The 56,905-nt window shown below is 71.0% G+C and carries 50 protein-coding genes and 1 pseudogene (2 of these 51 only partly in view); 24 read left to right on the plus strand and 27 right to left on the minus strand.

The features are described 5' to 3' along the window. The 8 genes from FNH24_RS03000 to FNH24_RS03035 all read right to left on the minus strand — a co-directional run. Positions 1–1,147, minus strand: the 5' portion of a protein-coding gene (locus FNH24_RS03000) for an outer membrane protein assembly factor BamB family protein (RefSeq protein ID WP_161605961.1). It extends 776 nt beyond the left edge of the window; 1,147 of the gene's 1,923 nt are visible here — the first part of the coding sequence; its start codon is at positions 1,145–1,147; its stop codon lies off the left edge, out of view. A 36-nt stretch (positions 1,148–1,183) separates the two neighbouring features. Then, complete coding sequence (locus FNH24_RS03005) at positions 1,184–1,726, minus strand: histidine phosphatase family protein (protein WP_152360664.1); 543 nt, start codon at positions 1,724–1,726, stop codon at positions 1,184–1,186. Then, positions 1,723–2,523, minus strand: coding sequence for a carbon-nitrogen hydrolase family protein (locus FNH24_RS03010; RefSeq protein WP_152360763.1), 801 nt, complete (start codon positions 2,521–2,523; stop codon positions 1,723–1,725). The genes FNH24_RS03005 and FNH24_RS03010 overlap by 4 nt, the downstream gene beginning before the upstream one ends. After that, positions 2,523–3,317 carry a CPBP family intramembrane glutamic endopeptidase gene (locus tag FNH24_RS03015; RefSeq protein WP_152360665.1) on the minus strand — a complete coding sequence of 265 codons (795 nt, stop codon included), beginning with the start codon at positions 3,315–3,317 and terminating at the stop codon, positions 2,523–2,525. Before FNH24_RS03015 ends, FNH24_RS03010 begins: the two co-directional genes overlap by 1 nt. Continuing rightward, positions 3,314–4,354, minus strand: coding sequence for a glycoside hydrolase family 113 protein (locus FNH24_RS03020; protein ID WP_152360666.1), 1,041 nt, complete (start codon positions 4,352–4,354; stop codon positions 3,314–3,316). The genes FNH24_RS03015 and FNH24_RS03020 overlap by 4 nt, the downstream gene beginning before the upstream one ends. Continuing rightward, positions 4,351–4,977, minus strand: coding sequence for a TetR/AcrR family transcriptional regulator (locus tag FNH24_RS03025; RefSeq protein ID WP_152360667.1), 627 nt, complete (start codon positions 4,975–4,977; stop codon positions 4,351–4,353). The genes FNH24_RS03020 and FNH24_RS03025 overlap by 4 nt, the downstream gene beginning before the upstream one ends. Positions 4,978–5,051: 74 nt before the next feature. Next, a complete protein-coding gene (serB, locus tag FNH24_RS03030) occupies positions 5,052–6,236 on the minus strand; it encodes a phosphoserine phosphatase SerB (RefSeq protein WP_152360668.1) in 1,185 nt (394 codons plus the stop codon). Then, a complete protein-coding gene (locus FNH24_RS03035; RefSeq protein WP_152360669.1) occupies positions 6,233–7,021 on the minus strand; it encodes a pirin family protein in 789 nt (262 codons plus the stop codon). The genes serB and FNH24_RS03035 overlap by 4 nt, the downstream gene beginning before the upstream one ends. 77 nt (positions 7,022–7,098) lie before the next feature. Here FNH24_RS03035 and FNH24_RS03040 point away from each other — a divergent pair, with 77 nt between their 5' ends. Together FNH24_RS03040 and FNH24_RS03045 are read left to right on the plus strand one after the other, a co-directional pair. Next, the gene (locus FNH24_RS03040) at positions 7,099–7,434 is read left to right on the plus strand and encodes an MGMT family protein (RefSeq protein ID WP_152360670.1); all 336 of its coding nucleotides are present in this window, start codon (positions 7,099–7,101) and stop codon (positions 7,432–7,434) included. 225 nt (positions 7,435–7,659) lie between these two features. After that, positions 7,660–7,863 carry a cold-shock protein gene (locus FNH24_RS03045; RefSeq protein ID WP_152360671.1) on the plus strand — a complete coding sequence of 68 codons (204 nt, stop codon included), beginning with the start codon at positions 7,660–7,662 and terminating at the stop codon, positions 7,861–7,863. Positions 7,864–7,948: 85 nt separating this feature from the next. On the opposite strand, the gene moeZ is transcribed toward FNH24_RS03045, so the two are convergent. Beyond that, the gene (moeZ, locus tag FNH24_RS03050) at positions 7,949–9,142 is read right to left on the minus strand and encodes an adenylyltransferase/sulfurtransferase MoeZ (protein ID WP_425486874.1); all 1,194 of its coding nucleotides are present in this window, start codon (positions 9,140–9,142) and stop codon (positions 7,949–7,951) included. Between the two features lie 198 nt (positions 9,143–9,340). Between moeZ and FNH24_RS03055 the strand changes: the two genes are divergently transcribed. From FNH24_RS03055 to FNH24_RS03065, 3 genes are all read left to right on the plus strand, one after another. Continuing rightward, complete coding sequence (locus FNH24_RS03055; RefSeq protein WP_152360672.1) at positions 9,341–9,946, plus strand: TetR/AcrR family transcriptional regulator; 606 nt, start codon at positions 9,341–9,343, stop codon at positions 9,944–9,946. A gap of 95 nt (positions 9,947–10,041) precedes the next feature. Further along, complete coding sequence (locus tag FNH24_RS03060) at positions 10,042–10,506, plus strand: DinB family protein (RefSeq protein ID WP_152360673.1); 465 nt, start codon at positions 10,042–10,044, stop codon at positions 10,504–10,506. Positions 10,507–10,518: 12 nt separating this feature from the next. After that, positions 10,519–11,013 carry a GNAT family N-acetyltransferase gene (locus FNH24_RS03065; RefSeq protein ID WP_152360674.1) on the plus strand — a complete coding sequence of 165 codons (495 nt, stop codon included), beginning with the start codon at positions 10,519–10,521 and terminating at the stop codon, positions 11,011–11,013. Here FNH24_RS03065 and FNH24_RS03070 read toward each other — a convergent pair. From FNH24_RS03070 to FNH24_RS03080, 3 genes are all read right to left on the minus strand, one after another. Further along, positions 10,991–12,256 carry a sialidase family protein gene (locus FNH24_RS03070; protein WP_152360675.1) on the minus strand — a complete coding sequence of 422 codons (1,266 nt, stop codon included), beginning with the start codon at positions 12,254–12,256 and terminating at the stop codon, positions 10,991–10,993. The two genes, FNH24_RS03065 and FNH24_RS03070, sit on opposite strands and share 23 nt — an antisense overlap. A 703-nt stretch (positions 12,257–12,959) precedes the next feature. Continuing rightward, positions 12,960–13,754 carry a Rossmann-like domain-containing protein gene (locus FNH24_RS03075; RefSeq protein ID WP_152360676.1) on the minus strand — a complete coding sequence of 265 codons (795 nt, stop codon included), beginning with the start codon at positions 13,752–13,754 and terminating at the stop codon, positions 12,960–12,962. Between the two features lie 3 nt (positions 13,755–13,757). Then, entirely contained in the window at positions 13,758–14,879 is a 1,122-nt protein-coding gene (locus FNH24_RS03080) for a pyridoxal-phosphate dependent enzyme (protein ID WP_246186730.1), read from the minus strand. Positions 14,880–15,057: 178 nt separating this feature from the next. On the opposite strand from FNH24_RS03080, the gene FNH24_RS03085 reads away from it, so the two are divergent. The 12 genes from FNH24_RS03085 to FNH24_RS03140 all read left to right on the plus strand — a co-directional run bounded on the left by FNH24_RS03085 (position 15,058) and on the right by FNH24_RS03140 (position 29,495). Continuing rightward, positions 15,058–16,323 (plus strand): toxic anion resistance protein, encoded by a 1,266-nt coding sequence (locus FNH24_RS03085; protein ID WP_152360677.1) that lies wholly within the window; start codon positions 15,058–15,060, stop codon positions 16,321–16,323. A gap of 5 nt (positions 16,324–16,328) precedes the next feature. After that, positions 16,329–16,889, plus strand: coding sequence for a hypothetical protein (locus FNH24_RS03090; protein ID WP_152360678.1), 561 nt, complete (start codon positions 16,329–16,331; stop codon positions 16,887–16,889). 16 nt (positions 16,890–16,905) lie between these two features. Next, a complete protein-coding gene (locus FNH24_RS03095; protein ID WP_152360679.1) occupies positions 16,906–18,666 on the plus strand; it encodes an AAA family ATPase in 1,761 nt (586 codons plus the stop codon). Continuing rightward, positions 18,663–20,003 carry a hypothetical protein gene (locus FNH24_RS03100; RefSeq protein WP_152360680.1) on the plus strand — a complete coding sequence of 447 codons (1,341 nt, stop codon included), beginning with the start codon at positions 18,663–18,665 and terminating at the stop codon, positions 20,001–20,003. Before FNH24_RS03095 ends, FNH24_RS03100 begins: the two co-directional genes overlap by 4 nt. Beyond that, positions 20,000–20,995: a transporter substrate-binding domain-containing protein gene (locus FNH24_RS03105; RefSeq protein WP_246186731.1), complete on the plus strand. Its 996-nt coding sequence runs from the start codon at positions 20,000–20,002 to the stop codon at positions 20,993–20,995. Before FNH24_RS03100 ends, FNH24_RS03105 begins: the two co-directional genes overlap by 4 nt. Then, the gene (locus FNH24_RS03110) at positions 20,992–22,215 is read left to right on the plus strand and encodes a hypothetical protein (RefSeq protein WP_152360681.1); all 1,224 of its coding nucleotides are present in this window, start codon (positions 20,992–20,994) and stop codon (positions 22,213–22,215) included. The genes FNH24_RS03105 and FNH24_RS03110 overlap by 4 nt, the downstream gene beginning before the upstream one ends. Then, complete coding sequence (locus FNH24_RS03115; protein WP_152360682.1) at positions 22,212–24,596, plus strand: serine/threonine-protein kinase; 2,385 nt, start codon at positions 22,212–22,214, stop codon at positions 24,594–24,596. Before FNH24_RS03110 ends, FNH24_RS03115 begins: the two co-directional genes overlap by 4 nt. Further along, entirely contained in the window at positions 24,593–25,879 is a 1,287-nt protein-coding gene (locus FNH24_RS03120) for a PP2C family protein-serine/threonine phosphatase (RefSeq protein ID WP_152360683.1), read from the plus strand. The genes FNH24_RS03115 and FNH24_RS03120 overlap by 4 nt, the downstream gene beginning before the upstream one ends. Before the next feature lie 89 nt (positions 25,880–25,968). Further along, positions 25,969–27,246, plus strand: a complete 1,278-nt coding sequence (locus FNH24_RS03125; protein WP_152360684.1) for a vWA domain-containing protein — start codon at positions 25,969–25,971, stop codon at positions 27,244–27,246. 4 nt (positions 27,247–27,250) lie between these two features. Further along, positions 27,251–28,069 carry a double zinc ribbon and FHA domain-containing protein gene (locus FNH24_RS03130; protein WP_152360685.1) on the plus strand — a complete coding sequence of 273 codons (819 nt, stop codon included), beginning with the start codon at positions 27,251–27,253 and terminating at the stop codon, positions 28,067–28,069. A gap of 637 nt (positions 28,070–28,706) precedes the next feature. Then, the gene (locus FNH24_RS03135) at positions 28,707–28,931 is read left to right on the plus strand and encodes a DUF3107 domain-containing protein (protein WP_152360686.1); all 225 of its coding nucleotides are present in this window, start codon (positions 28,707–28,709) and stop codon (positions 28,929–28,931) included. Positions 28,932–29,057: 126 nt separating this feature from the next. Beyond that, entirely contained in the window at positions 29,058–29,495 is a 438-nt protein-coding gene (locus FNH24_RS03140; protein WP_152360687.1) for a response regulator transcription factor, read from the plus strand. 32 nt (positions 29,496–29,527) lie between these two features. Here FNH24_RS03140 and FNH24_RS03145 read toward each other — a convergent pair whose 3' ends face one another. From FNH24_RS03145 to FNH24_RS03160, 4 genes are read right to left on the minus strand one after another with little or no spacing between them, the layout of a single operon-like run. Then, a complete protein-coding gene (locus tag FNH24_RS03145; RefSeq protein ID WP_217428018.1) occupies positions 29,528–30,736 on the minus strand; it encodes an ABC transporter permease in 1,209 nt (402 codons plus the stop codon). A 20-nt stretch (positions 30,737–30,756) separates the two neighbouring features. Continuing rightward, positions 30,757–31,446, minus strand: a complete 690-nt coding sequence (locus FNH24_RS03150; RefSeq protein ID WP_152360689.1) for an ABC transporter ATP-binding protein — start codon at positions 31,444–31,446, stop codon at positions 30,757–30,759. Further along, a complete protein-coding gene (locus tag FNH24_RS03155; protein ID WP_152360690.1) occupies positions 31,443–32,909 on the minus strand; it encodes a peptidoglycan-binding protein in 1,467 nt (488 codons plus the stop codon). Before FNH24_RS03155 ends, FNH24_RS03150 begins: the two co-directional genes overlap by 4 nt. A gap of 2 nt (positions 32,910–32,911) precedes the next feature. Beyond that, complete coding sequence (locus FNH24_RS03160; protein ID WP_152360691.1) at positions 32,912–33,904, minus strand: hypothetical protein; 993 nt, start codon at positions 33,902–33,904, stop codon at positions 32,912–32,914. A 160-nt stretch (positions 33,905–34,064) separates the two neighbouring features. Here FNH24_RS03160 and FNH24_RS03165 point away from each other — a divergent pair, with 160 nt between their 5' ends. Then, positions 34,065–34,724, plus strand: coding sequence for a response regulator transcription factor (locus tag FNH24_RS03165; RefSeq protein ID WP_152360692.1), 660 nt, complete (start codon positions 34,065–34,067; stop codon positions 34,722–34,724). A gap of 2 nt (positions 34,725–34,726) precedes the next feature. Then, a complete protein-coding gene (locus FNH24_RS03170; RefSeq protein WP_161605962.1) occupies positions 34,727–35,947 on the plus strand; it encodes a sensor histidine kinase in 1,221 nt (406 codons plus the stop codon). On the opposite strand, the gene FNH24_RS03175 is transcribed toward FNH24_RS03170, so the two are convergent. Then, positions 35,931–37,193: a glycoside hydrolase family 140 protein gene (locus FNH24_RS03175; RefSeq protein ID WP_152360694.1), complete on the minus strand. Its 1,263-nt coding sequence runs from the start codon at positions 37,191–37,193 to the stop codon at positions 35,931–35,933. The genes FNH24_RS03170 and FNH24_RS03175 overlap by 17 nt on opposite strands. Positions 37,194–37,205: 12 nt before the next feature. Further along, on the minus strand, positions 37,206–37,907 hold the full coding sequence (locus FNH24_RS03180) for a ferritin-like fold-containing protein (protein WP_152360695.1): 702 nt from the start codon (positions 37,905–37,907) through the stop codon (positions 37,206–37,208). A 346-nt stretch (positions 37,908–38,253) separates the two neighbouring features. Between FNH24_RS03180 and FNH24_RS03185 the strand changes: the two genes are divergently transcribed. Continuing rightward, positions 38,254–39,741, plus strand: coding sequence for a DEAD/DEAH box helicase (locus tag FNH24_RS03185; protein ID WP_152360767.1), 1,488 nt, complete (start codon positions 38,254–38,256; stop codon positions 39,739–39,741). An 836-nt stretch (positions 39,742–40,577) separates the two neighbouring features. Here FNH24_RS03185 and FNH24_RS03190 read toward each other — a convergent pair. From FNH24_RS03190 to FNH24_RS03205, 4 genes are all read right to left on the minus strand, one after another. Continuing rightward, the gene (locus FNH24_RS03190; protein WP_152360696.1) at positions 40,578–40,979 is read right to left on the minus strand and encodes an NUDIX hydrolase; all 402 of its coding nucleotides are present in this window, start codon (positions 40,977–40,979) and stop codon (positions 40,578–40,580) included. Between the two features lie 143 nt (positions 40,980–41,122). Continuing rightward, complete coding sequence (locus FNH24_RS03195) at positions 41,123–41,983, minus strand: ABC transporter permease (RefSeq protein WP_152360697.1); 861 nt, start codon at positions 41,981–41,983, stop codon at positions 41,123–41,125. Next, positions 41,970–42,935: an ABC transporter ATP-binding protein gene (locus FNH24_RS03200; protein WP_152360698.1), complete on the minus strand. Its 966-nt coding sequence runs from the start codon at positions 42,933–42,935 to the stop codon at positions 41,970–41,972. The genes FNH24_RS03195 and FNH24_RS03200 overlap by 14 nt, the downstream gene beginning before the upstream one ends. 10 nt (positions 42,936–42,945) lie before the next feature. Next, positions 42,946–44,016: a LolA family protein gene (locus tag FNH24_RS03205; protein WP_152360699.1), complete on the minus strand. Its 1,071-nt coding sequence runs from the start codon at positions 44,014–44,016 to the stop codon at positions 42,946–42,948. Positions 44,017–44,239: 223 nt separating this feature from the next. On the opposite strand from FNH24_RS03205, the gene FNH24_RS03210 reads away from it, so the two are divergent. The 3 genes and pseudogenes from FNH24_RS03210 to FNH24_RS32130 form a co-directional block, all read left to right on the plus strand. After that, positions 44,240–44,962 carry a DUF998 domain-containing protein gene (locus FNH24_RS03210; protein WP_161605963.1) on the plus strand — a complete coding sequence of 241 codons (723 nt, stop codon included), beginning with the start codon at positions 44,240–44,242 and terminating at the stop codon, positions 44,960–44,962. 102 nt (positions 44,963–45,064) lie between these two features. Next, complete coding sequence (locus FNH24_RS03215) at positions 45,065–45,889, plus strand: DUF998 domain-containing protein (RefSeq protein WP_152360701.1); 825 nt, start codon at positions 45,065–45,067, stop codon at positions 45,887–45,889. Between the two features lie 158 nt (positions 45,890–46,047). Next, a pseudogene (locus FNH24_RS32130) lies at positions 46,048–46,764 on the plus strand (DUF998 domain-containing protein); the annotation flags it as partial. 93 nt (positions 46,765–46,857) lie between these two features. Here the strand turns inward: FNH24_RS32130 and FNH24_RS03225 are convergent. From FNH24_RS03225 to FNH24_RS03245, 5 genes are all read right to left on the minus strand, one after another. After that, the gene (locus FNH24_RS03225; protein ID WP_152360703.1) at positions 46,858–50,331 is read right to left on the minus strand and encodes an error-prone DNA polymerase; all 3,474 of its coding nucleotides are present in this window, start codon (positions 50,329–50,331) and stop codon (positions 46,858–46,860) included. A 694-nt stretch (positions 50,332–51,025) separates the two neighbouring features. Next, the gene (locus FNH24_RS03230) at positions 51,026–52,660 is read right to left on the minus strand and encodes a DNA polymerase Y family protein (RefSeq protein WP_152360704.1); all 1,635 of its coding nucleotides are present in this window, start codon (positions 52,658–52,660) and stop codon (positions 51,026–51,028) included. 1 nt (position 52,661) lies between these two features. Then, positions 52,662–53,360, minus strand: coding sequence for a hypothetical protein (locus FNH24_RS03235; RefSeq protein ID WP_152360705.1), 699 nt, complete (start codon positions 53,358–53,360; stop codon positions 52,662–52,664). A gap of 72 nt (positions 53,361–53,432) precedes the next feature. Further along, positions 53,433–54,242, minus strand: coding sequence for an SDR family NAD(P)-dependent oxidoreductase (locus tag FNH24_RS03240; protein ID WP_152360706.1), 810 nt, complete (start codon positions 54,240–54,242; stop codon positions 53,433–53,435). Positions 54,243–54,349: 107 nt separating this feature from the next. Further along, the gene (locus tag FNH24_RS03245) at positions 54,350–55,933 is read right to left on the minus strand and encodes a peptidoglycan-binding protein (protein WP_152360707.1); all 1,584 of its coding nucleotides are present in this window, start codon (positions 55,931–55,933) and stop codon (positions 54,350–54,352) included. A 117-nt stretch (positions 55,934–56,050) separates the two neighbouring features. On the opposite strand from FNH24_RS03245, the gene FNH24_RS03250 reads away from it, so the two are divergent. Next, on the plus strand, positions 56,051–56,905 hold the 5' portion of the coding sequence (locus FNH24_RS03250) for a CobW family GTP-binding protein (RefSeq protein ID WP_152360708.1). It continues 192 nt past the right edge of the window; the window shows 855 of its 1,047 coding nt (coding positions 1–855); it begins with the start codon at positions 56,051–56,053; the stop codon falls past the right edge of the window.

Raw genomic sequence — 56,905 nt, forward strand, 5'->3', positions numbered from 1 at the left:
CGGTGATCGTGCCGCCCGGATGCAGCCGGAGCACGGATCGCAGCGAGCCGCCTTCGCCGGCCAGGACGACCAGGTCCTGCCCGGTCTGACTGACCCGGACCAGCCGGCCGCCCCCGGTGATCACCGGGGGCGGCATCGAGGCCGGGACGCCGGTCATCGGCGCCTCACCGAACCGGGGCGAGACCGAGACCGGGCTCTGCTCGATCGCGCGCCACCGTCCCGGATCGGTCCAGTCCGGCGCCGGGCCGGCTGTCGGCACCGGATCGGTCGCCGGCACCGGGTCGGCCGCCGGCCAGTCGGCGGGCCGTACGGTATCGGTGCGATCGCCGACCGTCTGCACCGACTCGACGATGCCGCGGCCCGGACACCAGACCCGCCGGACCCGGCGGACCTCGAGCTCCGCTCCGGCCTCGTCGGTGTAGCGGATCCGACCCGAGGTCTGCAGGCAGCCCGCCGGATGTCCGGCCGGCGCCTCGGCCCGGAAGTCGGAGGCGTACTCGATGCCGTCACCGGCCGCCCCGCGATCGCGCCAGGTCGAGCCCACCACCGCCCCGGCCGGCAGCTCGGTCAGGCCCGGCCGGTACGCGTAGCCGCGGCCGGCGGAACCGTCCGGCCCGGCCCGCTCGCCGTCGTCCAGCGGCCGGTCCTCACCGATCAGGTCGATCCCGTCGTCGACCCGGTAGACGGCGGTCGACTGCCGATCCGGCGTGGTCAGGATCGACCGCCACAACCGGATCCGGCCGACCTCACCCAGCTCGTCGGCCGACACGTCCAGGGCGCCGATCAGCTGCGTGCCGAAAGCGAAGTCGGTGCTGCCGAACATGGCGGAGGCGAATCGCACGGCCGCCTCGGTGACGGCCGGGTGCTGGTCGGTCCGGCCGGCCGCGGCAACCTCACGGATGCCCCGTGACATCGTCCCGTCCGCCGGCAGGTAGGGACTTCCGCCGGCGGTGATCGCCCCGATCCGTTCGATGGTGAAGATCGATCCGGCCAACAGCACCAGGCAGGCGGTGATGATCAGCAACGGCCGCAAGGCCGGCCGGCGTGGCTGCTCCGGCTCCGCCGCCGGGTCAGCGGGCAGCAGCTCCCAGTCCTGGACCGGGAACGGCGACCAGCGCCCCGTCCCGTCCTCCGTCCCCCACGTCACACTCGTCATGGTGCCGGACGGGACGGGATCCGGTGATCAGTTCAGCAGGAATTCCCAGCCCGGTTGCCAGCGGAACGGCTGCCCGGCCAGCTCGTCCAGCGTGATCGACTCGGTCCGCCGGCGCAGCGCCCAGCGGGTGGCGATGTGACCGACGACGACGATCCGGCCGCCCGGCCACAGCTGCCGAAGATCATCCAGGCTGCGGTCGACCCGGGCCAGCGCGCCGAGCCAGCTCTCCCCCGCCGGATAGGGATTGCGCAGGAACCGGTCGAGCCCGGCGCCGTGCACCTGAGCCTTCGGCGCGCCGTTCAACAGGCCGTAATGGCATTCGCGCAGCCGCCAGTCGTAGAAGATCGGCACCTCCAGACCGGCGCAGGCGATCTCGACCGTCTGCCGGGCCCGGTCGAGGTCGGAGGCGATGACGGCGTCCGGCGCGTGCTCGCGGATCCTCATTCCTAGCGCGGCCGCCTGTTCGCGGCCGGCGGCGGACAGCTCGCCGGGCAGCCAGCCGGTCGCCCGTTCCTGCTCGTTGTCGACCGTGGTCGCGTGGGTCTCGAAGACGATCAGCAGCGGCTTCATCGCCCGCCGAGCCGCCGGTTGGCCAGCACCGGGATCTGCTTCCGGGCGGCGGTGATCGTGTCCAGTTCGAGGTCGGCGATCAGCAGCTGCGGCGCGACCCCGGCCTCGGCGACCACCGCGCCGTTCGGCCCGACGATCATGCTGCCGCCGACGCCGGTCGGGGCGCTGCCCGAGGACTCGATCCCGACCGTGGCCGGGTCCGCCTGACCGCAGGCCGCGACGAACGTGGTCGAATCCAGCGCGCGGGCGCGGACCAGCAGCCGCCACTGGTCCAGCTTCGCCGGGCCGGCGCCCCAGGACGCCGGCACGATGATCAACTGGGCACCGTCGTCGGCCAGCCGGGTGAACAGCTCCGGAAACCGCAGGTCGTAACAGATCGCGCAGCCGATCGAACCGCCCGCCGCCGTGATCACCAGCGGCCGGTCGCCGGGGGCCACGGTCCGCGACTCGGTGAACCCGAACGCGTCGTACAGATGGATCTTGTCGTAACTCGCCTCGACCTCGGCGCCGGTGATCAACAGCGTGTTCCGGACCCGATCGTCGTCGGCCGGAGTGAACATCCCGGCGGCCACCACCAGACCGCTGTCCCGCGCGATCTCCCGGACCGCGTTCGCCCACGGACCGTCGATCGGCTCGGCGACCTCGGCCAGGGACCGGCCGAAGCAGCGCATGGTCGCCTCCGGAAACACCACCAGCCCGGCGCCGGCCGCGGCCGCGGCGTGGGCCTGCTCGGCGACCAACTCGAGGTTGCGGGCCGGATCGGGCCCGCTGACGATCTGAGCCAGCGCTATCCGCATCACCCGACGATCTTAGTGACCCGTCCGGCCGCGGACAGGCCGGGGATGATCCGGACCAGGGTCTCGCCGAACGTCAGCGCCACCGCGAACGGGACCGCGCCGAAGATCAGCATCCCGGGCAGCAGGCCGGGGGCCTCGGTCACCAGACCGGGGTCGGCGGTGCCGATCAGGCCCGTCGCCAGCCGGTACGCGAGGTGCATCCCGACCGGCGCCCAGACGCTGCCGGTGATGGCCCGCAGAAAGCCCAGCGCGATCCCGACGCCGATGCCGAAGCCGGCGCCGAGCGGGTCCCGGAGGCCGCCGGCCAGGAACAGGAACGCGCCGTAGAGCACGCCCTGCAGCAGGATCAGCGTCCAGCCGCCGAACCGTTCGGACAGCCCGGCGAAGATCGCCGACCGGAAGATCAACTCCTGTGGCAGGGCCTGGGCCAGGACGGCGACGGCGACCTGGATCGCGATCACGCCCAGCACCCCCGGCGGCAGCGCCGGCGCGAACCGCAACCAGCCGCTCAGCGCGCCGATGATGACCATCACCGTGCACGGCACCAGCCAGCCGAGGAAGCCGAGCAGCAGGTGCGGCCAGGCCTTGGGCCACGGCGGCAGCCCGGCGGCCGGCCAGTCGTGCCGGCCCAGCAGCCGGATCGTCAGCAGCGCCAGCCCGACGGTCAGCGCGCCGCCGATCACGGCCGCGACCGGTCCACCGATCCGGACCGCGGCCAGCATGATCAACAGCGCACCGGCCCAAGGCACCGCGAGCCGGATGATCAACGGCACGGATCGGGCCGGGCCGGTCATGATCGTTCCTCGGCGGTGGTGGCGGTAGCGGCCGCGGCGCCGTAGCGGCGGGCCAGGGTGCCGAACGCCTCCTTGCGCTGCCACCGCTCCCCCTCCGGCCGGTCGCCGGGCGGCAGCACCTTGACGATGCCGAAGCTGCCCTGATCGAGGTCGTGGATCGGATCGGCGGAGGTGGGCAGGCTGGGTTCGCTGAAGCCGAAGACGAAGGTGCCGTGCACGCCGGCCTCGGTGAAGATGTCCAGCGACTCGTCCAGATAGTCGGCCTGCACCCGTTCGCTGCGGACCAGCTGGGCCGGCATCGTCGGTGGGTCGGTCCCGTAGTCGATCACCGAGAAGCCGCCCGCCCCGCGCTCGGCCGCGCCCTGATAGGTGCAGCAACCGAACTCGGTGATCAACACCGGCCGGCCGGTCCGGACGTGCCGGCGGACGTCGCCGGCGAACCGCCAGCGATTCGACGCGTCCAGGTAGTAGTCCAGCCCGATGTAGTCGAACCGGCGCCAGTCCACGCTCTCCCAGGGACCCGAGCCGTACGAAAGCGGGCCGGCGAACCGGGCCCGGGCGAGCGTCACCGCGCGCTCGAGGAACCGGTTGAGCCGGCGATCGTAGACCGGCTTGAGCCAGAAGAACCAGGGCAGCAGACTGCCGCGCCGGATGAAGGTCCGGCCGGGGACGAAGCCGTTCACCGACAGGCTGAGCTCGCAGCCGACGTTGAGCCCGACGTCGCCGTGCTGCCGGCGCAGCTCCTCGGCCAGCTCGGCCGCCCGGCCCAGGTGGTCCAGCACCTCGTCCGGGTCGTGGTCGAACAGCCGCGGCTGCAGCCAGGCGAAGAGCCCCAGCTCCCGGGCGACCGCGCCGGCCTCGGCCAGCTGGTCGTTGTCGCTGCCCATGATCATCACCGCGTTGCAGGCGAGCTCGTCGGCGATCACCCGGAGATCCCGGCGCACGTCCTCGGCCCGCCAGTGCGGGCGCGACGGCTGGTCCCGTTCGTAGACCACGCCGACGTCGTAACCGATGCCCCGGATCGGCGGCGCGGTCACGCGGCACCGCCGGAGACGGCGCGGAGCAGCAACGGGACCAGGCGGTCGGCGTACCGGTCGAGATCGAGGTCCGGGTCCTTCTGCGCCTCGGTCAGCGCGCCGTCGATCGCGTGCACGATCGTCACCGCGGCGATCTTGATGTCCATCGGGCCGAAGTCTTTCGCCCGGCGGCCGGACCGCAGCAGGTGCTCCAGCAGCGCGGTGTCCTCGTCGCCGGACTGCAGATAGAGCGGCACCCCGTCGGCGTCGCGGTGGCTGATCACGATCTCGTTGGCGGCGATCATCCGCTCCCGGTGATCACGCATGTAGGCCAGCTCGGCCCGGACATAGGCCGCCAGCTTCTCCGGCCAGCCGGTCACGCCGTCGACCGCCGCCATGATCAGTGCGCCGGCCTCCTCGTACACCTGCTCGACGACCTGCGCCAGCAACTCCTCCTTGCCGTCGAAGTGGTACGAGATCACACTCTTCGACGTCTTCGCCCGGGCCGCGATCACGCTCAGCGACGCCCCCGCATAGCCGAGCTCGTTGACCGCGACGATCGCCGCCTCGATGATCTGGGCTCGCCGAGCCGCCTCGATGAACGACCCACTCCTCCGGCCGCTCGAACTGCTTTCAGCCTGCATGACCCGATTCTAGGCCAATCGGCCTGAAAAGCGAAGAGCCGGACTGTGCCGGTCGATCGAGGCCCGGCCGCCGATCAGCTCTGGCCGGCCAGCACCTCGTCCCGCGGGATGCCGAGCATGAACAGGATCGCGTCCAGGTGCAGTACGGAGACGGTGGCGTCGGCCTGTTCGCGGACGGCCGGTTTGGCGTTGAACGCGATGCCGAGCCCGGCCGCGGCCAGCATGTCCAGGTCGTTGGCGCCGTCGCCGACCGCGACCGTCTGCGAGGTCGGCACGCCTTCCAGATCGGCGATCCGGGCCAGCAGCCGGGCCTTGCCCGGCCGGTCGACGATGGCACCGACCAGCTCGCCGGTGACCACGCCGTCGATGATCTCCAGCGTGTTGGCGAAGGCGTGATCAAGACCGAGGTCGTCCCGCAGTTGGTCGGTGAACTGGGTGAAGCCGCCGCTCACCACCGCCACCGCGTAGCCGAGCCGGTGCAGGGTGGAGACGAAGGTCCGCGCACCCGGGGTCAGCGTGATCCGGGCCCGGGCCCGTTCGATCGCCGCCTGATCGAGCCCCTTGAGCAGCCGGACCCGCTCCCGCAGCGACTGCTCGAAGTCGAGCTCGCCGGCCATCGCCCGGGACGTGATCATCGTCACCTGGTCACCACAGCCGGCTTCGTCGGCCAGCAGTTCGATCACCTCGTTGGTGATCAGGGTGGAGTCGACGTCGAGCACCACCAGCCGCTTGGCCCGGCGTTCCAAGCCGTCGGACTGGATGGCGATGTCGACGCCGGCCTCCTTGGCCACCCCGGCCAGCCGGCGCCGCAGCGGGTCCGGCTGGTCGATGATCACCACCAGTTCGTACGCGAACACCGGCTCGGTCGCCAGCCGGACGATCCGGTCGATCGTGCCGCCCTCGGCGGCGACCGCATCGGCCACCTCGGCCAGGCTCGCCGGGCTGAGGTCGGGCCCGAGCACCGTGATCACCTGGCGTCGCCGGCCGGCCCGGACCGACCGTGGCTCGACCCGCTCGAAGTCGATCTTGAGATCGTGGGTGAAGGCCCAGTAGAGGACGTCCTTGATCACCCGGTCCGCGGCCTCCTCGAGCCGGACCAGGACGTCGAGGGTGAGCCGCTCCCGGACCACCAACTGCTCCAGGTCGTCGATCCCGGCCTGCGCGTCGGCCAGCAGCCGGAGCAGGTCGCGGGTGAGCCCGGGCCGGTCCCGGCCGGTCACCCTGATCAACAGCGGCGGTTCCACGCCCGGTCCGGTCATGCGGCACGCCCTTCCTGGTCTGCCATCACCCAGGCCAGCACCTCGGCGTCGGCGACGCCGGTCAGCCGCAGCCCGCCCGCGTCCCGCAGCCGGACCGAGTCCCCGGTGGACAGTCGGCCGGCCGACTCCAGGTCCACCGCTCCCGCCAGCACGCTGAGGTGCGCCAGCGGCCCGTCCGGCAGGTGCCGGGTCACGCCGGCGGCGACCCGGACCGCCCACAGCGTCGAGCCGGCCGCCCCGAGCGTGATCACCGCGTCCGGATGCGAACCGGAGGCGACCGGCAGCCAGCCGGCATCGAGATCGGCCAGGTCGAGCTCCCGCTGCTGATACGACGGCTCGCCTCCGGAAACGTCCGGCCGGACCCACATCTGCCAGAAATGCACCGGTTCCTCCGGCCGCGTCGGGTCGGTCCGGAAGGCGTCGTTGCGTTCGGAGTGGACGATGCCGGAGCCCGCGCTCATCCGCTGCGCCAGCCCCGGGTGGACCAGGCCCGAATGCCCGTGTGAATCGAGGTGCACCAGCGATCCGGACAGCACCCAGGTGACGATCTCGGCGTCGACGTGCGGATGCGGGTCGTAGCCGGTGCCGGACCGGACCACGTCCTCGTTGACCGCGAGCAGTGCGCCGAACCCGACGTTGTCCGGGTCGTAGTGCGCACCGAAGGAGAAGGAGTGCCGGGTGGTCGCCCAGTCGGTCCGGGTGACGAAGCGGTCGGCCGCCCGCCGGACGTCGAACTGGGGCCGCCCATGATCGAACGCGGGCGGGCCGGGCCGGGATGAGTCCACCCGGCCAGTATTCCGTTCTACCGTGGTCCGGTGCGCAGCAGTCTGAGGGGTGAGCCGATCGAGCGGCTGGAGGTCCGATGAACGACGAGTTCGTGGAGCAGGTGCTCAGCGCGGTCGAGGCGATCCCGCCGGGCAAGGTGGCCAGCTACGGCGAGATCGCCGAATTGCTCGGCCGGGGCGGTCCGCGCCAGGTCGGCTGGGTGATGTCGCACCACGGTGGCGGCGTGCCCTGGTGGCGGGTGGTCCGCGCCGACGGCCGACCGGCCCGCGGGCATGAGGCCCGGGCGCTACGGTTGCTGCGCGACGAGGGCACCCCGTTGCGCGGTGATCGGGTCGATCTTGGTGGCGCCCGGATCGGCGATGATCATCTCGCCGAGTGGCGGGCCAACGCGGTCGCGTCAACCGGCAGCTAGGAGGCGGGGCGCAGGTGTCCGTAGATCAACTTTGCGACGCCACGCTGCTCACCCTTCACAGGTCCGAGGATGCTGTGCAAGGCTGTTGCCGCTGTTGCAAGTGGTCTGTGTCGTGGTTAGTGCTACGCCCCCAGAACTATTGCGGTGGGCGTTGGACCCATCTGGCGCCCAGGCAGCATCGGAGCCGTGAGGTGCGGCTGCGAAGCCAGATGCTAGGAGATGTTCATGGCGCAGGGAACCGTCAAGTGGTTCAATGCCGAAAAGGGCTACGGATTCATTGCTGTTGACGGCGGCGGTCCGGACGTATTCGTTCACTACAGTTCGATCGAGACGACCGGCTTCCGGACCCTCGATGAGGGACAGCGGGTCGAGTTCGAGACCACGCAGGGCCCCAAGGGCCCACAGGCCGATCGGGTCCACGCGGTCTGACCGACCGATAGCAACACCGAGAAGCAGATAGCGAGGAAACCCCCGTACGCAAGGCGTACGGGGGTTTCTGATTTCAGTTGATCACTCAGTAGGCGGGCTGGGACGGGTCGATCTGACTGACCCAGGCACTCACTCCACCGCCGACGTGCACCGCGTCGGCCAGGCCGGCTCCGTGCACGATCGCCAGGCACTCGGCCGACCGGGTGCCGGCCTTGCAATAGAGCACCACCTGCTTGTCCTGCGGCAGCTGCGGCAGGGCGATGCCGTTCTGGAAGTCGCCCTTGGGGATCAACACCGAACCGGGGATCTTGTTGATCTCCCGCTCCACTGCCTCCCGGACATCGATCAACTCGAAGTCACGCTTGCCCGACTCGCGGTCGGCCAGCCACTCCTCCAGCTGCTTGACGCTGATCGTGTTGCCCGCCGCGGCGTCGGCCGCCTCGTCGGTGATCGCACCGCAGAAGGCGTCGTAGTCGATCAAGCCGGTGATCGGCTCGCCGTTCGGATCCTTGCGCAGCTTCAGCGTCTTGTAGCTCATCTCCAGCGCGTCGTACACCATCAGCCGGCCGAGCAGCGGCTCACCGATCCCGGTGATCAACTTGATCGCCTCGGTGACCATGATCGAGCCGATCGAGGCGCAGAGCACGCCGAGCACGCCACCCTCGGCGCAGGACGGCACCATCCCCGGCGGCGGCGGTGACGGGTAGAGATCGCGGTACTGCGGTCCATGATCAGCCCAGAACACACTGACCTGACCCTCGAACCGGAAGATCGAACCCCACACGTACGGCTTGTGCGACAGCACCGCGGCGTCGTTGACCAGATAGCGGGTGGCGAAGTTGTCGGTGCCGTCGACGATCAGGTCGTAGTCGGCGAAGATCTCCAGCACGTTGTCGTTGTCCAGCCGGGTGTCGTGCACGATCACGTTCACCAGCGGGTTGACCTCGGCGATCGACTCCTTGGCCGACAGTGCCTTCGACTTCCCGATGTCGGACTGGCCGTGGATGATCTGGCGTTGCAGGTTCGACTCGTCGACGGTGTCGAACTCGACGATGCCGAGCGTGCCCACGCCCGCCGCCGCCAGATAGAGCAGCGCGGGGCTGCCCAGGCCGCCCGCGCCGATCACCAGCACCTTGGCGTTCTTCAGCCGCTTCTGCCCCTCCATCCCGACGTCGGGGATGATCAGGTGCCGGCTGTAGCGCCGTACCTCCTCGATCGTCAGTTCCGCGGCCGGCTCCACCAGCGGCGGCAGCGTTACGGCCTGTGAATCGAGGCCCACGATTCCTCCTGAATAGCTGTTCACCCGAATCCTGTAGCGCGCCACGCACGGACGCGGATCCCAACCTACGACCGCTCGGCACGACACCTTCGCCAACGCCGCCACGTGGACGCCTATTCCGCGATCCGGACCGTCCTCCCCTTCTCGATCCCTGAGCCTGTCGAAGGGGCTACAGCTACTCACCGGTAACATTCCCCCATGGCCAGCACTCGGGTTGTCCGCCTGCCCCGCGATCAGCGGCGGGCGCAGTTGCTCGACGCGGCCATCGACGTCTTCACCAGCAAGGGCTACCACGCCGCCGCGATGGACGACATCGCCGACGCGGCCGGCGTCTCCAAGCCGGTGCTCTATCAACACTTCGGCTCCAAGCTGGACCTCTATCTCGCGGTGCTGGACGCCAGTTGCGACCGGCTCACCACCGAGGTCGAGCAGGCACTCGCCTCCACCGACGACAACGCCGAGCGGGTGATCGCGACGATGGACGCGTTCTTCGACTTCGTCGCCCGGACCAGCGGCGAGTTCCGCTTCGTGTTCGAGTCCGACCTGACCGACGACCGGGTCCAGGACCGGATCAACGCGGCCCAGGAGGAGATCGCCGAGGCCGTCGCCGACGTGATCACCGACGACACCGGCCTGCCCCGCGATCAGGCGAAGCTGCTCGCGATCTCCCTGGTCGGTCTGGCCCAGGTCAGCGCCCGCTCCTGGCTCGCCGCCGGCCCGGCCCGGATCGACCTGGCCGAGGCCAAGCGACTGGCCAGCACCCTGGCCTGGCGTGGCATCGCCGGCTTCCCTCGCACCACCTGAGCCCACTTGTCAGAACTGAGTTGTGCTCTGACACAACTCAGTTCTGACAAGTCGGCTTGGATGGGGGTGTGGATGTTGTTGGTAGAGGGTTTCCGGTGGCGCGGCCCGATGAACGTCAGCTCCTGGAGCAGTGGCTGGACTGGCAGCGGGCCACGGTGCGCGCGAAATGCGAGGGCATCAGCGACGAGGCGGCCCGGCGCTCCTTGATCCCGACGTCGCCGGAGCTGACCATCGCCGGGATCGTCGCCCATCTCGCCGGGGTCGAGCGGCACTGGCTGGTCCGCTCGTTCCTCGGCGAGGCCATCCCCGAGCCGACCGGTGGCTGGGGCGGGCCCGAGCTCCCGTTGACCGAACTGCTCGACGCGTACGACATCCAGTGCGCCCGGTCCCGCGAGATCGCGGCGGCCCATGATCTTGACGAGCCGGAGCGGTACGCACCGGAGGGGCTGCCGATCGTGTCGCTGCGCTGGATCCTCGGCCACCTGATCCAGGAGACCGCGCGTCACCTCGGCCACCTCGACCTGCTCCGCGAACTGACCGACGGCCAACGCGGCTACTGAGCAGCGACCCTCATGATCTTGGACCTGAGCCCGACCGGGCCGGACGACTTCGCCGAGTTGCGCCGGCTGTTCGACGATCCCGCCTTCCTCGATTGGGGCGGCCCCGGCCGTGCCAGCGACTCACTGATCAGAGAGAAATACTGTGGCTCGCGGGCCCCGGCGATCGAATGCTTTCTCGTCCGGCTCGACGGTGTGGTCACCGGCCTGGCCCAGCTGCACCGCGCCGACGACGATGGCGAAGGTGGCGGGATGGATCTGATCATCCTTCCCTCGGCCCGCGGACACGGTGTCGGGCGTGAGATCGTTCGCCGGCTGATCCGGCGCGCGATCTCCGAGCACGGCTGGCGGCGGATCACGGTCGACCCGGACGTCGACAACCGGGCCGGCATCGAGTTCTGGCGATCGGTGGGCTTCGCGGAGGTCGCTCGTCATGACGGCCGTGACGAGCGACCCGCGTACGTCCTGATGAGTTGGGCGGGGCCCCTCAGCCCGGCGGGATCAGGGTGATGATCTTGCGCCAGACGAAGTAGTTGCCGTTGGTGGTCCAGCCGGAGTCGCCCGGCGGGCAGCCCCAGCTCGGCGCGCAGTTGTCGCCGCTGATCACCACCGAGTTGGTGCCGACCACCGCCATCGAGCCGTTGCCGGATGAGCCGTGATAGACGTTGCCGTTCGAGGGCCAGTTCACGTACGTCCGCCGGGCGTGCTCGAAGGACTGCCCGTTGTCGGCCGAGATCGCGAACCAATTGTCGGGCCGGCCCCAGCGCAGCGCCATCACGCCGTTGGGCAACAGTTCCACGTCTGGCGAGACCCCGTACCTGATCTTGCCGTCCGGGCCGGGCCGGATCGAATAACCGGTATCGAAGGAGATCGGCAGCGGCCGCTGGCCGTGCCAGGTGCGACCAAGATCGGACGAGCGCGCGGTGATCAATCTGACCTGCTTCCGCGCCGCCCCGGCCGGGACCTTCTCGTCCTCGGTGATCACCGCGACCATCTCCGGCGTGGCCCCCGGTGAGGCCGGCTTGGCCCAGGTGATGCCCGTCTCGTTGTAGTGCAGCGTCGAGGTCGGCTGCTTGATCGGGGCCAGCCGATTCCAGGTCACGCCCTGGTTGGTGCTCTTGGCCATTTCGACCCGGTTCCCGGATTCCCCTGTCAGGGTCGTGTAGTAGGTGAGGTAGAGGGCACCCGCACTGTCGATCAAGATGTTCGGGTTCACCCGGAGCCCACGGTTCATGCTGAACGTCCAGCCCGAGTTCAGGCTCAGGGTCGAGGCGACCGGGACCCACGAGATCCCGTTGTCGGTCGATCGCTTGACCCGCAGGTTGACCGTGTCGGCGTCGGCCTGGCCGTACGGAATGAAGCCGACATCGAGCAGCACGCCGGACGGCAGCCGGGTCGCCGTCTGGAACGACGTGTCGGTCTGGGTCACGGTGCCGGGGAAGGTCTGCCCGCCGTCGGCCGACCGCCGGTACTTCGTCGTCGGCCCGACGCCGCCCTCGTCTTCATTGGTCGACCACGACATCACCACCGCCCGCTGACTCGACCCGGCAACCGGGAAGGACGAGAGGTTGGCATTCCCCGCGATCGACGAGTCCGGCGGGTCGTACACGGTCAGGGCCGCACTCTGATTCCAGGCCCAGGCACTGGCCGCGGCGGTCGGCGGTGCCGCACTCACCGTCCAGGTGGTGATCATGACGACGGCGGCGGTCAGTGCCGGCACGATCCGTCGTCGGTTCCGCGCTGAAGTTGTCATGCCCCGCACCCCGTTCCGTGTATGAAACAAGATTCCATGTCTGCTTCACGGTACGTCCGGGCGTCCTCGGCCGCCAGCCTCTGTCCACCACCCAGCCATGGGGATTTCACTCAGTGAAGCTGTAGAACGACCCGTGCTGATCCGGCCTGCCCTTCGACAGGCTCAGCCTGGATCCACCGATGATCATGGAACTGCGGTGTCGCATCCCCTTGTACCGCTGGAGAGGGCGGTCGCTTGTTCGTTCCCTGAGCATGCCGAAGGGCAAGCCAGGCGTGTGCCCCTCTCTGCCGGGGTGTAGTCGGCCTAACGGCCGGAGAAGACGCGCCAAGGACGGACGGGGTGACACGGTCGACAGGAATCGCGGCCGGCCACCGGTCCGGTGCCGTTCGGAACGAGATCGCCCGCCCGCGTGCGTCGAGTGGACTGGTTGGCCACCTTCCAGGCGCAGATCCGCGGCCAAAGCGTCCACTCGAGGAGCGCAATCGAACCCCGGCGCACCGGTGGTCGGCCGCGATTCCCGGCCGACCGCGTCACCCGTCCGTCCTTGGCGCGACATTTCCGGCCATTGGGCCGACACCCCGCGCGAGAGAGAAGGGGCACATGCCTGGCTTGCCCTTCGACAAGCTCAGGGAACGAAACAAGCGGCTCCGCTCACCTACGCAATGAAACGCGCCAGTGCCGTACCAACCCCGGATCCCAAGGCTCAATAGAGAAAGAGGGTGGTCTCGTCGGCGCTGAACTGGGAGAACGGGAACGGCTCGGCGGACAGGCCGGCGACGCCGTGGCCGAGGAACTCGCGGGCGATCGCGGCGCCGGTCTGGGCGTAGATCAACAGCGGCACGGCACGTCCCCGGCAGCGACCCAGGATCTCCTCGAAGGATCCGTTGCCGATCGTCATCCCGGTGGCGACGACCACGTCGGCCGCGTCGAGCACGTCAGCCATCCGCCGGGTCACCGGATCACCCCAGCGGCTCGCTGTCAGGTTCAGATCACACAGCAAGGGCTCGCCGCCACGGTCGCGGATCGCGGCGACCAGCGGGTTGACCACACCGATCAGTCCGACCCGGGCACCGGGCTCGATCGTCAACAGGCCGGCCACCGCCGCATCCCGGGCCGCGGCCTTGACCTCCGGCGGTCCGGCCGGCAGGACCACCGGCCGGGCCCGCGGGTCGGTCCGGTGGGGCCGGACCGAGCCGAGATAGGCATCGAGAACGGCGATCCGCAGCGGCGCCGGCCCGGCGGCCAGCAGTTCGGCGACCGGACGACCGGACGCCGCAGCGCAGACCTCGGGCCCCACCTCCCCCGGCTCGAACGCGCAGGCGCCGAACGCGGCACCGATCCTGACCGCCAGGTAGTGGTTCCGATAGGTGACGTCCTCGCCGGCCAGCCGGGTGCCGTGATGGAGCCAGAACACGCTGGTCGCCACCACGTCGGCCGGATCCGGTCCACACTGTCCGGCCAGCACCGCCGCCGGCAATCCCCCGAGTGATTCGATCATGGTTCAGGCGGCTCCGATGTCCGCCGTCGCCCAGTCGGCCGCGACTCCGCACCAGTCGGCGACCGACCAGGGAGTCGTGAGTTCGCTCGGACAACAGGCGTCGCGTGGCACCAGGTCGTCCAGCGGCGGCACCTCCCGATGCGCGGCGAACGCGGCCGTGACGTAGCGGTGTCCGGTGTCGGGGGCCATGAAGACCACGGTACGTCCCGGCGCCCGGCCTCGCTCCCACCGGGAGACCAGGTAGGCCGCCCCGGAGGACAGCCCGGCGAAGATGCCGCTGTCCCGCAGCAGCGCGACCGCGCCGGCCCGGGCGTACTCGAAGGCGATCCAGTGGATCTGCTGGTAGAGCTCGTGCCGGACGTTGGCGAACTCGATCGAGCTGCCGATCCCGGCGATGATCATGTCGGGATCCTCGGTCTGCTCGGCGCCGAAGGTGACGCTGCCGAACGGCTGGATCCCGATCAGCCGGACCTCCCGGCCGGCCCCGCGCAACCCCTCGGCGAAGGCTCCGGTCGACGCCCCGGTGCCGACGCCGCCGATCAAGGTCACCGGGCCGGGTGGCAACGCGCGGTCGAGCCCCCCGGCCAACTGGTGGTAGCCGTCGTAGTGGATCGGGTCGTGATACTGCCGCATCCAGTGGTAGTGCGGCCGCTCGGCCAGCAGCCGGCGGATCCGCTCCACCCGGCGGCTTTGATCAAGGCGCAGATCGTCCGACGGCGGCATCCGCTCCAGCGTCGCGCCGAGGATCTCCAACTGGGTGCCCAGCGTCTCCTCCACCGTGGCCGAGCCGACGATGTGACAGCGCAACCCGTACCGGTGGCAGGCCAAAGCCAAAGCCAGCGCGTAGATCCCGCTGGAGCTGTCCACCAGGGTGTCGCCGGGCCGGATCGTCCCGGTGTCCAGCAGCTGTCGTACGGCTCCCAGAGCGGATCGCACCTTCATCACCTCGAACCGCAGACAGATCAGGTCCGGCGCCAACCGCACCGGATCGGGATCGGCGATCGCATCGGTGATGTGATCATGAATGCCGATCCGACCGTCGAAATGATCATCGGGGCACACCAGGTCGTCCTCTCGTCGCCACATGGCTTCGGCACCGCCCGCCGCCCCCCGGGAATTGATCACGACCTCGGCCGGACCCCCATTGTTACTGATAACGGTTTTCATGTCACTTTGAGCCGGTGGCGGAACCTGGTGACAACCGGCGGGGAACCCGCCTGCTGATCCGGTGATCCGGGTAGATTTGCACCCGATCCAGCCCGATCCCTGCCCCGCCGCATCAGCGTCGACGAGAGGAAGCAAGATGTCGGACCCCTCCCAGCCCGGAGCCGGCGCCGCGGCCGCCCCCGCGCCGCTGACCCCGCCGGCCAGCGAGATGTTGACGCTGGCGCCGCCGGCGCCGGTCGCCGCGATCCAGCACACGGCCGCGCCCGCGATGGCGCCGCAGGTGGACGAGGAACAGCTGCCGGTGCTGGACGGGAAGGTCGACGGGTTCCTCAGCGCCGTGCTGGCCGCGGAACCGAAATCGCCGGAGTTCGAGGCCCAGGCCGCGAATGTGCGGACCATGGGCGACGCCGACATCCGGCGCGCCGCGGAGACCTCCAACCGTCTGTTGGACACGCCGGTCAAGGCGCTGCAGGAGGGCGGACTGTCCGAGGGCTCGAAGGTCGGCAGCACGCTGGTCGACCTGCGCCGTACGGTCGAGGAGCTCGACCCGAGTCAGGCCACCGGGGCGAAGAAGTTCCTCGGCTTCCTGCCGTTCGGCGACAAGGTCGTCGACTACTTCCGCAAGTACCAGAGCGCGCAGTCACACCTGGACGGCATCCTGCACAGCCTGCGCAACGGGCAGGACGAGCTGGCCAAGGACAACGTCGCGTTGAACATGGAGAAGCAGCACCTGTGGGAGACCATGGGCCGGCTGAACTCCTACGTCTACATCGCCGAGCGGCTGGACGCGCGGCTGTCGGCCAAGATCGCCGAGGTCCAGGCGACCGACCCGGAGCAGGCCAAGGCGCTGAACACCGATGTCCTCTTCTATGTCCGGCAGAAGCACCAGGACCTGCTGACCCAGCTGGCCGTGTCGATCCAGGGCTACCTGGCGATCGACGTGATCATCAAGAACAACATCGAGTTGATCAAGGGCGTCGACCGGGCGTCGACGACGACCGTCGCCGCCCTCCGCACCGCGGTGATCGTGGCCCAGGCCCTGAACAACCAGAAGCTCGTGCTCGATCAGATCTCGGCCCTGAACACGACCACGTCGGACCTGATCCAGCGCACCTCGGAGATGATGCGGGACAACTCGGCCCAGATCCAGCAGCAGGCGGCGTCCTCGACGATCGGGCTGCCGCAGCTGCAGGCCGCGTTCCAGAACATCTACGCCACGATGGACTCGATCGACCAGTTCAAGGTCGGCGCCCTGGACTCGATGGCCCAGACCATCGGGGTGCTGGAGAACGAGGTCGCCCAGTCCCGCAGCTATCTGGAGCGGGTCTCCCAGGCCGACCAGCGGATCGCCGCCGGCAGCCTCGACCTGGACGGCACCGGCGGTCCGGGTGGGTCGCGATAACCACGATGAATATCCGGGAATGGTTCGGCCGGGTCTTCGGCGGGGAGCCCGAGCCGCCGGAACCCGAGCAGCAGCGGCCGCGCGCGCCGACCGCGGAGGACATCGAGGGCGCGCTGGTGCGGGTGGAGGAACTGGTGACCGGCGGGGCGGTGCCGACGGTCGTCACGTCCCGGGTCCGCCGGGTGGCCAAGACCGTCCGGGAGACGATTCCGCGGCTGCCGAACCTCGGGCCGGGCAGTCCGCAGGCCTATTCGGTGGTGGCGACGGCGACCGACTATCTGCCCGAGGCGTTGAGCGGCTATCTGCGGCTGCCCCGGGAGTGGGCGAATTCCCGCCCGGTGGAGAACGGCAAGACCTCGCTGATGCTGCTGATCGACCAGCTCGATCTGCTCGGCGCGACGATGGACAAGATCTTCGACGCCGTGGTCCGGGTGGACGCGGACGCCCTGATCGCGCACGGCCGCTTCCTGCAGGAGAAGTTCGGCACCCCCGGTGCGGCGCCGCGCCCGTCCCGGCCGGAGCCGCCCCCGGAATCACGCAGCTCGCTCGACCTGGAGTCACCATGAACACGATGAGCCGCCGATGAGTGAATCGGTGACCGATCCGGTGCCGCCGCTGGACCAGGCGCTGCGCCGGCTGAGCGAGATCGCCGAGCGGGCCGGAGAACGGTCCGGCGAGGCGCGGGCCGAGGGTGAGGCGCTGGCCGCCGCGGTGGCCGAGGCTTCACCGCGGGCGTACGTCGACTGGGCGACCCGCACCGGGCGGGACGGGCTGCCGCCGGCGGACCGGACCCAGGCCTTCTTCGACGCCGCCTCCCGCGGCCGCAAATGGCGCTCGGCGCCGACGGCCCTGCTCAGCCGGCTGGTCGCGGCCCGGTCCGGCGTCGCCACCGAATACGCCGAGGGCCTGGCCACGGTGACCGCCGCCGCCTGCGACCTGGGCGACGGCGGGATGCGGGTGGTCGGCAACGCCTCGGTCGCCGCCGCGGCGCAGCTGGCCGCGGTCCGGCCCAAGGCTCCTCCGGCGACCCCGCCGGCCCAGCCCCAGCGGCCGGCCGAGAACGTACCGGCGGCCGGCGACGGCGGCTCGACCGGCGCGGTGAACCCGATCCTCAGCGCGCTCCGGCTGACCGGGTCCAACCTCTCGGAGCTGGCCGGGCCGCTGCTGCGCCGGATGGAACAGCTCGACCAGCAGCGCTCGACCGGGTCATCGCTCGACCTGGGTCCCGGCGATCCGCTCCTCTCGGTGCTGCCGCCGGCGGTCCCGAGCACGCCGGCCGCAGCTCCCGGTCCGACGGCTCCGGCCGGATCGGCCGAGGGCACCGCGGCGGCCACCCCCGGCGCCGCCGCCCAGGGCGAGACCCAGGCCGCCGCCGAGGCCGAGGCGGAGCCGGAGAAGTCCCTGGACGAACTGCTGGCCGAGCTGGACGCGCTGACCGGGCTGGCCGAGGTCAAGTCGGAGATCCACCGCCAGGTCGCCGTGCTCCGCGTGGAGGGGCTGCGGATCAAGGCCGGGCTCACCTCGCCGACGATCACCCGGCACCTGGTCTTCGTCGGCAACCCGGGCACCGGCAAGACGACGGTGGCCCGGCTGGTCGGCGGCATCTATCGCGCCCTGGGCGTGCTCAGCCAGGGCCAGCTGGTCGAGGTCGACCGGTCCGAGTTGGTCGCCGGCTATCTCGGCCAGACCGCGATCAAAACGGCCGAGGTGGTCAAGTCCGCGGTCGGTGGGGTGCTGTTCATCGACGAGGCCTACAGCCTGTCCGGTGATCAACATGGGCCCCCGGACCAGTACGGCAAGGAGGCCATCGACACGCTGGTCAAGGAGATGGAGGACAACCGGGACGACCTGGTGCTGATCGTCGCCGGCTATCCCGAGCCGATGGCCGGCTTCATCTCCCGCAACCCGGGGCTGTCCAGCCGGTTCCGGACCACGATCGAGTTCGCCGACTACACCGACACCGAGCTGATCGACATCTTCGGCTCGATGGCCGACGACGCCGACTACGACGTCACCGAACGCTGCCGGAAGCGGTTCGAGATGATCTTGGCGATCACGCCGCGCGGCCCGTCGTTCGGCAACGCGCGGTTCGCCCGGAATCACCTGGAGGCCGCGATCGGTCGGCACGCCTGGCGGCTGCGCGACATCGACGAGCCGACCCTGGAGCAGTTGCGGGCCCTGGAGCCGGAGGATCTGGACGATCGGGCCGACGATGAACCGGCCGACGGCGATGATCGTGCCGGTCCGCCGGACGACCGGGCGCCGAGCGGTTCGGCGGCAGCCGACCATGATCAGGAAACGGACGGGTCCGCGGGTGACCCGGCCAAGGAGGACGCAGGATGAGTCAGTCAGCCGCCGCGAGCTCTCCCCCGGCGACGACATCGACCGGAGCGACCGCTCCCGCCGGACCTCCGGCCGGGCCGGCGAACGCCGTCGTTCCGGCGCCAGCGGCGGTCGCGGTGGCGAGCTCCGGTGCGGAGGCGGCCAGCCTGACCCCGCGCCGGCTCCGGCAACTGATGGCCGCGGTGATCATCGGCGGCCTGCTGTTCGGCCTGTTCGGGGCGATCGGGCTCGGCCTGCAGGCCATCGCGTTGACCGCCGCCAGCTCCAATACCGACCAGCTGATCCGGGTGCAGACGATCGAGACCGACCTGCTCACCGCGGACGCGACCGCCACCAACGCCTTCCTGGTCGGAGGGCTCGAGCCGCCGGGTCAGCGGGCGCGCTACGACCAGGCGATCGACTCGGTCAACCGGCTGATCACCGAGGCGGCCCGGGCCCAGTCGGCCGACGCCCAGGCGCTGGCGGCGCTGAACGCCGTGGTCAGCGAATACGCGGTCGCCATCGAACAGGCTCGGGCCAACAACCGGCAGGGCTTCCCGGTCGGCGCCCAGTATCTGCGCGAGGCCAGCGCCACCCTGCGGGCCGATGCGCTGCCGATCCTGGACAACCTGGTCGCCGCGAACCTGCAGCGGGCCGTGTCCGAGATGACCGCGGTGCATCCGCTGCTGTTCCAGATCGCCGGCGTGCTGATCTTGATCGGCTACGTCCTCGGCATGGTCTGGCTGGCCCGCCGGTTCAAGCGGACGATCAACGTCGGACTGCTGGTCGGCGGGCTGACCCTGCTGCTGTCGTTGATCATCGGCGGCATCATCGTCAGCGCCACCGCGAGCGCGGTTGATCAACTCCGAACCGGTTCGTTCAGCGTCGCCACAGCCGCCGCCGAGGCCCGGATCGCGGCCGGCGACGCCAAGGCGAACGAGAGCCTCACCCTGATCGCGCGCGGCAGCGGCGCGGCGTTCGAGAAGGCCTGGCAGGCGTCGGCAACCGAGGTCGGGCATCAGCTCGACCGGATCGACGATCCGGACCTGACCGAGCGGTGGCAGACGTACGTCGCGGTGCACGGGCAGATCCGGGAGCTGGACGACGGCGGACGCTGGGACGATGCCGTGGCCCAGGCCACCGGAAGTTCCGGAGTGAACGACGCGAACAAGGTCTTCGACAACTTCGACGCCGCCCTGGCCGAGCACCGCGACGCCGCGGCCGACCAGACCGCCAGCGGACTCGCCGGCCCGACGGTCGGGCTCTTCATCGGCGGTTTGTTGATCTTCGCCGGTGGCGTGGTCGCGGCCGCGTTCGGCCGCTGGGGAGTCGCCGCCCGACTGAGGGAGTACCTGTGATCACCAGCTCGCGAGTGATCAACCCGGCCCGGGCCGTCCGACTGGCCGTCATCGCCCTCGCCGGCGTGGCGATCATGCTCACCACGGCCTGCGGCTACCAGCCGACTCCGCTGCCGGAGCCGGTGCCGAGCGCCGCCCCGAGCACCGGGGCGCCGACCCAGGCGCCGGAGTGCACCAACCCGCTGGCGTCCTACCAGCCCGAAGGCAGCCAGCCGCAGCCCGGCGCGATGCCGGCCGGATCGACGATGAGCAAGATCGCCCAGCGCGGCCGGGTGATCGCCGGCGTCTCGGCCGACACCTATCTGCTCGGCTCCCGCAATCCGCTGACCGGCAAGATCGAGGGCTTCGACATCGACCTGGTCAAGGCGGTGGCCAAGGCCATCCTCGGCGACGAGAACGCCTACACCCTCCGGGTGATCACCGCGGCCGACCGGATCCCGCTGCTCAAAGAGGGCAAGATCGACATCGTCGTGCGCAACATGACCATCAACTGCGAGCGCTGGCAACAGATCGCCTTCTCCACCGTCTATTACCAGGCCGGCCAGAAGATCATGGTCCGCAAGGGATCCGACGCCACCTCCCTGGCCGACCTGGACGGGCAGAAGGTGTGCGCGCCGAACGGCACGTCGAGCATGCAGAATCTGATCGCCAAGGCCCCGAAGGCGATTCCGGTCGGCGCCGACAACCACACCGGCTGCCTGGTGCTGTTCCAGCGCGGCGACGTGGATGCGATCACCGGCGACGACACCGTGCTGGCCGGACTGGCCGACCAGGATCCGTACGCCGAGGTGCCGAAGCAGAAGGCCTTCACCGCGGAGCCGTACGGGATCGGGGTCAAGTCCGACCAGCGGGACCTGGTCCGGTTCATCAACGGCACCCTTGATCAACTCCGGGCCAACGGCGAGTGGACCAAGATCTACAATCGCTGGCTGGCCGGCCCGCTCGGCCCCGCGCCGCAACCGCCCAAGGCCAGCTACGGCAGGACCTCATGACGGTCGACCCGGCAGCGCTGCACCCCGGAGCGGTAAGCACCGCCGCCCCGGTGATCGCGCCGCCGGCCCCCGGCCGGCTGGGCACGCCGCTCCCCACGGCGGACGCGATGGGCTATCTGGACGCCCTCGGCCGCTGGCGCGACGCCCGGCGGCGCGAGCTCGACCAACTCGACCGGGCCGCACTGCAGCAGGCCGCGCAACCGGCCGCCGCGGTCGACGTGACCCACGACATCACCCTCTCGATGGCCTTGTGGAAGGCCGCTTCGGACCGTTACGAGCTGCTCCGCGCCACCTGGGACTCCGGCCGGGCCGGGGTCGCCGAGCGGGAGCGGATGGCGACGCTGATCTGGGGCCGGCTGGACGCGACCGTCGATCCGACCCTGCTGGCCAAGGCCGGCTCCCCCGGCCTGGCGGTGTCACTGCCGGAGGCGTGCCGGCTGTCCGACGCGCTGGCCGGCCAGCTCCGGGAGCGGCTGGCACTGGAGTCCTCCGGCCTCGAGGTGGCCGAGCACATCCGCCAGCTCAGGATCCAGTTGGAACGGGTCCGGGACCAGATCGCCCTGGAGCCGCAGGGTGAGGGCCGGCGCCGGGAAGCCGAGAAGCAGCACCGGCTGGACCGCCGGCTGAAGGAGCTCGTCGAGAAGGCCGGCCGTGGCGGCGACGTCGGCGGGCTGCTCGGCCCGTTGGAGATCGAGCTGGCCACCTTCGAGCGGGACCTGATCGTCGCCGCCGCGACCCGGCGCGAGGCCGGCGCCAAGGTGGATCAGGCGCGGGACCTGCTGGCCGAGCTGACCGCCCGGGAGGCCGCGCTGCGCACCCTGGTCCGGCGCTGTGTCGAGACGGTCGACCCGGCGCCGCACTACGCGGTGCCGGACGTGGCCGCGCTCGGGGCGGTGCCGAACACGCTGGGCCGGCTGCAGGCCTACCTCGATCGGCTGGGCAAGGTGTCCCAGGCGATGAACGTGGTCGCCGACGCCTACACCGCGGCGCTGCGTGATCATGAGGAGCTGGCCGGCCGGCTGGCGGCCTATCAGGCGAAGGCCGGCAGTCTCGGCTACGGTGACCGGGCCGAGCTGCGGGAGGGGTACCGGCTGGCCGAGGGCGAGTTGCGCCGCGGGCCGGCCCGGCTGCGGATCGCACGGCAACTGGTCGAGCTGTATCAGAGCTATCTCGAACTGCAGACCGCGGCGGGGCCCGGCGCGTCGAGGAGGAACGAATGACCGCTTGTACCCAGCCCGGTTGCGCCGGCTCGATCGTCGACGGCTACTGCGACGTCTGCGGCACGCCGGGCGATTCGGTCGGCGCCCAGACCGTACCGGGGGCCTGTCAGCAGCCCGGCTGCAGCGGCACCATCGTCGACGGCTACTGCGACGTGTGCGGCTCGCCGCCGTCCGCCACCGCGACCGGTCCGGGCACCGGTGGCGGCGCCGGCTGGGCCCCGACGACCCCGCCGGTCAGCCCGCCGGAACGGATCGACGGCGGCTCGCGGCGGGATCCGGCCGGCACCGCCGGGGTCGCGTCGACGATCACCCGCAGCTCCAGCCGGCTGAACTCGACCGCGCTCGGCTCCCGCCGGGCTCGCGGCAGCGGCTCGACGACCACCCGCCGGACCCACTCCGGATCGACCCGGCTGCGCGCCGCCCGGCTCGGCGCCGGGCTGACCCGGGTGCCGCCGGCACCCAAGGTCGACGCGTCCAAGGTGATCATGCGCAACCCGGAGGTGCCGGAGAACAAGCGCACCTGCCCGTCCTGCGGCGCGCAGGTCGGCCGGGGCCGGGACGGCCGGCCGGGCCGGACCGAGGGCTTCTGCCCGAAGTGCCGCAACCCGTTCTCGTTCACGCCGAAACTGCAGCCGGGCGAGCTGGTCGGCCAGCAGTACGAGGTCGCCGGTTGCCTCGCCCACGGCGGCCTCGGCTGGATCTATCTGGCCCGGGACAAGAACGTGTCCAACCGCTGGGTGGTGCTCAAGGGCCTGCTGAACAGCGGCGACAAGGACGCCCAGCAGGCGGCGATCAGCGAGCGCCAGTTCCTGGCCCAGGTGCAGCATCCGCTGATCCTGGAGATCTACAACTTCGTCGAGCACGACGGCGCCGGCTACAGCGTGATGGAATACGTCGGCGGCAGCTCGCTGAAGGACATCCTGAAGAATCGGATGCGGGCCAACGGCGGCGCCTACGACGCACTGCCGGTGGACCAGGCGATCGCCTACATCCTCGAGGTGCTGCCGGCGTTCCAGTACCTTCATGATCATGGTCTGATCTACTGCGACTTCAAGCCGGACAACCTGATCCAGGTCGGCGACGCGGTCAAGCTGATCGACCTCGGCGGCGTCCGCCGGGTCGACGACGAGGAGTCGGCGATCTACGGCACCGTCGGCTACCAGGCGCCCGAGGTGGCCGAGGCAGGCACCTCCGTCGCCTCCGACGTGTACACCATCGGCCGCACCCTGACCGTGTTGATCATGGAGTTCCGCGGCTATCAGACCTCCTACGTGAACCGGCTGCCGGAGGTGCAGAGCACGCCGCTGTTCCAGCAGTACGACTCGCTCTACCGGCTGCTGGCCAAGGCCTGCGCGCCGGACCCGGCCGATCGGTTCGCCACCATCGACGAGCTCCGGGTCCAGCTGCTCGGCGTGCTCCGGGAGGTGGTGGCGTCCAAGACCGTGGGGACGGCCCTCACCTCCGCGCCGTCGATGCTGTTCGAGACGCCGGTGATCACCGGCGACAAGCTCGAATGGGACGAGTTGCCGCACCTGCGCCAGGACACCACCGACGCGCAGTACCCGTGGCTGAGCAACCTCGCGGTGGAGGATCCGGGGGCCCGGCTGCAGGCGCTGGAGCTGGCGCCGGAACGCTCACCGGAGGTCCAGCTGGCCCGGGCCCGGGCGGCCCTGGAGCTGCGCGACGGAAACCTGGTCGAGGGCGTCACCAACGAGATGTTGGCCGCGGATCCGTGGGAGTGGCGGGCGGTCTGGATCACCGGGCTGTCCGCGTTGCAGCGGGAGGACTTCGCCGCCGCCCAGGCCGCGTTCAACGCGGTCTACGGTCAGGTGCCGGGCGAGTTGGCGCCGAAGCTGGCGCTGGCCGCGGCCTGCGAGGACAGTGCGTACGACATCGCCGAGGTGCTCTACCAGGTCTGCGCCAGCACCGACGCCAACTATCTGGGGCCGGCCGCGTTCGGGCTGGCCCGGATCCGGGTCGGCGTCCGCGGCGACGTCGACGGCGCCGTCGAGGCGCTGGATCTGATCCCCTCCACCAGCCACGGTTACACCGAAGCCCGGCGGCAGCGGGCCGAGCTGTTGTACGAGCACGCGGTCGATCTGGGCTCGCTGTCGGCCGCCGCGGACAGCCTGACCGGCGTCCGGATCGACCGCCGGGAACGGGCCCAGCTGACCGCGATGATCTTGGTCAAGGCGCTGGACCTGGTCCAGGACGGGGCCACGGCCACCGTCCGGATCGGCGACATCCCGGCCGACGCCAAGTCCCTGCGCGACGGGCTCGAGACCACCTATCGTGATCTCGCCCGATCGTCGCCCGATGATCAGGCCCGGTATCGCCTGGTCGATCTAGCCAACCGAGTCAGAAGGTGGAGCCTGCAATGAGCCCGTCCGAGTCCGAAGCACCGCTCGTCGAGGAGCCGACGGTCGACGGCGCCACCGCCGCACCGATCGCCGAGTCCCCGGCCGCGACCGACACCGCGACCGACGACCAGGTCGCGGCCGAGGCTGTCGAGGCACCGGTCGGCTCGCAGACCTGCCCGAACACCGGCTGTGGCGCCGAGGTGCCGGGCGACGCCTCCTTCTGCGAGGTCTGCGGCGCCGAGCTGAACCCGACCAGCGCGCCGGTGGCGGACGAGGCGGCGGGCGAGGAACTGCCGATCACCCTGTCCCACTCGATCCGCGCCGAACAGCCGACCGAGCCGACGGCCCCGCCGGCCCGGACCTGCCGGGACTGCGGCGGCGTCGTCGGCGCCGACGACTACTGCCAGACCTGCGGCACCAAGGCACCGCGGGAACGTGATCACTACACCGAGCAGCCGGCGCCATGGGTGGCGGCGGTCTGCGACCGCGGGATCCGGCACCACCGCAACGAGGACGCGTCGGCCATCGCGGCCGACGCCGAGCCGGGCAGCCGGGCCGTGCTCGTCGTCTGTGACGGCGTCTCCACCTCACCGAACTCCGACGTCGCCAGCCTGGCCGCCGCCCGGGCCGCCCGGGAGGTGCTGGTCGCCCAGCGGCCGGCCGGAATGGGCACCCCGGAGAGCCGCGCCGCCGCGCTGGCCCAGGCGCTGCAGGCCGCTGCCGTACAGGCGAATGCGGCGGTGCTGGACGAATCCGCGGCGCTGGAGGCGGCGGCCAAGGCCGCCCGGCCCGAAGGTGAAGCCGACAGCACCGAGGCCGTCAACACGCCGTCCTGCACGTTCGCCGCGGCCGTCGTCGAAGGCGATCTGATCATGGTCGGCAACGTCGGTGACAGCCGGGCGTACCTGATCCCGGATCCGGACAGCGGCGTCGAGCCGCAGCTGCTCACCGTGGACGACTCCGTGGCCCAGCTGCGGATCGAGGCCGGGGTGCCGCGGGAGCAGGCCGAGAACGGGCCGCAGGCGCACGCGATCACCAAGTGGTTCGGCCGGGACTCACCCGACGTCATGCCGCGCACCGCCCGCGCCACGGCCACCGGTTCGGGCTGGGTGCTGGTCTGCTCCGACGGGTTGTGGAACTACGCCTCGGACGCCGCCGAGCTGCAGCGCCTGATCGCCGAGCTGGCCGCAGCGGAGCAGCCGGTCACCGAGCCGCTGGCGGTGGCCGAGGCGCTGGTGGCCTGGGCCAACGAGCAGGGTGGCAAGGACAACATCACGGTCGCCCTCGCCCGGTACGCATTCTGATCTTGTCCCCGCCAACGGGGTCCGACACCCCGGACCGCCGAGACGGCATACTGTGAAACCGACCACTGAGGGATGAAGGGGAGCACCTAATGGCCGAGTTTTCCGCCGCCGTTTATCAGAACGAATTCCTGCCCGACGGCGGCACCGACGTCAACGCGATCGTGACGGTGACCTGCTCCGGCGCGGGCCAGGCCGGTCGGAGCGGCGGTGCGGCCGGGGAGATCATCATCGTCGACACCTCCGGGTCGATGGGCACCACCAACATGAACGCGGCGAAGGTGGCCGCGGCCGCGGCGGTGGATCAGATCATCGACGGCACCTGGTTCGCCGTGGTCGCCGGCAACCATCAGGCGTACCTCGCCTATCCCCCGGTCCGGACCGGCGCCGGCATGGTGCAGATGGATCCGGCGACCCGGTCGTCGGCCCATCAGGCGATCAACGACTTCACCGCCGAGGGCGGGACCGCGATGGGCACCTGGCTGACCCTGGCCGGCCGGCTGTTCGAGTCGGTGCCGGGGCTGGCCCAGAAGCACGCCATCCTGCTCACCGACGGGGAGAACCACAACGAGCTGCCGGAGCAGTTGACCGCCGCGATCCAGGGCGTCACCGGACGGTTCCAGTGCGACTGCCGCGGCGTCGGCATCGACTGGCAGGTGGCCGAGGTCCGGCGGATCGCGCAGGCGCTGCTCGGCACCGTCGACATCATCCCGCAGCCGGAGCAGATGGCCCAGGTGTTCGCCGACCTGATGCAGCAGGCGATGGGTCGCGGCGTGGCCGACGCGCAGCTGCGGGTCTGGTCGCCGCAGGGCGCCCAGGTGACCTTCGTCCGGCAGGTGTCGCCGACGCTGGAGGACCTGACCCAGCGGCGGGCCGCGATCAATCCGCTGACCGGTGGCTATCCGACCGGGGCCTGGGGCGATGAGTCCCGCGACTACCACGTCGGCATCCGGCTCTCCGCCAAGGCGGTCGGCCAGGAGCAGTTGGCGGCCCGGGTCCAGCTGGCCCTCGGCGACGAGGTCGTGGCCCAGGGCCTGGTCAAGGCCAAGTGGTCCAGTGACGAGGCGTTGACCACTCGGATCGATCCGGCCGTGGCCCACTACACCGGGCAGACCGAGCTGGCCGACGCGATCCAGAAGGGGCTCGAGGCGAAGGCGGCCGGGGACGACGCGACCGCGACGGCGAAGCTCGGCCGGGCCGTGCAACTCGCCGCGGAGACCGGCAACGACGAGGCCACCTCCCGGCTGCGCAAGGTGGTCGACATCGACAACATCGAGACCGGGACCGTACGGCTGAAGCGGTCGGTGGACAAGGCCGACGAGATGGCCCTGGACACCGCCTCGACCAAGACGACCAGGATCAAGGGCTGATTCGATGACTGTCACCTGCCCCGACGGGCACGTCTCCACCGCCGACGACTACTGCGACGTCTGCGGCGCTCCGATCACCGGCACCGCCGCTCCGGCCGCGGCCCCGCCGGCGCCCGCGGGCGGTGCGAGCGCGTCGCCGGGTCCGGGTCAGTCGGTGGACCCGAGCGGGCCCGCGACGGAGGTGACCTGCCCGAACTGCTCGGTGCCCAATCCGGCGGAGGCCCTGTTCTGCGAGGCCTGTGGCTACGACTTCACCACCGGCACGATGCCGCGCACGGTCGAGGCCGGCGATCCGGCGGACGCGGCCGGCGACGGCGCGGCGGGCACGGCGGGCGGTAGCCAGCTCTTCGACTTCGACACCGCCACCGACCTCGGCGCGGTCTCGGCCACAGGTCCGGGAGCGGACGAAGCCCCGTTCGACTGGGTGGCCGAGGTCTGGATCGATCCCGACTGGTATGCCGCCCAGCAGTCCCCCGACCCGCTACCGTCCGCCGGCCCGCCGGAGATCGTGCCGCTGCGCGCCACCTCGATCCTGGTCGGCCGCACCTCGCGCAGCCGTAACATCCATCCCGACCTGGCCTGCGAGAGCGACACCGGCGTCAGTCGGCGCCAGGCCCAGCTCACCACCGACGGCGTGCGCTGGTGGGTCGAGGACCTCGACTCCAGCAACGGCACCTTCATCGGCTCGGCCAGCGGACCGCTGCCCGAGCAGCCGATCCCGGTCGGCCCCCGGCACGAACTCGACCTGGACGACCGGATCTACCTCGGCGCCTGGACCCGGATCGTGATCCGCGAGGCCACCGACGACGAACGCACCCCCTAACAAACCCGCCGACCCGCCACTTGTGCACGCGATTTTGCGGCGTGTCGGAGCACAAGTGACGTCTCGATCTTGAGGTTGAGACCGCGCGGCGATCTGCGCGGCCGAGTTGCTGCCGCGTCGTTGCGTCGTCGAGCGGAGACCCTCAGGCGCAGCGAGGACGGCTGGGTTCGGCGTCGGGGCAGTACGTCGTCGACTACCGACTCATCCACGCAGGATTGCCGGCCTCACTTCGTCAAACCACCACGCAACGCAACCGGCCGAGCCCGACGCACCCCGCGCTCGTACCCGCCCCCTTAGCGCCGAGAAAGTCTCCGAAGTCTCAACCCGGCGCGCGGGACCTAACTGGATCGATCGCCCAGCTCGCGGTGGTCGGCCGCCCAGCCGCGACCAACGCCAACCTGCACCTTCGCAGGCTGAAAGGCCCCGCCGATCAGGATCGCGACGCGGCACCCGGCTTGATCATCCGCGAGGGTCGCGGCCACCCCCTGCGATCCGCTCGCCGAAGCGTGACCCGGCTCCTCCGCCGACGGCGAACAGTTGGCCGGACCGGCGCGGGAGTGTGGCACGGTTGACGGTACGGTGTCCCACCGGGACACCTGATCACGAAGGGGACACTCCCCTGCTGGATGGAGGAAGCGTGGAGATCAAGGTCGGCATCAAGCACGTCACGCGCGAGATCGTGGTGGACACGTCCGCGTCGGCCGACGACGTCGCGCAGGCATTCAGCAAGGCATTGGAGAGCGAAGGCCTGCTCACGTTGACCGACACGCACGGTCGCAAGGTCCTGATCCCGGCCGGCTCGGTCGGCTACCTCGATCTCGGCGAAGAGAACGCGCGGACCGTCGGCTTCGGCGGGATCTGACCCACCGGGGCGAGTGCCCTTGATCGGGACGGTTTAACGCGGAGCTAACCGGACGGCTGCCACCCTGGATTCCCAGGCCGCGGCGCGCCATCGGCTCCGCGGCTGACCGAACCCGTGGGAGGGCCCATGACCGCACCGCCGCCGACCAGAGCTTCGGTCGGCCGGCGCTGGCGGCTGCTGATCGTCGAGGACGAGGTCGAGCTCGCGACGACGCTCGCCGAAGGGCTGCGCGGGGACGGCTTCGCGGTCGACGTCAGGCACGACGGCGCGACCGCGATCACCTACCTGGCTCAGCACGACCTCGATCTGGTCGTGCTCGATCGTGATCTTCCCGGCCTGCACGGCGACGCCGTCTGCCGCGCCCTGGCGGCCATCGATCATCCGGCCCGGGTGCTGATGCTCTCCGCCGCGGGCAGCTCCGCCGATCGGGTCACCGGGTTCGAGGTGGGCGCCGACGACTATCTGACGAAGCCGTTCGAGTACGCCGAACTGGTGGCCCGGCTGCGTGCCCTCGGCCGGCTGCGGCACGCCGCACCGCGACCGGATCGGCCGCGGCTCCGCTGAGCCGGACCAACCCCGCAGCCGGCCCGGCCGGCCTACTCCGACTGACGCAGCGCCGACATCGGCTCCACCGCCGCGGCCTTGAGTGCCGGGTACGCCCCGGCGGCCAGCCCGATCAGCCCGCCCAGCACCGGCGCCACCACCAGCAGCGCCGGATGCAGCACGGGAGTCCACTGCTGGGCCAGCGAGACGACCAAGATCACCAGGATGGACACCGCCGTCCCGATCAGGCCGCCGACCCCGCCGAGCAGGCCGCTCTCGGCCAGGAACTGGGCCGCGATGTGCCGCCGCCGGGCCCCGAGGGCGCGCCGCAGCCCGATCTCGCCGGATCGTTCCATCACCGACAGCAGGGTGACGTTGGCGATGCCGATGCCGCCGACCACCAGGGCCACGCAACCGAACAGCAGCAGCAAGGTGTTCAGGTCGGCCTGCACGTCGGCGCCGAGGTTGCCCGGGGGCGGCGGCGCGGTGACCCGGACCGAGGTCGGGTCGTTCGGCGAGGCCGCGATCGCGGCCTGCCCGGCCACCTGCTGGGCGGCACCGAGCACGGTCCGGATCTCGACCTGCTCCGGGGCCTCCAGGCCGTAGCGGTCGACGGCCGTCCCGTGCGGCATGATCACCGCGTCCAGCAGCTCGGGCCGGCTGCCGGCGTCGCCGACGATTCCGATCACGGTGAACGGATGATCACCGATGAAGATCACCGGGTTCTGGTCGACCCGGGTGATGCCGAGCCGTTCCGCCGCTCGGGCTCCGAGCACGACCACCGAGTCGGCCCGCCGATCATGACCGGCGTCGAAGTAGCGGCCGATCTTGATCGAGCCGCCGGCCGCCCGGAGCAGGTCGGCGCTGCTGGCGTACGCCTCGAGGTCGACCTGCTCGGATCCGGTCGGATCGTTCAGCAGGACGCCGCTGATGCTCTGATCTCCGATGTCGACCTCGCTGATCGTTCCGGCCGCGGTGACGCCGGCCAGCCGCGCCACCCGCTCGGCCACGTCATCGGCCAGCTTCGGCCCCGAGCCGTCGTCCAGGCCGAACCCCGCCTCGGCCGGCCGGACCACGACCCGGGTCGCGGCCGCGGCGTCGAACTTCTCCGCGATCTGCCCGCCCGCCGTCTGCCCCAGCCCGATCGTGGCCACCAGGGAACCGATCCCGATCACGGTGCCGATCATGGTCAACAGCAGCCGGGCCGGCCGGGAGCCGATGCCGAGGACGGCCTCGTCCAGCAGATCGGGCCATCTGATCATGCTCGCTCTTCCGGTGGGTTTCATGCCACTTCCTCCCGGACCGGCGCGAGCCGGCCATCGGTCATCCGGACCCGCCGGTCGGCCCGGCAGCTCACCTCGTCGTCGTGGGTGATCACGGCCAGGGTCAGGCCGCCGGCGTGTAGGTCGTCGAACAGCTCCAGCACCCCGGAGGCGTTGGCGCGATCCAGGTTGCCGGTCGGCTCGTCGGCCAGCAGCAGCGACGGCCGGCCGGCCAGTGCCCGGGCGATCGCCACCCGCTGCCGCTCGCCGCCGGACAAGGTGCGCGGCGTGAACTCGCGCCGATGATCAAGTCCGACCCGGCTCAACGCCTCGAGCGCCCGTTCCCGGCGTTCCCGTCGCGGCACCGCCTGGTAGAGCATCGAGAGCATCACGTTGTCGATCACCGTCCGGCTCGGCAGCAGGTGGAACGACTGGAAGACGAACCCGATCCGGCTCCCCCGGACAGCCGAGCGGCGCCGTTCCGGCAGCGCCGACACGTCGTCCCCGTCCAGCCGGTACGTGCCCCCGCTCGGCTGATCGAGCAGTCCGAGCAGGTGCAGCAGCGTGGACTTGCCGGATCCGGACGGCCCGACGATCGACACGTATTCGCCGGCCCGGATGGTGAGGTCGACGCCCCGTACCGCCAGCACTTCCGGCGGCCCGGGGAACGACCGCGACAGCCCGATCAGCTCCACCACCGGCTCGCTCATCGGCCGACCACCACCAGGCTGCCCTCGGCGAGGGTGTCCGCGCCCTCCGGCAGGTCCTTGCCGGCCGCGTCGACCGGATGCACCTCGGTCTGCCCGTCGGCGGTCAGCCCGGTCCGGACCGGCAGCATCCGGGTGCCGCCCTCCGGCGTCTGGACCTCGACCTGGGTCGCCCCGTCGGCGGTGGCGAACAGCGCCGCGGACGGCACCGACAGCACCGCGCCGTCGCTGTTGCCGACCGCGACGGTGACCTTCACATTGGCGCCGCGCAGCTCGGCCGCCTGGGCCGCGGTCACCTTGTTCGGCACCAGCGTGATCTTCTTGCCGTCGTCCTCGCCGTTTTCGATCTTGATCACCGTGGCCTTGAGCTCGGTGCCGTCGGGCAGTTCCAGGGTCGCCTTCATCCCCTTCTTCAGCAGCTCCGCCTCGGCCTCGGTGACCGTCGCGACCACCTCCGGCTCGGTGCCGGCCACCGTCATCACCGATCCGGAGACGGTGCCCCCGAGCTTGGCCGGCACCTCGTCGGCCCGCCGCGGCAAGCCGCGCAGCACCACGATCTCGTTCTGCGGCAGCGGGGTGGCCGCCTCGTCCCGGGCCTCGGCCAGTTCCTCCTCCGCTTCGTCCAGCTCCTGCTCGGCGGTCCGCACCGCACGGCGTTCGGCGCTGCCCTTGTAGCGATCCATCATCTCGTCGTACTGCGCCTCGGCCACGGCCAGCCGGTTCTTCGCGGCCCCGATCGCCGCCTTGTTCTGCGGCTTGGCCGCCTTGGCCTGCTTCAGTTCCGCCTCGGCCTGATCGACCTGTCCCTGCGCGGACAGCCGCTCTGATTCCTTCGGCCCGGCCTTCACGTCGGCCAGGCTCTTCTTCGCCGCGGCCAGCTTCTCCTTCGCCGCCTTCAGCTTGTCCTCGGCCGCCTTCTCGGCACCGGCCCGGTCCTCGGCCGGCGCGGGCGGCTCGTACCCGAGATCTCGATACAGCTCCGCGACCGCGTCGCCGACGCCGGCGTCGTACACCCCGTCCGCGTCGCCCGAGTAGTAGCCGAGCCGGTCCAGGGCCTGCTGCAGCTGCTTCACGTCGGCACCCTTGCTGCCCGGCTGCAACGTGCGATAGCTCGGAGTCTTGCCGGTCAGCGCGATCACCGGCCGGCCCGACACCTCCAAGATCACCATCCCCTCCTTGATCGTCGTGCCGACCTTGGGCACCTTGCCGGTGATCACGCCCGGTCCCCCGATGCCGGGCGTGAGCGTGATCTTGGTCGTGTCGTTGAAGCCGACGTCGCCGCGGGTGACCACGGTCGAGGTCAGCGGGCCGCGGCTGACCGGCACGGTGACCGGGCCGGCCGCGGGCGGTTTCAGCTCGGCCGCCCGGTCCGCCGGTGACTTGACGAACTGGGCGGCACCGAACCCGGCGCCGGCGGCCAGCAACGCGGTCAGCGCGACCGCGGCGACGAGTCGTCGGGCCGACACGCTCACCGTCCCTGGTTCAGCTGGTCGCGGAAGCGTTCCAGCTGGGCCTTGTTCTCGTCGATGAACCGCTGCTCGAGCTCGGTCCGCACGTCGGTCGCGGTCTTGGTGTAGTCCTTGCGGCAGTCGGTGTCGGCCAGAGCCAGCTTGATCTCATCGGCCCGCAACTTGGCCACCTTCTGCGGGTCCGGCGGATTGCGATCCGGGCCCGCCGGCTGTGCCTGCACCACCGACCCGCTGCCGCCGTCGGAGTCGTTCATGAACTTCCAGCCGTTCAGGTCGGCCCACTTCTTCTGGATCGAATCCTCCGGCTCCTTGATCTTGCTGAAGCCGCCGTGGCCCGCGCCGGCCAGACAACCGGCCCACTCGGTGATCAACGGCGCGACCCGCGGATCCGATTCGACCTGCTGGTCCAGCTTGGCCATCGCGTCGAACAGGTCCTTGAACTCCTCGAAGTCGACCGGCTTCGCGTCCGGGAAGACCTCCTGCTGCGCCTTGCCGTAGCAGCCGGCATCGCCGCCGCCGATCGGCACGCCGCCCCCGCCACCGCCCCGGGTCGTCGCCATCCCGCCGCCGTCGCCGTGCAATGCCTTGAAGTAGGCGTCCTGCTGCTTCTTGGTCATCTTCTTGATCCGGTCCCCGTTCGGATCCTCCTGCTGCGGCATCGGCTCTTCGTCGCGGGTGCTGATGCCGTAGCCGTACTTCTCCACCCAGCCGCGATCGGTCAGGTCGATCTTCGGCGGCTCGGGCCAGTCCATCGGCTGCTGCGGCGTGTATTCGAAGCCCTGCTCCTTCATGCAGCGGGCCACGGCTTCCTCGATCTTCTGCTGGTCCGCCTTCTGCTTCGCCTGGTCCACCGGCGGGTTCAGGTACGCGTCGAGCGGCCGGCCACCTGGGGTCGCGGCCGGATCCGGGCCGGCGATCGGGCCGGAACACCCGGCGATCACCACCAGCACGGACACGGCACCCACCAGCCGGGCCAGGTTGCGGCACTTCATCTCGATCTCCTCAATTTTCGGGGATGCTTGCTCCGTCATCAGGTCTATCGAGATCGGGGTTAGCGGGCGGTTCGGCGCCGGCTAACCGCGGCCTAACCAGGGCGATGGCATTCTGGACACGTTTCACCGAGGCCGACGGAACGCGAGGAGGGCGGCTCGAATGCGGATCCTGATCGTCGAGGACGAGCGCGACCTGGCCGACACCCTGACCACGGGACTGCGCGGCGAGGGCTTCGCCGTCGACGCCGTCGGCGACGGTGCTGCCGCCCTGACCTTCCTCGGTGAGCACGACATCGACGTGGTCATCCTGGACCGGGATCTGCCCGAACTGTCCGGCGACGCGGTCTGCCGGGCGCTGGCCGCGATCGACTACCCGGCCCGGGTGCTGATGCTGACCGCGGCCGGCACCCTGTCCGACCGGGTGGCGGGCCTCGAGCTCGGCGCGGACGACTATCTGCCGAAGCCGTTCGCGTACCTGGAACTGTTGGCCCGGATCCGGGCCCTGGGCCGCCGCGGCGGCACGTCACCCCGGGCGATGATCTTGGAACACGTTGGGGTCCGCCTCGATCCGGTGCGCCGATTGGCCGAACGGGACGGCCGGCCGCTCCGGCTGACCCCGAAGGAGCTCGGCGTGCTGCAGGTGCTGTTGGAATCCGCCGGTGGAGTGGTGACGCCACGGGAACTGCTGGATCTGGTCTGGACCGACGACGGCGACCGCTCCCGCGGCGTGGTCAAGGTCGTCGTGCATGCGCTGCGGCGCAAACTCGGTGAACCCTCGGTGATCATCACCGAGCCCGGCTTCGGCTATCGGATGGGATGATCATGGCACTGCGCTTCCGGACCCGACTGACGCTGATGATCACCGGCCTGGTCGCGTTCGCCGGGCTCTGTCTGCTGGCGGTCGAGTACGTGATCATCAACCAGCTGTTCCGGCTCTCCATCAGCGCCGATCAGGCGCAGGCCGTCGAGTACTACCCGGTCGAGCCCTATGTCACCCGGGCTCAACCGGTGACCCGGATGGCGGTCGAGAACGAGCTGGCCACGACGGTGCTGCAGGGGCTGATGCCGTGGTCGGTGGCGGCCCTGATCGGCTGCACCGCGCTGGCCGCCGTGCTGTCGTACTTCCTGGCCGGCCGGGCCGTGGGCCGGATCGCCGAAGTCACCACGATGGCGCGCGGCCTGTCCACCGACGATCTGCACCGGCGGCTGTCGCTGCCCGGGCCGAAGGACGAGATCAAGGAACTCGGCGACACCTTCGACGGCATGCTCGACCGGCTGCAGTCGGCCTTCGCCGCCCAGGAACGGTTCGTCGCCAACGCCTCCCACGAGCTGCGGACCCCGCTGACCGTCAGCCGGACCGCGCTGGAGATCCCGCTGACCCAGGGCCGGGTTCCGGAGACCATGGCGGCCTCGGTCCGCACCGCGTTGCGGGCCAACCAGCAGAGCGAGCGCCTGATCAGTGCCCTGCTGATGCTCACCCGCGGCGCCGACGCAGCCATCGACGCCGGCCCGGAAGATCTGTCGGCGATCGTCGACGACGCCGTCCTGGACACCCGGGAGGCGGCCGAGAACGCCGGCGTGACCATGATCAACCGGCAGCCGCCTTCGGTGATCATCTCCGCCGACCAGACCATGATCGGCCAGGCCGTGACCAACCTGATCGACAACGCGATCACCCACAACCAGCCCGGCGGCTCCGTCTGGATCGGCTCGACCATGATCGGCGACCGGGTCGAGCTGCGGATCGAGAACACCGGCGCCGTGCTCGCCCGGCAGACGGTGGAGCTGCTCCGGGAGCCGTTCTACCGCGGCGCCGAATCGAGGCTGTCCCGGCCGAACGGTCGGGTCGGCCGCAACGTCGGGCTCGGTCTGTCGATCGTCGACACGATCGTCGCCCGGCACGGCGGGACACTCGACCTCTCCCCCCGCGACGGCGGCGGACTGGTCGCGGTGATCACGCTGCCGGCGGTCCGGTCGGCTCCGGCGACGAAGACCGAGCGGGCCGCGAAACCGGTGCCCGGCCTGGTCACCGCGCCAACCTGAGCACCCCGTCATCGCCGGGGAACGGATGCTCGATCGGCCCCGGCCCGCTGACCCGGGCCGGCGTGGTCCAGGTCCCGGTCCGCGGATCCCACCAGTCGGCCGTCCAGGTCGCACCGTCGGCGAACAGGGCCGGCACCGGTCGGACCGCCCGCCCGGCCGGCGCGTAGACCAGGACGCCGCCGGGCCGCTCCAGCGCCCGCTGCTGGGTGCCGAGGAAGCCGCCGCCGGCGGCGATCAGGGCCTGGTTCGGTTGCCAGCCACTGAGCTCGACGTCGGCCGCGAACCGGGCCAGCAGCCCGGCCTGGACGGCGCCGGGCAGGGTCAGCGCGGCTCGCCAGCCGGTCCGGGCCCCGTTGATCGGCGGCCGCCGGTCGGGGTCGTAGAACTGCCACACGTCGTGGCAGCCGTAGACATGACCGCAGGCGCCGGCGAACACGGCGTGGTAGGCCGCCCGCCGGACGTCGCGGTCGTCGAACCAGCAACGGTCCACCGGCGCCCAGGACGGCGTCATCACCGGGTGGTTCTCGTAGTTCGGCTCGCCGTCCAGGATCGGCCGCACCCCGCGGGCGTACTCCTGCTCGATGAAGGTGTCGTTCGGCGTCGTCCAGCCGGTGTGGCCGGACTGGATCAGATCGAAGTCGAGCCAGCCGGCATCGGGGAACGCCTCCGACGAGGACGCCCGGCCACCCGGATGATAGGTGATCAACTTCTCGCCGCGGACGCCCGCGGCGAAGGCCTCGATCACCTGCCGCTGCTCGGGCGTGGCCGGCATCCGGTCGCCGCCGAGCACCCAGATCAGGTCGGTGTCGCCGTACCGGCTGTTCAGCCACCGGGCGTAGGCGAGGGCCCGGCCGGCGTCGAAGGTGACCGTGCCGCGGCGTGGGTCGGCGTCGCGCCAGTGGCAGCCCCAGGTCGGCAGCAGCCCGACGGTGAGGCCCAGCCCGGCCGCGGTGTCGAGGCACCAGTCGACGTGCGCCCAGTACGCCTCGACGGGCCGGCGCGGGTCGGCATCGAGGAACGGCAGCTGTCCCTCCGCGTTCGGCTCGTCGAGCCCGTCGAACTCGGCCAGGGCCACCGTCAAGATCGTGTTGTAGCCCTGCGCCGCCCGGGTCCGCAGGTAGTGCGCGGCCTCGTCCTTGGTCAGCCGGTGCAGCAACTCCCAGGCGGTGTCGCCGAGCAGGAACCAGGGTTCGCCGTCGCGCAGCAGGTGACGCCCGGACGGATCCACACCCCAGCGGTACGTCATCGGCACGACCGGTCAGGCCTGCAGACCGACCCGTGCCATCCGGGCCGTGTGCCGTTCGACCAGCCGGGTGAACATCCGGCTGATCGCGGCCAGGTCGAGGCCGGGGCGGTCCACCGTGCCGGTCAGCAGACTGGTCAGCGCGTCCCGGTCGGCGGCCACCCGCTGGGCCTGGCTGAGCGCCTCGCCGACCAGCCGCCGGCCCCACAGCGCCAGCCGGCCGGCGACCCGCTGATCGGCCCGGATCGCCTCGGTCACCCGGGCCACGACGTAGTCCGCGTGCGGTTCGTTGGCCAGCACCTCGTTCACCAGTTCGCGGGTGTCGGCGTCGACGAAGGCCGCCACCTCCCGGTAGAAGTCGGCGGCGAAACCGTCGCCGACGTACGTCTTGAGCAGACCCTCCAGCCAGTCCTTCGGCGCGGTATAGGCGTGGAAGGCGTCGAACGGCGCGTGGAACGGCCGCATCGCCGTCATCACGTCGCTGTCCAGCTGGCTCACCCGCTCCGAAACCCGGTCGAAGTGGTCGATCTGCCGGGCGGCGAGCTGGGCGATCTGGACCTTGTCGGCCAGGGTCGGCGCGGTCCGCGCATCCTCCGCCAGCCGTTCGAACGCGGTCAGCGCCCCGTACGCCAGAATTCCGAGCAGATCGACCGCTCCGGCCAGGTATTCCGGGTCGGACGGCACCGCTGCCGGAGGGGGTCCAGAGGGGGCAGTCATGGGTCAGAAGCTTATGGCTCGGAGGCGGGCAAGCAGGGAAATCGGCATCGGTCAGCTAGAATGCAAGCCGTAGAGGCGACGCGTGCCTGCCGTTCCAGGCACCATCGAGAGGTTTTGCACCCTCCGATGTCGTGCCGGAAGCGCACCTGGCCGCCGCACCGAAGACTAGCTAGCGACAGCGCTGATTGAACTACAGCGCGGACAGACCAAAGGAATGATCCTGACTAACGAGACGCCCGCGGACACGCTCGTGCCCGCCCCCACCGACCAACAGTCGACCGAAGCTCCCGGCGCGGAGGCTCACCCCGACCCGATCGCCGAGCAGACGTTCGCCGACCTGGGCGTGATGGCCCCGATCACCGAGGCGCTGGACAAGGTCGGGATCGTTCATCCGTTCCCGATCCAGGCGATGGCGCTGCCGATCGCCCTGACCGGCACCGACCTGATCGGTCAGGCCCGCACCGGCACCGGCAAGACGCTCGCCTTCGGCATCACCATGCTGCAGCGGATCGTCGCCCCCGATGAGCGCGGCTACGACGAGCTGGCCAAGCCCGGCGCGCCGCAGGGCCTGGTCGTCGCACCGACCCGCGAGCTGGCCGGCCAGGTGGCCAAGGACCTGACCACGGCCTCCACCACGCGCCAGGTGCGACTCTGCACCGTCTACGGCGGGGTGGCGTACGAGCCGCAGTTCGCCGCCCTGGCCGAAGGCGTCGAGGTGGTCGTCGGCACGCCCGGCCGGCTGCTCGACCTGGTCGACCGTCGGGTCCTCGATCTGAGCCACATCAAGGTGATGGTGCTGGACGAGGCCGACGAGATGCTCGACCTCGGCTTCCTGCCCGACGTCGAACGAATCCTGTCCCGGACCCCGGAGCTGCGGCAGACGATGCTGTTCTCGGCCACCATGCCGAGCGCCATCGTCACCCTGGCCCGGCGGCACCTGCGGCACCCGGTCAACATCCGGGCCGAGGCCACCGGTGAAGAGGAGACGGTGCCGACCACGGCGCAGTTCGTCTACCAGGCCCATGATCTGGACAAGCCGGAGGTGATCGCGCGGATCCTCCAGGCCGAGAGCCGGAACCGGGTGATGATCTTCAGCCGGACCAAGCGCAGCGCTCAGCGGATCGCCGATGATCTTGTCGATCGCGGCTTCGCCGCCCGGCCGATCCATGGTGATCTTTCGCAGATCGCCCGTGAGAAGGCGTTGAAGCAGTTCCGTTCCGGCGGAGTCGACGTCCTCGTCGCCACCGACGTCGCGGCCCGCGGCATCGACGTCGAAGGCGTCAGCCACGTGATCAACTACGAGTGCCCGGACGACGACAAGACCTACATCCACCGGATCGGCCGGACCGGCCGGGCCGGCGCCACCGGTGTGGCGATCACCTTCGTCGACTGGGCCGACCGGACCCGCTGGAAGGTGATCAACAACACCCTCGGGCTGCCGTTCGAGGAGCCGCAGGAGACCTACTCGACCTCCGATCACCTGTTCCACGACCTCGGCATCGACCGCTCGGTCAAGGGCCGACTGGTGCCGGAGCGGGAGGTCGAGCGCCCCGAGCGAAAGGATCGCTCCGATCGCGATCGTTCGGATCGGCCGGAGCGCCGTCGTCCGGCCGAGCGCAAGCCGCGCGAGCGGACCCGGCGCCGGCTGCGCAACGGCGAACCGGTCGAGGTCGCCGCCAACGGCACGAACGGCACGACCGACCAGGCCCACGGCGACGCGAGCACCCCCGACCCGACCCCGGCGGCCGCCACCGGCACTGATTCCGCCACCGGCACGGACGGAGCCACCGGCTCCCCCACCCGCCGTCGTCGCCGCCGCAACCGGAGCTCCTGACCCACCAACCCGCCGAGCCGTCACATCCGCGCCGATTTCTGCGGCGTGTCGTAGCCGATGTGACGTCTCGCCGACATCCCGGGCCGGGATGTCGGAGCTGATCCAGGGCGCCCAAGGCGTTGACTCGAGGCCCGGTCGACCGGCGGCCGGGTTTCCAGGCCGCGTCAAGCGCGGCCCACACCACCCGCTGGCGGTGCGACGGCATCCACCAGCCGGGGATGAATCGGCATCACGTGCCCGGCCGCCTCAACGACCCACAGCTCGGTCCGGTCGGCCTCCGTCCCCGGTCCAGAATTCTCGCGATGCGCCGCGCCGCCGAGCGACCCAGCAGCCGCGACCCCAATCGGCCGGCGCGACCTCTACAACAGTCGCGCGAGCGGATACCGATCGCGGCGGAGAACGAGCAGTCAGCGCAGCACGCCGCAAACCCGGGCCACGCGAACGGTCGCGGCCCGCGCGACCTCCACAACAGTCGCGCGACCGGATACCGATCGCGGCACAGAACGAGCAGTCAGCCCAGCACGCCGCAAACCCGGGCCACGCGAACGGTCGCGGCCCGCGCGACCGTTCGCAGAGTCGCGATGCCCGCCTCTCGACATCAGTCCAGCAAACCCGCCGTCGCTCGGCGCCATCAAGTCCAGCCGCGACCCCTATCAGCCCCCGCGACCCCCACAACGGTCGCGCGCCCGCGTACCGTTCGCGGCGCGGAGCGAGCGGTCGGCGTAGCGCGGAGCGAGCGGTCGGCGAAGCGCGCTGACGCTGAGGGCGCGCGAACGGTGTCGGGCCGCGCGACCGTTGTGGGGGTCGCGGCGGCCGATGGCGGTCGCGTCAGGACGTCAGTCGAGCAGGCCGCGGTCGACCAGCGTGGCCATCACCAGCTGCACTGCGCCGGTGACCCGGTCGGCTTCGGCTGTGGTCACCCACGCCAGCTCCTCCACCTCGCTGTGCGGCGCGATCGTCCCGTCATGCTCGGCGGTGTAAGCGATGTAGGTCAGTTGGTCGTCCCGGCCGTCCCGAAAGGCGAGGTAGCGGCCGACCAGGCTGACTGTGTCCAGCCGGACGGTCACGCCCAGTTCTTCGGTCACCTCCCGCGCCAGCGTCTGCAGGTCGGACTCGCCGGTCTCCCGCGCTCCGCCCGGCAGATAGAACAACGTCCGCCCGCGGTTTCGCCCCACCAGCAGCCGTCGGTCCACGATGTGCACCCAGGCCACCTTCTCGACACCGCTGTGGATCGCCATGTCCTGATCCTGCCCCAGACCGGTCGAGCCGTCAGATCCGCTTCGACACGCCGCCAGAAAGCCCGCAGCTGCTCGGGGTCCCTGCGAAACGTGGAGCGAAGCGGAGCGTTTCGTGGGGTGAAATTGACGGGTCACGGAAGGGGTTAGGAGCTGACGTCCTTGCCGGCGAAGCGGGCCCAGGCGGCGAGCCAGAAGATCAGGGCGTAGGCGGCGGCGGTGAGCAGGCCGCGGCCGACGGAGTCGAAGGCCATCGGGTCGCGGATCAGGTCGCCGAAGGCGGTCCACCAGTGGGTGAGCAGCCAGGGGTGCAGCCAGTCGAGCTGCGGGATGGTGTCACAGACGAACATCGCGACGTTCACCAGCACCGTCGCGACCGTGGCCGCGATCGGCTGCTCGGTCAGCACGGAGATGAACAGCCCGATCGCTCCCAGCGCGGCGAAGCCGGCCGCCAGATAGCCGACGATCAACATCAGCCGGCCGAGGCCCGCCGCGAAGCCCAGCTGGGTCCCGGAGAAGGTGATCATCGGTCCGGCGCCGAACAAGATCATTCCGATCAGCACCCCGACCACCGCGACCAGCAGTGTCGCCACCAGGGCGAAGATCACGATCGAGGCGTACTTGATCACCAACAGTCGGGTCCGCCCCGCCGGCACGGTGAGCAGATAGCGCAACGTGCCCTGGTTGGCCTCGCCGGCAATGGAATCCCCGGCGATGGTGGCCACCGCCAGCGGCAGGAACAGCGGCAGCTCGATCGCCAGCGCGGCCAGCGCGACGAACAGTCCGCTGGAGGTGATCGAGGACAGGAAGTCCGGCCCTCCGCCGTCGCCGCCCCAGACCTTGGTCGAGACCGCCAGCAGGATCGGCACGGCGGCGAGCACGCCCATCCCGGCGATGTTGCGCCGCCGGGTGAAGATCAACCGCAGTTCGGACAGCAGCAGCCGACCGGGCCACCGAAAACCGCCGGAGTCGATCACGTCCACCCCCACGCCCTCAGCCGCTGACATCGAATCCCTCCCCGGTCAGCTCCACGTAGATCTCCTCCAGGCTCGGCGCGGTCACCGAGAAGCCGAGCACCGAGACGTCGGCGCCGACCAGCGCGGGGACGATCTCCGGGACCGCCACACCACCAAGTTCAGCGGTGGCGGCCGACGCGTCCGTCGCCACGCCGCTCAGCCCGAGCCGGGTCAGCACGGCCGCCGCCTCGGCCGGCCGGTCGGTTTGCACCCGTACGGTCTGCACGGCGGAGACGCTGAGGTCGTCGATCGGACCCTGGGTGATCAGCCGGCCGGCGTGCATCACACCGACGTGGGTGCACAACTGCTGCACCTCCGACAGCAGATGCGAGGAGATCAACACGGTGACGCCCTCGGCGGCCAGGTCGGCGATCAGGTGCCGTACCTCCCGGGTCCCCTGCGGGTCGAGGCCGTTGGTCGGCTCGTCCAGCACCAGCAGATCCCGCGGCATCAGCAACGCCGCCGCCAGGGCCAGCCGCTGCCGCATGCCCAGCGAATACGCCCGGTACTTCTTCCCGGCGGCACCGAGCAGCCCCACCCGGTCCAATGCCGCGTCGACCCGCCGGTCGCTGGTCCGCGGATCGGCGGACCGGTCGGCCGCGTCCAGCCGGATCAGGTTGGACCGGCCGGAGAGGTACGGATGGAACGCCGGCCCCTCGACCAAGGCCCCGACCCGCTTCAGCACGGCCCGGGACGACTGCGGCATCGGCAGGCCGAACAGCCGATGGCTGCCGGCGGTCGGCCGGATCAGGTCGAGCAGCATCCGGATGGTCGTGGTCTTGCCGGACCCGTTCGGGCCGAGGAAGCCGTACGTCGCGCCAGCCGGCACCACCAGGTCGACGTCGTCGACCGCCAGTTGCCGTCCGAATCGCTTGGTCAGCCCGGAGGTGACGATCGGATCGCCGGTGTCGGTCCGCGGCGCCGGAGCGGCCGGCGCCGACACCGGGCGATCGTCAACGCTCAAGCGCGTCGTAGAGCAGCTCGGGCCGGACCGCACCGGCGGCGACCCGGCCGTCGTCGGTGATCACCGCGGAGACCAGTCGGGAGCTGAAGAGCCGGCCGGTGCCCCAGGTGCCGGAGACCCGCGGCAGGGCGTTCAGCAGCTCGCTGTCGGACTCGCTGCCCTTGGCGCCGGCCTGCTCGGCCAGATAGACGGCCGTCCAGCCCTTACCGATCACCGTCGGACCGTCGGCGCCCTTGGACTTGTCGGAATCCTTCGGCTGCTTGGACTTTCCATGATCATCGGAGTGGTCGCCGTCGGTGTCCTTCTTGACCTCGGTGCCGGGCGGCGGGGTGAACTCGAACACGCTCGGGTCCGGCGCGGTGAAGTCGATCGCGGTGAACGCGGCCTCCGCGGCCGGTCGCTCGCCGCCCTCGGCCAGCACCTGCACCCGGAGCGGCAGGTAGGTCTCGCCGTCAACGGCGATCCGGATCTGCTCGACCAGGGAGCGGTCGTCCTTCGGCTGCAGCACCAGCTCGTACGCGGAGCGGCCGGCGACCGTAACGTTGCGGGCGACGTCGACCTGGGTGGACGGCTGGATCGCGGCGATCGCCTTCGCGGCGAGCTGCTGCGGCGTCGGCGCATCGTCAGGACGCTGCCGCTCCTTGCCGCTCAGCGTGCTGTGCACCGCCGTCTTCTCCTGGCTGTTCCACAGCCAGACCTCGGAGCCGTTGCGGATCAGGTCGGACTCGCCGAACGTGCCGTGCACCGCCACCCGGGACTGGTCCTCGGCCCCGGCCCAGATCCGGATCGTGTTGTTGCCGGCCAGCAGCGCCTCGAAGTCACTGCCGCGCCGACCGCCGGGAAGCTCAGGCAACCCGAGCTCGGCACTGGTCTGGATCGTGCCGGAGAAGTTGGTGGGACGAGCGGCGGCGACCTCGGCCACCAGTTGCTCGGCGGTCCGCTCGGGCAGGGCCGGCTCCGCCACCGCGGTGCCGGCCAGCAGCCCGCCGGACAAGATCGTCACGGCCGCCGCGATCGGCACAAGCCAGCGCAGCCGGGGTCGGTTCTGGAACGCACGCATGCGCCCATTGTTAGTCGCCGATCCGCCGCAGACCACCCCCATAGGGGTGAGTTCACCGCCGATTGTCCGGCACCACAGTCGGATCCGGCCCGGATCCGCCTCGTTCGCGGTAGTTCCCGGAGCCGGCCCGAGTTGGCTCCCGGGTGCGCTAGGGCTAGCCCGAGCCGGATTCCGTGTGCCAGCCGGATCGCGCGGGCTTGCCCGGTCAGTAAGGCTAAGGGTCATGCGAAACGGAAATCCTGGCCGGCCGGTGATCGCCGGAGTGACTCTGCGAAACTCCCAGGCGATCGGCCTGACCCTGGCCGTGATCGCACCGATGCCGGTGCTGATCGGCCAGTTCACCGGCACCGGTCTGGATCCGTTGCACGCGCCGATCAGCCAGTACGTCTACCTGCCCGGCGGCTATCAGTTGGTGCTGTTCGGCGCCCTGCTGATGGCCGGTTGTGGCGCGACGATCGCGATCGATCTGTTGCGCCGGTCGGGCGGACCGCCGACCCGCGATGATCATCCTCGCCGCCTCGCCGGCTTCCTGCTGCTCACGTTCGCCGTCGCCTTCAGCGTGGTCGGGCTGGTGCCGACCGACCCACCGGGCAGCGCGAACCCCTCGGCCACCGAACTGGTGCACCGGGCCAGCGTCATCTGGACCTTCGTCGCCCTGCCCGCCGCCGGGATCGTGCTCGCCCGATCGCCGCGACTGGTCGGCCTCCGCGGCGCGCTGGCCCTGCAACGGCTGGCGGTCGCGCTGCTCGTCGGCGTCCTGGTCTTCGGCGCGATCCAGCTGCCGCTGTTGATCGCCGGGTCCGGCATCCCGGCCCTGGGGCTGGTGGAGCGGCTGGCCTTCGCGTTCATGATCGGCTACCTGATCGTGCTGACGATGGTCGTACGCGCAGGGCCGGTCTCCACCGGCACCGTCGCGCCCGTCCTCGCCCGGTCCGTCCGGGACTGATCCGGACCAGAACGTATCGCCCCTACCCTGAGGGTGGGGATAACCCGAGGCCCGATTCGGGTGACTGCCTGATCGCCCGGTGATCGCATTTCCGGAACGCTGATGATCATGCCGAATCCGCGCTCCGCAAGCCTCTGGACGACCCAGTCGGTGGTCGCCACCCTGGCCCTGATCTCCCTGGTTCCGATGGCGATCAGCCACCTCACCGGAGCGGCGCTGAACCCGATCTCGGCACCGATCAGCCATTACGTCTACCTGCCCGGCGGCTACCCGATGGTGCTGCTCGGCGCGCTGCTGCTGGCCGGCTGCGGCGCGGTGCTCGCCGCCGACCTGATCCGCCGGTCGGACCTGATCCGCCGGTCGGTGATGACCACGGGATCGGTCGTGCCGGAGCTCCGGCGCCGCCGGCTGGCGGCCGCACTGTTGATCAGCTTCGCCGTCGCGCTGACCGTGGTCGGCGTGTTCCCGACCGATCCGCCGGGGACGGCGTCGAGCTCGCTGTCGGCCGTGGCACACCGGATCGGGGCGGCCTGGTCGTTCCTGTCGCTGCCGTTGGCCGGGCTGCTGCTCGCCGGTTCGTGCCGGCAGAGCCGCCCCGCCGTCGGCCGGGCGCTGGTCCGAGCCGCCGTCGGACTGTCCGGGGCCGCGGTGATCTTCCTCGCCATCCACCTGCCGCTGGCGCTGACCGGCTCGGGCATCCCGGCCTTCGGCCTGCTGGAACGGGTCGGCTTCGCCTTCATGATCGGCTATCTGATCTTGGTCGCCACGGCCCTCCGCCCCCAGCCGGCCGTCGAGCCCGTACCGGCCATCGGGCGCTCCACCCTCGAGCCGGCGGAGGCGCCGGGCCGGTTCGCGTCCGCCGCCGCTTCGACCGATCCGGCCGCTGCCACCGGCCTGGCCCTGGCCGGTGCGGCCGGCCGGGAATAGCCGCCGCACCGGCTGAGTTCGACAGGAGGGGAAGGAGCCGAGCTTTGTTCCGACATACGGCCAGGGTGCGGCGACCGTACAGGACACGGCGATATCCTTCTCAGGGTCCCTTGTGGCTGAACCGTCCGGGCGGGCCGGGAAGGGGTCGTAGCTGAGGCATGGCGAACGTGTCGAAGGCATCTCGCGCGGCCCGGGCGACCCCCGTGGGCTCGCCCAGGTCGAAATCCTCCTCCCGACCGGAGGCGACGCCTCGTTCGAAGAACTGGCAGTCGTCGTTGCGCACCCAGACCTGGGTCATCACCTGCGCCCTGCTCGCCATTCCGCCGATGGTGATCGCCCACCTGACCGGGGCCGCGACGGTCAACCCGCTGACGGCACCGATCAGCGACTACGCCTGGATCCCCGGCGGCTACCTGATGGTCTGGTTCAGCGCCTCGCTGCTGGCCGGCTGTGGCGTGATCCTCGCCCACCGGGTGCATCGGGCGGCCAAGCTGTGGCCGGAGCTGCGCCGGCCGCTGCGCTGGGTGATCGGCCTGCTGATCAGCTTCACCGTCGGCCTGTTCGTGTCCGGCGTGCTGCCGACCGACCTGCCCGAGGCGGTCAGCCCGACGGTCAGCTCGATGATCCACCGGATCGGCGCGGGCTGGGCGCTGATCGCGCTGCCGGCCGCCGGTCTGGTGCTGGCCAAGGCCGCTCCCGATGTGCTGCTGCCCGGTCACTCGGCCCGGCTGCTGACCGTCGCCCGCTGGCTGCTCTACGGCGTCCTGGCCGGCCTGGTGGTGCACTTCACCCTGTTTCTGATCTTCGGCTCCGGGTTGCCGGGGTTCGGGTTGTTCGAGCGGATCGGGTTCGGCGTGCTGATCCAGCACGTGATGCTGCTCGGCCTCGCCTTCGGCAACCAGAGCGCGGCGGAGCTGAACGCCGCCGCCGCGGCCGCCGAGGAGCGGCTGCTGCGGACCGAGGGTGGGCTAGTGGAAATCGCGGGAGCCGTGCCGTGCCGGGAGCACCGCGGTGAGCTCACCGAGCACCTCACTGAGCGGTTCGATCCGGTCCGCGACCAGGTTGGTGACTCCCGAGGTGTGCTCGATCACCCCGCGGATGACCAGACTGTTGCTGGTCCGCGCCGGCCGCCGGTAACGGGACCACAGGGACGCTGAACAGACCACGTTGAGCATCCCGGTTTCGTCCTCCAGGTTGAGGAACGTGACCCCCTTGGCCGTGCCCGGCCGCTGCCGGTGCGTCACCAGCCCGGCCACCTTGACCCGCCGTCGGTCGTGCTCCGCGCCGAGCGCCCCGACCGGGAGGATGTCGTGCCGGTCCAGCACCTCCCGCAGATGGTCCAGCGGATGATCATCGGGTGAGATCCGGGTCGCCCACAGGTCGGCGAGGGTGACCTCGGCCGCGCTCATCCCCGGCAGAGTCGGCGGCGCCGCGTCGATCGCCGAGCCGGGCAGCTGGTCGATGCTGTCCGCGTACCCGGCGTTCCACAGCGCCTGCCGGCGGGACAGGCCGAAGCTGTCGAAGGCGCCGGCGGTGGCCAGCGCCTCGGCCTGGGCGGTGGTCAGCCCGGCCCGGCGGATCACGTCGTTCATCGAGGCGTACGGCCGTTCCGCCCGGGCCGCGACGAGCCGTTCGGCCACCTCCTTGCCGAGGCCGTGCACGTCGGTGAAACCCAGTCGGACCGCGAATCTGCCGTCCCGGCGGTGCTCGGCGGTGCGATCCGGCTGTTCGGGATCGAAGTCGCCGGCCGGCGGCTGGTGCTGGTGGAGGCAACGGGGATCGCCGGTCGCGCGGAGCGGATGCATCGGGCTCGGCCCTTCGACAGGCTCAGGGAACGGAGGGCTCCCCTCCGCGAACTCCTCCCCCTCGAGCGGTTCGAGGTCGGAGTCGACCCCGGACCGGACGATGTCCGGCCGCAGCACCGTCACCCCGTGCCGGCGGGTGTCGGCGGTCAGCGACTGGACCGAGTAGAACCCCATCGGCTGCGCCCGCAGCAGCCCGATCAGGAACGCGCCGGGATAGTGCAGCTTGAGCCAGGAGGAGGCGTACACCAGCAGCGCGAAGCTGATTGCGTGCGACTCGGCGAAGCCGAAGTTGGCGAACGCCTGGATCCGGGCGTAGATGTCGTCGGCCAGGGCTCCGGTGATGCCTTTGTCCGTCATCCCCTGCCGCAGCTTCTGCTCCAGCCGTTCGATCTTTTCGGTGCCGCGGCTGGAACCCATCGCCCGGCGCAGCAGGTCGGCGTCGTCGCCGGTGCAGCCGCCGACGGTCATCGCGATCTGCATCAGCTGCTCCTGGAACAACGGCACGCCCAGGGTCCGTTTCAGCACCGGCTCCAGGCTCGGGTGCGGATAGACCACCGGCTCGGCGCCGGTCTTGCGCCGGATGAACGGGTGTACGGCACCACCCTGGATCGGGCCGGGCCGGATCAGCGCGACCTCGATCACCAGGTCGTAGAACCGGCGCGGCTGCAGCCGGGGCAGGGTGCCGATCTGGGCCCGGCTCTCCACCTGGAAGACGCCGATCGAGTCGGCCCGGCAGAGCATGTCGTAGACCCCCGGCTCCTCCTTGGGCAGGCTGGTCAGGGTCCAGCTCTCGCCGATCGTCTCGGCCACCACGGTCAGCGTGTGCTGGATCGCGTTCAGGATGCCGAGGCCGAGGAAGTCGAACTTGACCAGGCCCATCACCGCGCAGCCGTCCTTGTCCCACTGCAGCACGGTGCGGTTCTCCATCCGCGCCGGCTCGATCGGGCAGACCTCGGAGATCGGCCGGTCGGTGAGCACCATCCCGCCGGAGTGGATGCCGAGATGCCGCGGCGCGCCCATCAGCTCGTTGGCCAGGGCGATCACCTGCTCCGGGATGTCATGATCATCGGCTGCCCCGATCGCCGCCCAACTGTCCTGCTGCTTGGACCAGGCGTCCTGCTGGCCGGTGGAGTAGCCGAGCGCCTTGGCCATGTCCCGGATCGCCGACCGGGGTCGGTAGCTGATCACGTTGGCCACCTGGGCCGCGTTGCGCCGGCCGTAGCGGTGATAGACCTCCTGGATCACCTCCTCCCGGCGCGCCGCGTCGAAGTCGACGTCGATGTCCGGCTCCTCGTCCCGGGTCGCGGAGAGGAACCGCTCGAACGGCAGCCCGAACTTGATCGGGTCGACGGCGGTGATCTTGAGCACGTAGCAGACCACCGAGTTGGCCGCCGATCCCCTGCCCTGGCAGAGAATTCCCTTGCTCCGCGCGTAATCCACCATGTCGTGCACGATCAGGAAATAGCCCTCGAAGCCCTTGCTCTCGATCACCGCCAGCTCCCGCTGCAGCCGCTCCTCCGCCTCGGCCCGGTTGTGCCGATAGAGATCATCGGCGCCGTCGCTGGTCAGCTTGCGCAGCCAGGTGGTCGGCGTGTGGTCCTCGGCCACCATCTTCAGTTTCGGCAGCCGCGGCTTCGCCGCCCGCAGGTCGAACGCGCACTCGGCGGCGAGCCGGACCGACTGCCGGACCGCCTCCGGGTGCCGGCGGAACTTCGTGATCATCTCCTCGCCGGAGCGCAGGAACGCCGTCGGCGGCGGCAGCCAACCGTCCATCGCGGCCAGATCACGGCGCGCCCGGACCGCCGCCATCGCCGTCGCCAGGCGATACTCGCCGGGCGTGGCGTAGTGCACGTTGTTGGTGGCGACGACCGGCAGCCCGCGATCGGCAGCGAGCTCGACCAGCCGGTCGTTGATCATCGAGTCGTCCGGTTGATCATGGTCGAACAGCTCCACCACCACGTTGTCGGCGCCGAGCAGGGCGACCAGCCGGTCCAGCTCCGCGCCGGCGGCCGTCGCTCCACCACCACCGGTCAGGGCGCGCCGGACCGGGCCCTTCCGGCAGCCGGTCAGCACCGCCCAGTGATCACGGCCGAGCCCGGCCAGCTCCTCCGGATCGTGCACCGGGTGGCCCTTCTCCGCGGTGCGCAGATGGGCCTCGGTCATCGCCGCGGAGAGCCGGTGATAACCCTCGACGCCGCGCGCGAGCACGACCAGGTGCGAACCGGCCGGGTCCGCGACCCCGACCTGGGCCTCGGGCAGGTCCAGGGTCAGCTCCGCGCCGTAGACCGTACGGAGTCCGTACTCCGCCGCCGACTCGGCGATCCGGGGCGCGGCGTAGAAGCCGTCGTGGTCGGTGATCGCCAAGGCCTCCAGCCCGAGCCCGACCGCCGTGGCCACCAGTTTCTCTGCATCGGACGCGCCGTCCAGGAAGCTGAAATTGCTGTGACAGTGCAGTTCCGCATACGGCACCACCGGCCCGTCCGGGCGACGGACCTCCTCCCACGACCGGTGCTTCCTCTTCTTCGTCCAGCCCGGCGCCGAGTCCGTCTCCGGATTCGCACCGGGATGCGGCTCCGGCCGGCCGGACAGCTTCCGCTCCAGCTCGGACCAAGGAATATCCGGATTATGCCAACCCATGGCGGCGCCTCTCCATCCTCGGGCCCCCGAAAACCCTCCAGGCTCCTCTGTGGACCGGACCTGGATCTCCGACCTCGCCCAACCTTGGTCTGATCATTTGTGGTCCGGGCGGGCGGTTCCGGGGTCTGTGCGCGGGCAACCATCCGCCCGCGATGATCTTGGGTGCCGCTGCCGCTGTCTTGGCGTCGCGGGCTCCCGCCAGGCCCGTCCACGCCCGCGCACAGACCCCGGAACCGCCCGCCCTCGTGGTGCTTCGGCTGGGTTGTTCGTGATCCTGATCCGCGCCCGGGTGCGGAGCCTGGAGGGTTTTCGGGGGCCCGAGGCTGGCTCGGCGGGGGAACCGCCATGCCGCCTCCTGGTGGTTGGTTCCTGCGTCACGGCGGCTTTGGTGCCGCGCACTTCCTGCGGGCTTGGTCCTGATCGCCGAGTGGGACGGAAACGACGTCTCCGGAGCGGATCTGGGTCGTTTTCGTCACACTCGACGCGCTCCTCCGGACTCAACCTCGCTCGCATCGCCAGACCTCCCCCGGGGCCCGATAGCTGCCGAACCCTCTTGACCGGGGTCGGGGTCAAGGCTGGCCGGAGGCCACCCCGAAGGGGCTTGGCCTTGAGGCCGATCCCGGGCAAGACCACAATCCGAAGCGGGCCCAGGGACGCCGCCCGCCACTCCCGAGTCCTGCCAGGGCACGGATGATCATTCATAGCTCGCCTCGGCGTACCAGCGGTCGCGGTCCAGGACGAGGAGCCAGGCGGTGCCGTCTTCGCCGACCATCTGGAACCGGGCGATCTTGTGGGCCTTCGCGGGGTCCCACCACAGCTCGTAGATGGGCCAGGGGCCGGCCCAGGCTTGGATCTCCTGGGTCTCGGGCTTCCTGGTCCGGCGCGGGTCGGAGTCGGGGTCGGGGTGGGTGGCGAAGGTGGTCGGTTCGGCGGTGATCAGGCCGCGGTCGGTGAGGCCGACCGGGCGGCCGGTGGAGTCGTACACCATCGCCGGGCGGCGGGTGGCGAAGACCCGGGTCGGGGCGGGGGGCGGGATGCTGCCGGGCCAGGGCAGCTCGGCGGGACGGCGGCCGACCGGCTGCTCGCCCCAGGGCGTGGTCGATTGCCGGGCCGCCGGGCCGCGGCCGCCCTGCAGCCCGACCGCCAGCACTCCCTCGGGGCCGAGCATGCTCTGCAGCCGGGCGATGCCGCGCTCGATCCGTTCGTCCGGCGCGCTGCCCCACAGCCCCTCGCCCTGATCGCTGAGCGGCTCGATGCCGTCCGGGATCAGCCGGACCTCGATCACCGGCGCCGGCGCCGGATCGGCCTGCAGTTGCCAGCGGACCCGGTCGATCAGATCGGCCGAGCCGAACCAGCGGGGATGGGCCCAGCGCCGGACCCCGACCCAGCCGTCCACCGGTCCGTGTTCGCCGTAGGTCGGCTCGGCCTCGACCTCGATCCGGACCGTGGTGCAGACCAGCCCGTGCCGGGCCAGCTCGCCGACGAAGGAGTCGGCGGTCTGCCGGATGCTGAACCCGATCGTCTCGATCGAGGTCAGCCCCGGCTCGAATGGACAACTCCGGGTGAACTCGAGCGGCGGGATCCGGCTGGCCAGCAGGCCGACGTCGGCGCCGCCGGCCAGCCGGTGCAGCCGCGCACCGGGCCGGCCGAACCGGGTCAGCACGTCCCGGGCGGACAGGCCGGCGAACGCGCCGAGGGTCTTGATCCCCAGCCGGGCCAGCAGGCTGACCAGCTCGGGCTCGCCCAGCATCCGGATCGGCAGCGGCGCCAGGAACTGGGCCGAGCCGCCCGGCGGCACCGCCTGATGCGCCTGCTGATCGGCCAGCCGAGCCGCCTGCTCGGCCGCGAACACCCCGTCGGCGATACCGATCCGGCAGTCCCAGACGCCGGTCCCGACCAGGTGTTCGGCGATCACGGCGGCCGCCTCGGTCTCGCCGCCGTAGTAGCGGCTCGGCACCCGCACCGCACACCGGCCCGGGACGATCGGCATCACCCCGGGCGTGACCTGCTCCATCGCCGACAGCACCGACCCGAAGACCCGAAGATCACGATCCGGCTGATCATCGAGCACGATCAGCTCGGGGCAGCGCCCGACCGCATCCCGGCGGCGCAGCCCGACCCGGACCCCCTCGTCCCGGGCGGTCGCCGAGCAGGCGGTCACCTCGCCGCGGGTGATCACGGCGATCGGCGCGTCCGGGACCAGCTCCTGCTCCGTCCGGGCGGCGACGATCGGCCAGTCCGGGCACCACACCACCATCACCCGGTCCTCTGCGACCGGACCGCCACCGACCTGGGCCGCACCGGGCGGGGCTGCAGCGGGCGGGGCCATCTCAGACCGCCTCGGCGACGAAGCGGTCCGGCCGTTCGGTGATCACCGGATCCGCCGTGTCGACCCGCTGATCGGGCCCGGGCAGCCAGAGGGAGAGCCGGCCGGACGGGCGCCCCGAGCGGCGGACCGACACCACGGCCCGGCGGCCGGTGATCCGGCCGTGGCCGCGGCCCAGCCCGTCCCAGCAGGAGGACTCGATGGAGAGCCGGGCATCGCAGCGCGGCCAGTCGCCCCAGGAGATCAACATCGCGTCCCGCTGCCGCAGCCTGGTCCGCAGCCGGGCCGCCTGATGCTCGGTCACCCGGCCCGGCCGGACCATGATCACCGAGACGATCTCGGTCAGTGCGGCGACGACGTCCGGCCAGCGCTCGCCCGGCTCCGGCACCGCGATGGTCCGGCTCAGGTCGACCCCGAAGCCGGCCGCCGCCGCCAGCCCGAAGTCCGCCGCGCCGATCACCGCCACCCATTCCCCGGCCTGGGACGGCGCCGCCAGCAGGGTCATCGCCAGGCTCGGGCTGTCCACCGCGTACGCCCCGCCGGTCCGCGGAGTGAACAGCGGCGCGAGCGGAGCGACCACCGGCAGCGCCCGGGTGGCGGCGCTGCCCTGCATCCGCAGCACCCGCTCCTGCAGCTCACGGATCCGGCTCCCCCGGGCCTCGGCCGGGAGCCGGCGCGTGGCGGACAGCCGAGCGACACTCATGGCTTCATAATCGAACACAAGTTCGATAGAGTCAATCCGGAGGTCGTCGCCGCGGAGACGGGAGGTGCGGGATCAATCCATCGATTCACCCGGAGTGTAGGGGTTGTCGAGGCGCTCACCGGCCGACTGGCCACCGTCGACCGGCAGCGTCACTCCGGTCACGTAGGACGCCGCGTCCGAACACAGCCACAGCACGGCGGACGCGATATCAGCGGTCGTCCCCACCCGGCCGATCGGTACGGCCGACGCCGCACCTTCCTGAGCCGACGGGCCGGCCGCCACCAGGTGCTCGGTCAGGATCGGGCCGGGCGCGATCACGTTCACCCTGACCCCGAACGGCGCGTAGTCGAGCGCCGCGGCGCGGGTCAGGCCGATCACGCCCGCCTTGCCGGCGACGTAGGAGGAGAGGTGACTGACTCCGCCGACCCCGGCGGTCGAGGCGAAGTTGACGACGGCACCGCCGCCGGAATCGATCATGGCCGGGATCTGGTGCCTCATCCCGAGAAAGGTTCCGTTCACGTTGACGTCGACGGCGTGCCGGAACTGATCCGGATCGAGGTCGGCCAGCAGTTGCGGCGGCGGCCCCTCGGACGCGTTGTTGACCGCGGCGTCCAGCCGGCCGAACGCCGTCATCGCCTCCGCCACGGCCGCCCGGCCCGACTCGTCGTCGGTCACGTCGCCGACCACTGCCCGGACCCGGCCGCCCTGGGCGGTGATCCGGTCGGCGACCGCGGCCAGCACGCTCTCCCGCCGGGCCATGATCACCACGGCGGCCCCGGCCGCGGCGAAGGCCTCGGCCAGCGCGGCCCCGATGCCCTGGCTGGCACCGGTGATCAGCGCCACCCGGTCGCTGTAGTCATAGGTCGTACGTCCTGCGCTCACGTGATCTCCCCTGGCTTCGGCTCTCGTTGCCGCCACGGTGCCACGGCCGGCCCCGCTGCGCGTCGGCCGGGGAGCGCATCCCGACTACGCCGTACGACGTAGTCGGCTCAGCCGAGCCGGGCGGCGAGCTGCGCCTCGTACAGCGATCCCGGGGCGAGCCCGCGCCGGTTGGCCCCCTCGATGTGACCGGCCGGATGCTCGAACGGCCCGTCGCCGGTGATCACGCCACGGCAGCCGATGGCGTAGTTCTGCCCGGTCGGCGGCCGCTGCACGACCAGCTTCTTCCCGGCCATGTCGCAGTTCCAGCCGACCGAGTGGACCGTGGCCCAACCGTGCCCGGTGCCGTAGTCGCCGCGGTTGTAGATGCCCAGCGTGATCGAGGTGGCCGGGGCGATCTCGCGGTGGTTGTCCCAGAGCATCCCCTGGCTCCACCGCCGGTGACCCTCCGAGGAGGCCAGACTGCCGGTCGCGGTGCCGCGCAGATAGACCAGCCCGGAGGCGCTGCTGGTCCCGTTCGAGATGAAGGCGTGCCGGGCTTTCGTCGCGTGGCAGTCGGTGAACAGGATCTGCTGCGAGTAGCCCTCGTTGTTGAAGTTGTACCGCAGCCCGCCGGTGATCACCGACGCCGGATCCAGGGCACGGCAGTCGGCGACCGTGACCCGGGTGGTCTCGTTGGTCTCCACCCCGGCCTTGGCGAAGTGCAGGAAGGTGCAGCCGCGGACCCAGCCGTCCTGGAGCCCGCGGAGCCGGACCGCGACCCAGGCGTGATCCTCGTCGACATCGGGATCGCCGGCGAACTCGATCACGATCCGCAGGTCCTCCACCCCGCTCTCGGTGACCAGGCCGGCCCGGTCCCAGCGATGCAGCGACGAGGTCGCCAGCGACCGGTCCAGGTGGTTGTAGACCGGCACGTCGACGGTGATCGTGGAGCCCGACACGTCGGTGACGAACCGGTTGTACGTGATCGGCTGGCTGCCGACCGTCCACGGCTCGTCGACCCCGGTGGCACCCCCGTCGACCGCGGCCAGCCAGGCGGCCGTGCACGGGTGGACGATGATCACATTGTCCCCCGGCCGGTACGCCGACGGGTCGGCCACCGTGAAGCTGCGCTCGCCGCAGGGCACCAGGTCGGAGGTGAGCTCGGACCGGGTGCCGGCGACCTCACCGGCCCACCGGGTGGTCGCCCCACTGCCGACGACCACGACGTCGCGGTGCTCCGGGGTGTTGCCGGTCGCCCGGATGATCGTGCTGTCGGCCGGATCGTCGCCGTCGCCGCTGCCGCGCAGCACCACCCCGCTGTGCCGCACCCGCAGCGTCCCGGCGACCGGGTAGGTTCCGGCCGCCAGCAGCAGCGCGCCGCGATGTCCGTTCGGATCGAGCGGCCGGGCGCCGACGGCATCGATCGCCGCCTGCAGGTGCGCGGTGTTGTCGCCGGCCACCGGCTCGACCGTTGCCACGGTCGGCACCTCGGGCAGCTCGACCCCGCCGCCGCGGTAACCGGCGTGGCTGAAATCGGGGAGCTTGTTGCCGGACCGGTCGGCCCGATAGCTCAGCCGGCCGTCGGGCGCCTGCCGGACCAGCCGGGACTGCCAGCGCTCCGCCGCCGCGGCGGATTCGGCTCCCATGATCGACAACGCCGCCACTCCTCCGCCGCCCGCCAGCAGGCTCCGCCGACTCAGTTCGTACGCCATGACAAACCTCCCCTTCGAGGTCGATGCCGGAATGCTCCACAGTCTGGGAACCAGGACCCGCCAGGGCAAGCGCTTGCCGCGAGTTTCCATCCGGAGAGGTGCGGCTAGGGTGGGCCGGTGCCACGGCCTCCGATCCCGATCATCGTGCTCGCCGGTTTCCTCGGCTCGGGCAAGACCACCGTGCTGAACCACCTGCTGCGCAACAGCCTCGACGTCCGGATCGGCGTGGTGGTGAACGACTTCGGCGCGATCAACATCGACGCCATGCTGATCGCCGGCCAGACCGACAGCATGATCACCACCAGCGGCGGCTGTCTGTGCTGCGTCTCCGACGGCGGCGAGATCGCCGGCATGCTCGATCAGCTGGCCGCGCCGGCCGCGGACATCGACGTGATCGTGATCGAGGCGAGCGGGATCGCCGAGCCGGGGGCGATGGTGCAGCTCGTGTTCCAGGCCCTGGACGCGCGGATGGCGTACGGCGGGCTGCTGGAGGTGGTCGACGCCGAGGCGTTCCCGGCCAGCCGGATCGAGCATCCGGAGCTGGAGCGGCACGTCGAGGTCGCCGACCTGGTGATCATCAACAAGATCGACCGGATCGACGAGGCAGAACGGATCCTCCGGCAGCAACAGGTCCGCGAGCTCAATCCGGTGGCGCCGATCGTCGGCACCGTCGAGGGCCGGATCGACCCGGCGCTGCTGTACGAGCTCAAGGTCCGGCCGAACCACCAGCCGACATTGGCCGAGGCCGACCATGATCACGATCATGGTCACAATGACCATGATCATCTGCATGATCGGTTCGAATCGCTGAGCTTCAGCACCGAGCAGGAATTGCACCCGCGCCGGCTGATGGCGCTGCTCGACGACGACCTGACCGGCGTGTTCCGGATCAAGGGGCTGGCCCGGTTCGCCGTGCCCGGGCACCGGCCGCGGTACGCGATCGGCAAGGTCGGCCCGTCCCTTCGGCTCGAT

This window comes from Microlunatus speluncae (assembly GCF_009299835.1).
Lineage (GTDB): Bacteria > Actinomycetota > Actinomycetes > Propionibacteriales > Propionibacteriaceae > Microlunatus > Microlunatus speluncae.

Bases quoted from the DNA above. Each gene is read 5' to 3' on its own strand.
- FNH24_RS03180 (WP_152360695.1), bottom strand. From the start codon at position 37,907: ATGACTGCCCCCTCTGGACCCCCTCCGGCAGCGGTGCCGTCCGACCCG.
- FNH24_RS03170 (WP_161605962.1), top strand. From the start codon at position 34,727: ATGGCACTGCGCTTCCGGACCCGACTGACGCTGATGATCACCGGCCTG.
- FNH24_RS03025 (WP_152360667.1), bottom strand. From the start codon at position 4,977: ATGCAGGCTGAAAGCAGTTCGAGCGGCCGGAGGAGTGGGTCGTTCATC.
- FNH24_RS03005 (WP_152360664.1), bottom strand. From the start codon at position 1,726: ATGAAGCCGCTGCTGATCGTCTTCGAGACCCACGCGACCACGGTCGAC.
- FNH24_RS03165 (WP_152360692.1), top strand. From the start codon at position 34,065: ATGCGGATCCTGATCGTCGAGGACGAGCGCGACCTGGCCGACACCCTG.
- FNH24_RS03215 (WP_152360701.1), top strand. From the start codon at position 45,065: ATGATCATGCCGAATCCGCGCTCCGCAAGCCTCTGGACGACCCAGTCG.
- serB (WP_152360668.1), bottom strand. From the start codon at position 6,236: ATGACCGGACCGGGCGTGGAACCGCCGCTGTTGATCAGGGTGACCGGC.
- FNH24_RS03195 (WP_152360697.1), bottom strand. From the start codon at position 41,983: ATGTCAGCGGCTGAGGGCGTGGGGGTGGACGTGATCGACTCCGGCGGT.
- FNH24_RS03205 (WP_152360699.1), bottom strand. From the start codon at position 44,016: ATGCGTGCGTTCCAGAACCGACCCCGGCTGCGCTGGCTTGTGCCGATC.
- FNH24_RS03225 (WP_152360703.1), bottom strand. From the start codon at position 50,331: ATGGGTTGGCATAATCCGGATATTCCTTGGTCCGAGCTGGAGCGGAAG.
- FNH24_RS03010 (WP_152360763.1), bottom strand. From the start codon at position 2,523: ATGCGGATAGCGCTGGCTCAGATCGTCAGCGGGCCCGATCCGGCCCGC.
- FNH24_RS03235 (WP_152360705.1), bottom strand. From the start codon at position 53,360: ATGAGTGTCGCTCGGCTGTCCGCCACGCGCCGGCTCCCGGCCGAGGCC.
- FNH24_RS03055 (WP_152360672.1), top strand. From the start codon at position 9,341: ATGGCCAGCACTCGGGTTGTCCGCCTGCCCCGCGATCAGCGGCGGGCG.
- FNH24_RS03145 (WP_217428018.1), bottom strand. From the start codon at position 30,736: ATGATCAGATGGCCCGATCTGCTGGACGAGGCCGTCCTCGGCATCGGC.
- FNH24_RS03210 (WP_161605963.1), top strand. From the start codon at position 44,240: ATGCGAAACGGAAATCCTGGCCGGCCGGTGATCGCCGGAGTGACTCTG.
- FNH24_RS03065 (WP_152360674.1), top strand. From the start codon at position 10,519: ATGATCTTGGACCTGAGCCCGACCGGGCCGGACGACTTCGCCGAGTTG.
- FNH24_RS03230 (WP_152360704.1), bottom strand. From the start codon at position 52,660: ATGGCCCCGCCCGCTGCAGCCCCGCCCGGTGCGGCCCAGGTCGGTGGC.
- FNH24_RS03045 (WP_152360671.1), top strand. From the start codon at position 7,660: ATGGCGCAGGGAACCGTCAAGTGGTTCAATGCCGAAAAGGGCTACGGA.
- FNH24_RS03085 (WP_152360677.1), top strand. From the start codon at position 15,058: ATGTCGGACCCCTCCCAGCCCGGAGCCGGCGCCGCGGCCGCCCCCGCG.
- FNH24_RS03095 (WP_152360679.1), top strand. From the start codon at position 16,906: ATGAGTGAATCGGTGACCGATCCGGTGCCGCCGCTGGACCAGGCGCTG.
- FNH24_RS03245 (WP_152360707.1), bottom strand. From the start codon at position 55,933: ATGGCGTACGAACTGAGTCGGCGGAGCCTGCTGGCGGGCGGCGGAGGA.
- FNH24_RS03120 (WP_152360683.1), top strand. From the start codon at position 24,593: ATGAGCCCGTCCGAGTCCGAAGCACCGCTCGTCGAGGAGCCGACGGTC.
- FNH24_RS03110 (WP_152360681.1), top strand. From the start codon at position 20,992: ATGACGGTCGACCCGGCAGCGCTGCACCCCGGAGCGGTAAGCACCGCC.
- FNH24_RS03090 (WP_152360678.1), top strand. From the start codon at position 16,329: ATGAATATCCGGGAATGGTTCGGCCGGGTCTTCGGCGGGGAGCCCGAG.
- FNH24_RS03040 (WP_152360670.1), top strand. From the start codon at position 7,099: ATGAACGACGAGTTCGTGGAGCAGGTGCTCAGCGCGGTCGAGGCGATC.
- FNH24_RS03140 (WP_152360687.1), top strand. From the start codon at position 29,058: ATGACCGCACCGCCGCCGACCAGAGCTTCGGTCGGCCGGCGCTGGCGG.
- FNH24_RS03130 (WP_152360685.1), top strand. From the start codon at position 27,251: ATGACTGTCACCTGCCCCGACGGGCACGTCTCCACCGCCGACGACTAC.
- FNH24_RS03070 (WP_152360675.1), bottom strand. From the start codon at position 12,256: ATGACAACTTCAGCGCGGAACCGACGACGGATCGTGCCGGCACTGACC.
- FNH24_RS03100 (WP_152360680.1), top strand. From the start codon at position 18,663: ATGAGTCAGTCAGCCGCCGCGAGCTCTCCCCCGGCGACGACATCGACC.
- FNH24_RS03015 (WP_152360665.1), bottom strand. From the start codon at position 3,317: ATGACCGGCCCGGCCCGATCCGTGCCGTTGATCATCCGGCTCGCGGTG.
- FNH24_RS03125 (WP_152360684.1), top strand. From the start codon at position 25,969: ATGGCCGAGTTTTCCGCCGCCGTTTATCAGAACGAATTCCTGCCCGAC.
- FNH24_RS03185 (WP_152360767.1), top strand. From the start codon at position 38,254: ATGGCCCCGATCACCGAGGCGCTGGACAAGGTCGGGATCGTTCATCCG.
- FNH24_RS03115 (WP_152360682.1), top strand. From the start codon at position 22,212: ATGACCGCTTGTACCCAGCCCGGTTGCGCCGGCTCGATCGTCGACGGC.
- FNH24_RS03160 (WP_152360691.1), bottom strand. From the start codon at position 33,904: ATGAAGTGCCGCAACCTGGCCCGGCTGGTGGGTGCCGTGTCCGTGCTG.
- FNH24_RS03150 (WP_152360689.1), bottom strand. From the start codon at position 31,446: ATGAGCGAGCCGGTGGTGGAGCTGATCGGGCTGTCGCGGTCGTTCCCC.
- FNH24_RS03075 (WP_152360676.1), bottom strand. From the start codon at position 13,754: ATGATCGAATCACTCGGGGGATTGCCGGCGGCGGTGCTGGCCGGACAG.
- FNH24_RS03190 (WP_152360696.1), bottom strand. From the start codon at position 40,979: ATGGCGATCCACAGCGGTGTCGAGAAGGTGGCCTGGGTGCACATCGTG.
- FNH24_RS03175 (WP_152360694.1), bottom strand. From the start codon at position 37,193: ATGACGTACCGCTGGGGTGTGGATCCGTCCGGGCGTCACCTGCTGCGC.